This window comes from Mesotoga sp. B105.6.4, from assembly GCF_002896535.1.
Taxonomy (GTDB): Bacteria; Thermotogota; Thermotogae; order Petrotogales; family Kosmotogaceae; genus Mesotoga.
Map to the genome: position 1 here is coordinate 1 of NZ_JWIM01000020.1, position 44,990 is coordinate 44,990.

Genomic DNA, 44,990 nt, shown 5'->3' on the forward strand with positions numbered 1-44,990 from the left:
TAGCTAGCGATAGCAGCAGCCTTGTTTCAAGACAGGGGATCGCAGATCTATCTAGAAGATTCTCCAGGATTCAAATCCCTCTAATGTCTTTGAGGGAATACATATTTCTTAGGGATGGAATTTCGCTGCCACAATTAGAGCCATTCTCTCTTGAGCCTTCTTCAGTTAAAGAGATAATAAACTGTACAAACGTACTTTCTGCTTTTGAGGAGTATCTTGAGCGAGGATTCAGGCCGTCTTATATGGAGTGGGACTTTCGAGAGCAAATAGAACACATTATTGAAAAGACACTTCATGGAGATGTTCCGTACTTCGTGCCGCAAATCTCGGATATTCACTTCAGGCTAATGAATGCCGTTGTAGGCTTTTTGGCGATATCGAAAGTTCCAACACTGAACATTGAGAGAATGTGTAGAGAGTGGGGTATAGGGAAGAGAAAACTCTATGAACTTCTTACTGTAATGAACGCAACAGGAATAATCAGAATAGTATATAGACAGAATGATAATCGAACTTTCTCCAAGGGTGAGAAAATATTCTTTGGCGACCCTACTTTCTACTCAATTGGTACAGGAAATACCGGAACAAGAAGAGAAGCCTATGTGGCACAATCCTTTGAAGATTCGGGTAAAAGAATCTTTGCCTGTGCGGATGAGCGAAACGGAGATTTCTCTGTAGATGGCAAGATTATTGAAGTGGGAGGAAGGAGCAAGAAACCAAAGAAAGCAGAGTTCGTAATAAGAGACGATACGGATCTGCCCCATTCAAATTCGATTCCAATGTGGACACTCGGCTTTCAATATTGACAATAGCTCGTAGTTATGCCACGGGATTTTGGACAACAAGTTGTCCACTTCTCCGGATATCTCTGATCAAGCACCAGAAGAAGTTCTTCCAGCTCCTTAAACTTGTATCTCGGCACTTGGAACTCCCTTCAACACAGATTATCGAAAGATAGAGTCCGTATTTGTTTTGCTCTGGAAGAGCAACACTATCGCAATAGAATTAATAGTCCTCTCAAAGATCACATGGTCCAAGATCGAATATGCACAATACTCCGGCGAATGAACTTGAGAAAAATGCTTCCAGTGCTATAATTCAAGCAGAGAAGGAGGTGAATTATGATAAGAATAGCTCAGGCGGAAGCTCTGGAGGCTTTTAAGGTAAAACTCGCCTTTGAAAATGGAGTAGTGGGAACAGTGGATTTCTCTGAGCTGGCCGCATCTCCTCTTTTCGGTCCTCTCAAGAATTATGAGTTTTTTGAAGGCGTTAGCATTGTCAGGGACGGCAGAGCTTTAGCATGGGGAGAAGATCTTGAAAGCTGCGCTGATTCGCTTTTTATGAGGATAACGGGAAAGAAGCCAGAAGAGATCTTCCCCAAAACAAAGGCCGCGGTGTGAATGCCTGCAATCAGTCGGCTGTATGGAATAGTAATCTACATGTACCACGAAGATGAACTTCCTTCACACTTCTATGCTCACGATGGTGAACATTAAGCTATTTAGAAATAGAGTCACTGGCAGTCATCGCAGGAGCCTTACCTCACAGAGCCCCGGGACTCGGATTGAATGGGCTTCAATGCACCAGAATGATCTTTCGGCAGCATGGGGTGATGCGAAGTCTCTGCAACTCTAAAAAATAGCACCGTTGAAATAGAACTCCTGTATTCTTTCCGACTCCACGTCTAGTGAATTGCCTGTACGTTTCTATGCTTCACTTCATGCAACCCTTGACGTTCTGTCGAATGTCAGATGCCACCGGTGCAAATAGGTACTGTCCGGTTCCTCAGATTCCAATTTTCGTTAACGCTCAGAACAGCCCCTAAAGCTCCTACGAGACGCCAGACCCCACTTCATGACTTGAAAGGTTGAGGGAAAATGAAACGAGTTGGTCCGGTTGTCATCCCGTAATGCTCCTGTACGGGATCTCCCATCAAAGAGCCGCTTTTCGCTGGTCGCTGACGAAGACAACGTTGTCCGTCAACGGTCCGCCGTCCACCGAGAGAGCAGACAGCCATCAAAGAGAAATCATTGTTCTTTGTTCCAGAGCAAGGATCTGTTCTTCGTTCTTGGTCAAGGTGAGATCAAAGAGGTTCTTGTGACGGCGTAATTCCAACCTGACTGGTTTCTTCTCTCTCTCCCTCTTCTCTCGTGAGCGAAGCGAACCTCTCCAGAACGCTCTTTCTCAATGGTCTTTGTTTGGACGGCACAGCCGGAACTGGCCTCGCCGAAGGCGAGACTGGCCTTTGCGAAGCAAAGACTGGCCACCGAACGTGACTGGCTAGTTCGTTGCCCTCCTGCCGAAGGCAGCCTTGCGTCCCCGGACGCTTCTCCGGGCATTGCGTCCCGGCATGATCTTTGCCGGCCTTGCGTCTCATTTCACCAGTGACTGGGTCTCTCTCTTCCCTAGGACGGCTCTTGGAAAAATGGAGTCCCTATTTTCAATGCGGGAACGTAGAACAACGTTTCCGGGATGTAAATAATGGAGGCTGTCTCAATTTTTATTGTCTTCCTGCGAAGCAGCTCTGACCCGCGCGGTCTTCGCGGAACTAGCGTTCCTTCAAAAAACGGTATCTGTCCCCATTTTTTCCATTTTTTCAATTAGGCCACACAGAAGTCAAACATTTCGTGGTCTAACCGGCTACTACCCCTAGTTGATACTCCTGGCGATCACCACAGATGATAATCTTATGCACATTATCTCGGGGAGCTCTTATTCACAATGATCTCCACATTTCACATTGCCTCAAGCTCGATTTTAGAAGACGAGAAGTACGTAACATCAAGGTCGAATGAATCGAAAGCCCATCGGAACAGTGCGTCGGTTATCTCACGAGCCGTTACTGAACTCCTCAAGGTGAACCTTGCAATGCCCCCTGCATAACTCTGTCTGTGAACCTCCGCAATTCCATCAATCTGTTCAAGAGCCTCTTCAAACTCCATAAGCTGTCTATAACTACTGAGTCCTGTGATCAGAACCTCGATCTGTTCCATAACAACGTATTCATCGGGTTGCTGCGCGAATAGCTGATCAACGAAGTAATTTGCCAGCATTGTGCTTGCTGCTCTGAGAGCTTTCTTTGACGCTATTCCTTCACTTACATCCAGAGCAGAACCTTCTACTCCATCTGCTGCGAGAATTCTTCCAGTGTTCATGTCAATTATTCGAGCCTCAACTCGTGCCCTGCAGGATACCATATTATGTATGTCTTCAACCCATTCGCTAAGAGCTTCACCTATGATAATCATGTCAGCATCAAACTGCCGAGCAAGAGATATGGCATTTCTCACGTCATGGATTGCTGCAAAAGCCATTTCCGTATAGCGAATCTCGGCCACCTTTATCTGGTCAACAACATTAAAACCATGTTCGACTAGTACTCTGATAATCTCTGTCTCAGCTGCAGGATCTGGTATACGCGTCTCCACACGCCTTCTTATATGGGTCTCCGGGATCATAACAACGATTGATTTACTTAGAACAGGATCTCGTTCGCCGTCCTTTACTTCTCGATTATCATCAGGGCGATGAGCTTTGTATTTTTCGATGATACCAGTAACACTCTCGGCTCTCACAAATTCGACGATATCTCCATCAGAGCCAGCAGATCCTGCAAGAAGCGATGCAACAGAGTACTTTTCACTAACTTCTTCAACAATTGCCACACCAATCCCTGTTTTCTGAAAGCCAAGAGAAAGTCCAGTTGATGGATCAATAATCTCTCTACCACGTTCAAAGATTTCTAGATATGAGTTATTCTGCATGCCGACATCAAATCCTGCGTTGACGTATACCTTGCTGGGTTCTGCAATCGCTACGCGACCCTGCCAGGGAACAGGTCGTACCTCACTGACAATGAAGTCGACCAGTTTGTCAATTACCTCTCTGGTAGCCTTCCCCAAGGGCGTCTTTTCGTAGTCAGAAATAGTGAAGTCGATAATACCACCACGAATCAGGACCCCCCCTCCTGTTTCTGTAATAGTCGACTCTGCTTTTCTGCTCTCGATAATAACCCCAGTGTTTGCATCAAATATCCTCATATCCATAGCTATATATCCTCGGACTATGGAAACAACTAGGGGGCCCAGCTGAACTGTGCCAATCTTCTCTTCTGCAAACCCGGTAACTACTGTCTTTACAAGGATCTGAGCACCAAAGAGCTCTCCTACTTTTGCAGCGGTATCTGGTCTGATTACACCAGTCAAGCTCAATCGTTGCTCTCTTAAAATCTCTTCCAAGGCAGAACGTTCGAGTACTATGAATCGACCACTCTGGTGAAGACTGCTAATAAGCATTTCTTCAATACCGTTTGCCAAACCTCTTGGAGCACCCGGAGCAAGAACTTCTACATCTGCAATTGCAACTCGCTTTTTGGGCCCATAGAATTCAATCTCACTAGCTGTAACAACAAGCTCACAGCATAGAACTACGGCAAGAAGCAGAACTACGACCAGAAGAAGTCGTGGAGAACTCTCAGAACTCTTCTTAATAGACATCTAGTAATCCCTCCTTGTCTCAAATGATGCACAGATTATTAGCTCTGACGAAGACAATTGAAATAGTATGAGCTGTTTACTTGGATCTGGTAGTCATAGGGAGTATCGAACGAATGGCAAAAGCTTTGACATTGTGCGAGTAGAACTTGGTTGGTCATGCTCAATACAACTTCACGCAACAAAAAACAAAATGCAGAGCTTCCCAATAACCTGAGAGGACGTAGATGGATGTTTCTCACTTATTGAAGCTGAAGAAAGTGTTCAAGATAAGGACAAAGCTGCTCATCGACAAATACTATCTTAGGAGTCGCCCTAGATTATTGGAAACTCATAGGTTTCCTCTCTGACAGCCCAGAAACCTCACCAGGTAACAGACATGTACTCAGTTCTCTACAAAGGAAAAGAAGAGGAAAAGATGTTGCACTTCAATGGTTTCAGGAGACTCGCCATTTGTAAAGATACGTGGATCTCATAGTACACCAGTCAAACCAACCCAGGAGTTTCCAGATACACCCTACACCTACGGGTCAACTATAGGATAACCATCTCTAAAGATTACCCGCCAATCGTAGTAGACACCATCGTAAGAGCAATCTGCTTTGATTGCGTTGGGATGAATGTATGCGGTCTTGTGGTAGATATCAGAGAAAGCTCTCTCGGAGCGGAGTGTGTAATTTCTCTCATCCAAGTGTGTTATTGTATAGTGATCAGGCGCGAGGGTTGTAGTGTAGATGAGTTTGTTTGCATCCGTGTCATAGATCCTGATTTCTAGAGTATAACTCGACTCATTTGCCACTACTCCTCGAAACTCTGTCGGAAGTCTTCTCCAAATACCTTCCAGAACGCAACCATTCAACAGTACTAAGCTCACCAACAATACAAGTACTATGTACGCTTTTCGCACTGCTTTCACCCCCTCTCGTACCAATTAGACCATAATTCATAATCAAAAAACAACATATCGATCCCCTCGTGGTGAAAAAGGCAAGGAGATACCTCTTCTTGTATCTCTTTTGTCTTCATCTCTCTTTGCACTGCTCTCCTGAATGAAGTTCTATATTACGCAAATGTAAATAAAAAAGTCCGTCCCGAAAAGACCTTCTGCCCGGGGCAGGAGACTATGAGCTCGTGATATCAGCCCTTCTTGTTGATTTCCCAAACTTCGAACTCCAAAACATACTGCTTGAACGCACTCTTCATATCACCGTGGAAGAAGCGGAGTAAATACTCTTTACCGACCAAAATCTAGTTCAGGGGCGTTTTCTGTTTTCGAACGCCCCTTTGTGCTTTGTCTGATAAAAACGAGGAGTATTTATGAATAAATACATTACAGGTAAGTAAATAATAAAGTCTGTCCCAATTTTTTTAAATGTTTTTGCGGTGGTTTGAGACATATTGAAGCGACAAGACAAATAGAGCAATTCCTGAAGTTTTGTCTGTTCAATGAAGTACTTCCTATTACGCTTGAATCAGCTTCTATCGCTGCGACGCACTACGCATATCTTAGAAAACTCGGAACGCCTTTGGATGATATAGATCTTCTCATAGCCGGTATTGCCATCGAAAACGACATGACTTTAGTCACGCACAACATGAAAAACTTCAGCAGAATTCCAGGATTGAAGTTGCAGGACTGGAGAGAATAACTGAATCTCCGCTAATGTTCAGCTTCCCCCATTTGACGTCCCCCACGTCATTCAGAGTTACCAGCACAGGATCTCGCTCAAAAAACCGCTGTGCGCTTAAGAACAACAACGCGCTGATGGCTGTGAAATACGGTTCACCGTTGACCGTTCAAGATCATGAACCCATTCACCGAAAAGGCCGCTGTACGCTTAAAAGCGGTGAACCCGCTGAACGCTGGGAGAGCGGTCCTCCGTCAGCCGTCCAAGAGCAAAAACCCGTCCTCCGATAAGATCAATCGAGAAAGAGCACAGTCGAGACGTTCGCTGCGCTCATGAGAGAAGAGAGAGAGAAAGAAGAAACCAGTCAGAGGCGTTGAAGCTTCCGCCGCCACAAGCATCTCTCTCTTTGATATGCACTTGACCAAGAACGAAGAACTGATCCTTGCTCTGGAACAAAGAACAATGTTTTTCTCTTTGACGGCTGCTCTGCGGAGAACGGTGAACAGTTGACGGAAAGCCTGCTTGAACGCGAATCAAAGGAACGCGGAACTGCTCTTGAGAAAATGGAGTCCCTATTTTGTCGTCTAATAGCGTGTTTGGATAGCCAATAGGGCACTATTACTCTCTATTAACAGAAAAAGATTGCTTTGCCTGCAATGTAACAAGTGGTATATTATTCACAAGAGAGCGTAGCACTTACATTCCCGCATAATCTCATAGACTTGAAGTGTTAATTCCCGGTGCGAGGCCTCGCTAGTGGGGGTGGGTTATGAAGAACAAGCTTCTGTCTGTCTGTTTATTCTTGTTTCTCTTTTCGATTATGTTTCTCCTTCTTGGCTGTCCTACCATTGACAAACCACCAAAACTGACCATACCTGATAAGACAGTAGATGAAGGACAGGTACTTCAGTTCGACCTAAAACAATACGCCGAAGACAAAGACAAGAACACCCTTGCCTTTGCAATAGTATCCGGAGTTGGAGAGATAGTGGGGAGCGATTACAGATACACCCCGACATTTGATGACTCCGGCCAGAAAGAGGTGAAGATAAGAGTAACGAATGCAAAGGATAAGTCAGCAGAAGACACATTCAAAATAACGGTAAACGATGTTAACAGACCCCCTGTATTGGACATACCGGACCAGACGATGAACGAAGGAGAAACCCTTACCCTCAACCTAAACGACTATGCAGATGACCCCGATGAAGACGATCTAACCTTTACTCTAGTATCCGGAGTTGGAGAGATAACCGGTGCGACATATACCTACACCCCCGATTACGATGTACTGAAAAAGGTTAGAGAGTACGACCCGGCAGCCGAGAGTATAGATTTCGAGGTAAGCATAAGCGCGAACGATGGAAAGGGTGGAGAAGCGACCTCTACTTTTACCATAAGTGTAACCGACGTAAACAGACCCCCTATGCTGGACATACAGGACCAGACGATGAACGAAGGGGAGACCCTTACCCTCAACCTGAACGACTATGCAGATGACCCGGACGGAGATGCTCTAACCTTTACTCTAGTATCCGGAGTGGGAAACATAGCGGGATCTACATACACCTACACAGCTACATACACAGATGCCGGAACGAAGACTGTAACTGTGAGAGTAACGGACAATAAGGGCGGAAACGGTCAAGTTGCTTTTGGAATAACGGTCAATAGACTACCTGTGATCAATAAGTTGAGCGGTCCATCCGGAACGATGAACCAGAGTAGCGTCACTTTCAGCTGGGCCGGAGACGATCCCAACGGGAGCATAGCCTTATACGAATACAGAAAAGACGGAGGAAGCTGGACAGACCACGGCTTGAACACGAGTTACACGTGGAGCGGCTACTCAGAGGGCGCTCACGTATTCGAAGTCAGGGCGCAGGACGACGAAGGTGCCTATTCGAATGTAATCTCCTGGAACTTCGTTTACGATATACCCAACATTCCACCGGTAATAGAGAAAGTGAGTGGAATGGAGGGGGCGATAGGGGAAGACAGCAACGCATTCAGCTGGGACGGAGTCGATCCCGACGGGAGCATTACCTTATACGAATACAGAAAAGACGGAGGAAGCTGGACAGACAACGACTTGAACACGAGTTACACGTGGAGCGGCTACTCAGAGGGCGCCCACGTATTCGAAGTCAGGGCACAAGACAGCGACGGCGCCTATTCGAATGTAATCTCCTGGAACTTCACTTATAATGCAGCTTCACAGGAAACCGGAGGCTTCAAAGTGGCCAACTCATGGGGAATAGGGGGATGGGAAAACGTCCCTGACGGTTTTCTGTATATAACCTATGAAGCCATGAAACAGAATAAGGTTCTGTGCTTTGTGGTCGATCCCAAAGACAACTATGAACCCAGAGCGATAGCCATTTTCAAGATATCACACCTGGTCAGGGATGATTGTAGCGTTTATGTAGGCGTAGGAAACCCCTCTTCTCCTTCAAGAGAGAAGAGATTCGATGACTATTATCAACGTAGCGGGCCACACCCTTACCCAGACAACAAAATGGTCTTGGACATAACCGAACTCCTTCCATTCAATAACGAGACGTTATATCTGAAAGTATATGATACGAATACAGGCAGCACAGGCACTATCGAGTTCTTCTCGGTAGAGATATACGACAATTATCCATCGGGTATCCCTTCAAGTGTCTTCACATCCACACAGACACCAAAGAACACCGTCAACAACTCTTATGTGAATGTACAGATCCCGGGCGTCACAGTCTCGGCCGCTTCGAACTACGATCTCTCTTCAAACGATGGAGGTCTTTCAAAGAGACTACTCGAAGGAATGAAAGAAACGATGGGTGTGTATGAAGAGGGAAGAGGCTACAACGAGATAATAAACGGTTACGGCACTGGTCTGAGACCGCCCTCGGTTGAAGAGTGGGAAGAGATAGCAAACAGCTGGTATGAGATGGAGGCTTTTGGTCTGCAGGAGACGCTACCTGTTTCTCTTGACCATTCAAGTTCGATCCACTTTCCACCGATAGGTAATCAGGGAAACGAAGGTTCATGTGTAGCCTTCTCGGTAGGGTATTACACAGCCACTTTTTATGAAGCCTGTGACAGGAACTGGGACCTAAGCGGTGCTCAATGGGTGGGAGGATACTACGGGGCGCCCACTGCTTCCTACCAGGACAGGATACTCAGTCCAGATTTCATCTATCACCAGATAAACGATGGCTATGATCAAGGTTCCGCATACCAGGATGCGATGAAGCTTATATCTAATACAGGCGTGAGCAGCTGGAAAGAGATGCCCTACAATCCTAACGACAGCAAGACATGGCCTTCGGAGTCTGCGTGGAGAGAAGCCCCGAGGTACAGGAGCCGCACCAACGTAATGAGAGTCCTGATGGTAGAAAACGATCAGGACATTCAGACACTGAAATCGTACATAAATGCCGGATATCTAGTTTCCATTTCCGTCGACGCTGACAAGTATGCAAACTTGAGTCCCTCCGACGTATGGAACAGTACGAATTACACGAATCCAAACACTAATCACGCAAACACTATCGTTGGCTACGATGACCATTTGTAAATAATGGAGGCAGTCCGCAATTTACCCAGAAGTAAAACACGATGGCAAATACGTTCTAAGAACAAACAAAACTTACCAATAGAGAGGTTGCTCAATCGTACAAATTACTGTGGAAAGTAGAGAGGGCATTCAGGGAACTGAAGAGCGGACTCGATCTTCGTCCTATATACCATTACACAGACACGAGGGTGAAGGGCCACATAATGATCTGTTTCCTTGCGCTTGTAATGGAGACTGCCTTATGTAGAAAGCTGAAAGAGATTGGAAGTGCTTTCTCTTACGCAGAAATACTCGAAGACTTGAAAGAGATAAGGGCAGTTGAGCTAACGGTAGAAGGCAAACGCTTTCTTGCAAGGACTGAAATGATGGGCAATGCTTACGACGCTTTCAAAGCACTCAAAATAAGACCCCCGGATCTACTCAAAGAGATTGCATAATATACCACTATGGTGGTACGTCTGTTTTTCTTTTCATTTTTCCCCTTGTTTAGCTGTTTTTAGATTCGTTGCTGTCAAAGTTGAGTATGAACGAATATGCTGAACAGCAGATCAGCGATTGTGAATTCGAAGCGATGGCGATGGAGCTATTGAAAGTTCTAAAGAGGAGCTGCTGTACTTCAGGAACTTCAAAGAATACTTTCCGTGCAAAGGAGCCATGGAAACCTTCAATCAATACTAAAAACGTCAGGGAGAAGCATAGATTTTATGCTCCTCCCCGGGAGGAATGTTTGTATGCTTACCAGAATTATTCTTTGACTCCGCCGGCAGTTAGTCCGCCTATAATATACTTCTGGAGAGTGAGAGTGAAGATGATTACGGGTATGAGTATTATAGTGCCAGCGGCCGCCAGTTGTCCCCATCTTGGCGCATACTGACCGAGAAACCCGTTCACCGATATAGGAGCCGTCTTTGTAGAAGTTCCCGTGAGAACAAGCGCATAAATGAATTCGTTCCATGACATTATGAACGCAAAAATTGCGGCCACCATAAGTCCAGGCGCCGTGAGGGGGAGAAAGATCTTCCAGAATATCTGTATTCTGTTGCAGCCATCCACGCGGGCAGCCTCTTCAAAAGAATAGGATATTGAAGAGAAGAATGGCAGAAGCAACCAGATAACATAAGGTATATTAAAACTCGTGTATGCAAGTATGAGCGAAATATATGAATCGGTCATTGCGAGTGAGTCAAACAACATGAACAGTGGCACAGCGAGTGCTATCTGCGGAACCATTCTCGATACCAGGAAGGAATACGAAACGACTTTTCGTCCTTTGAACCTGAATCTCGAGATTCCATATGAGGCCATAGCGCCCACCAGCAAAGAAATAGCGGTCGATGACAACCCCACTATGAGACTGTTCTTTATTGAAGGCAGAAAGTCGCTCTTCCCGAGAACTCTCTTGTAACTCGTGAGATTTGGGTTGAAACTGAAGGGGTTAGAATTGCGAATATCCAAATCTTTCTTGAATCCGCTGCTGATTATGATGAATATCGGAAACAGCTCTACCGCTACTATTATCAGTGCTATGGTAAATAGAATCCACTTTGTTATCGCTCTTTTTCTCCTCATTTTCGCCATAAATACCACCAAACCTTAAAGCGTGTCGATGTCCATATTCTTTCTCACCAGACCGAAAGCGAACAAAAGACTGACAATTATGAGAATGACGGCCATGGAAGAAGCGTAGCCCAGCTTACCAAACTCAAAGGCCTGCTTGTGAATATAGAGTGAATACAGCATAGTTGCGTTTCCGGGTCCACCATTAGTCATGACAAAGACCTCGGAGAATATCCTCAAAGCGTCTATTGTTCTAAGAAGTATTGCCGTGGTTATAGTCTGTTTCAACATCGGAATTGTTATCAAGAAGGTCTTCTTGAAGAAGTTTGCACCATCGAGCTCTGCAGCCTCCATTATATCCGCGGGAAGGCTTTTAAGCCCTGCATATAAAATCATGAACATGAAGGGCCACATCCTCCAAATATCCTGCACAATAACAGCGATATATGCGAGACCGCTGTCTGAAAGAATGCCTCTGGACGCATCGAAACCGACGATCTCGAGCAGATAGCTTATCACTCCATATCCCGGTTGAAGCATCAATCTCCAGGTAAGACCCGAGAGTACGGGCAGCGTAAAGACTGGCAGCAGTAAAAGTGTTCGCAGCAATCCCGCAGCCGGAAATTCCCTGTTGAAAAGTATAGCCACAAAGAAACCTATTACGAGCTGAATAGGTATCGCGATCAATATGAAGCCTAGCTGAAGAGAAAGCGAATTCCAGAATTGCCTGTCTTTGAAAAGATCGAAGTAGTTCTGAAATCCAATAAAGGCTCTTCTCCCGTCATCGACCTGTGCCCAGTTGAAAAAAGACAGTACAACCGAATATATGATTGGAAATACAAGGACTACACCGACAATGATGAGCGCCGGCAAAATGAAGTAAAGATAGGAAAGAACTCCCTTGCGGGAGTTCCTTCGAATCAATCTGTTGCTAATTTTCATACTTGTCGAGTAGTGCCTGCACCTGGTCTACCATGTTATTTATCGCGGTTACGGGATCGACAGTCCCAAGAACGGCAGCCAGCCAGTTTACTTTGATCTGTTCAGAGATCTCTGGATAGAAGGCTGCCCTGTTAGGCCTGCTGACTGCAAATAGCCCTGAATCTGCCATTCCTTCGTACCAAGGATTTGTCTCTAGAAGGACAGGATTTGTGAGAAGATCTGTTCTTACGGGTGTCATTCCATCTTCGGCAAGCTTTATGCCGGCATCGTAAGAGTTCAACCAGTATGCAAACTCTGCTGCCGCTGCGGCATTTGTCGAAGCCTTTGGGATACCTAGAATCCAGCAACCTCTTACCGCGGCACGGGCGGATGGACCGGCCGGCGGCGCAGTATACTCTATCTTTCCAACAACGAGAGATTCGTCTTCGTTTTCGTGTGAAGGGATAATACCCGGCCACTGGAACATCGAGAAGACCTTTCCGTCGCTGAAGGCCGCTATTCTTTCGGCATGACCCATATCGTTGGCACCTGGAGGTGCATACTGCATAAGCCGCTTGTAGAAGAGAATGGCTTCAAGCGCTTTCTCCTTGTCGAGAGTTATGACGTACTTTCCGGCAACATCCTGCATGAAGTGCGTACCAAAGGCTTCAAAGAACATTATGGCCTCGCAGGTTGCTCCTTCTGTGTTTTTTGTGAACGGTGCCCAGCCATATATTCCCTTTGTTTTAAAGAATTCGGCCATGTTTGCAAGCTGATCCAGCGTTTCGGGAACTCTCAACTCATAGCCAAACATTTCCATGAATTCCTTCTTGAATTGTGGGTCTTCGACCAGATCCTTTCTGGTGATCCAAACATATACGTTTCCGTTAATCGGAATTCCCTGAATCTCACCCTTCCAGAGGGCAGCCTCAAAGATCGCTTGAGGAATCTCGGTGGTGCTTATCTTCTTGAAGGTCTTTCCCTCGGGCCATTTTGAATAAGGAACGAGAAGATCTCCGAACTTCGCGACATTACCTTCGTCTATGGCTACAAGGTCGTAGTTTGCTTTGTTCTCGGTAACATTGAGAGATGTTTTCTGGAGCATTGAACCTGATGGAATCAACTCGAGATCGACTTTAATTCCGGTTGCCTTTTCGAAATCCTTAAGATTCGCTACCCAAGCCTGTGTGTGTGCATCGTCCCAGGCAAGAACTTTGATATTTGTGGCACCGAATGCAGTTAAACATAACAGAGCCAGAAAGAGAACTACTAGCAGTTTCTTCATAATTGAACCTCCCTTTTTTGAAGTTGAACATAGCTAAGAAAGAGAACTAACAGATAGCAAAGGATCTACTTGAATGATTCTACAATAAATGATAGGCAAATAACAACATATAATTAAAGGCGTTAACTAATACAAGGCTAACCATAGGTTAGTATGGAGAAGATACGTTGAGAACACGCTTGATAATCGGCTATAACTGCTCGTAAAAAAAGAAGGTACCATTTACTAATTCGGGGCAATTGAGAAGATACTTAAATTAACAGGTTGAATTATTCTGTTATATCTCCACTTTTTTCCGTGATAGAATGTAGCTGATGTCGTTTAGTTAATTGTGTTTACTAATTCGAAATTCCGATTCTTAGGAAATTTCCGGAGGAAATAGTTGATTTATGGTGAATAAGACTTACGGGTTGAACGTATCGTCTATCAAACCGAGAAACCGTTCTCTAATACTGAGACTTCTCAGGGATCGAGGGCCTCTTTCAAGGAGAGAAATGGCATTGCTGTCGGGGTTGACGCCGGCAGCGGTTACTAATCTGGTGAATGAGATGATAGATCAGGGCTTACTTAAGGAAACCGGGATGGCCCAGAGAAGTTCGAAGGCAGGTAGAAGGAGAATTCTTGTAGATATCGATAAAGAGAGAAAGTACATAATAGGTCTCAATATAAGCACAAAGACTACAGCCATTGGTGTTTCGGATATGGACTTCAATCTTCTTGGTTATGAGGAGTTCAATACTAAAAGAGAGAAATCTGCGACTGAATTCCTTAACGAGATTTCGAGCAGAGTTATGCAAATGCTCTGGAAACAGAGCATTACCAAAGATAATGTTCTCGGTATCGGTATCGGTATCGTCGGAAGTGTCGATCCGGAAAGCGGTCAGAGCAATCTCGCCTATGGGATATGGTCCCAGCCGGTAAATATCCGTCAAATACTCGAAGAGAGTTTGGGTATAAAAGTAGTAGTCGAAAATAACGTCAGAGCGCTTGCAGTTTCGGAATTGAGTTTGCAAAAGCACTCAGGAGTGAACAATCTTATATTTGTGAAGCATAGTCCCGGACTCGGTTCTGCGATGATAATCAACAAGAGTTTGTTCTACGGATCCACAGATTGTGCTGGCGAAATCGGTCATATGGTTATAGAAAGGGAGGGACCCCTGTGCAGGTGCGGGCAGAAGGGTTGTCTTGAAGCCCTGACGTCGGCCGAGAATATTATTCGGGAAATCAAAGAGCTAATGCAAAGAGGAGAGACTCCATGGCTAAACTTAAATGCCGATGATAGGAATCTATCTTTGGAAGATATCGTTGAAGCTTACGAAGCGAGAGATATGGGAGTCATAAGAGTTGTTGAAAAGGCTCTGGAGTATTTGAGTCTTGGCATAGCAAACGTAATGAAGATCTTCAATCCAGAAAGAGTAATTCTTTACGGACCGCTCTTCAAAAGCGATCATATCTTTCAGTCTCTTCTGAAAAAGATAGATCAACTCGCTCCAGACAGCAATAGTTCTTCAGTCGTTCACTTAAGCGCGCTCGATAGTGATAACAAAATAATAGGCGGATTGTCGCTTGTTCTTGAGAGACTGTTCTTCGAAACGGGAGCAGCCTCTATCGGAAGCAAAACCGCCTGATTTGAAAGCGGAGGTTTCCATGCAAAGAGTGAAGTTAGGAGTGGTCTGCCTTGCCAGAAAGACCTTCGATCATCTGGCAGCGCAGGAACTGTACGGAAGAATCAAAAGCGAACTTGACACAATACCTGAAGTCGAATGGTTCTTCGTCGATGAACTCGTAATCGAGATTTCTGAGGCCGATCAAGCTGCGAAAAGACTCTCGGAGTCTGGTATAGACGGTCTGATAGTTATAAGCGGTACTTTTCATTTAGGCCATCTAGTATTGGAGCTTCATAAGCAAGTAAGAAAGCCAATACTACTGTGGGGACTCGACGAACTACCATACAACGGTGGAAAGATAAGGCTGAACTCGATCTGTGGTGTAAACCTGAACGCTTCGAACCTCTACAAATCCGGAGAGCGTACCTATCATGTCGTTATTGGAGATAAGGTCGATACTAACTGGATAAATGCGATAAGGATTAAGAAGGCCCTTTCCACCAGCCGCATTGGGATTATCGGTTATCGGGCACACGGTTTTTTCAATCTCGATATCGACGAATTGAGCACTTATAGAGAAACAGGTATCCTACTCGATCACTATGAACTAGATTCAATATTCTCACACGAAGTTTCGACAAAAGAGATTGAAGTCTCTAAAGGAGATATTCTAAGAGTCTTTAACACAGATGGAGTTAGCCAGAAACAGGTTGACAGAGTGGCGTCTCTTGCGGCTAAACTGAAGGGCTTCATGACATTGAACTCGCTCGATGCGATCGCTATTCGTTGCTGGCCAGAGTTTGCAACTACATTTGGAATCTCTCCCTGTGCCGCGATGTCTTATGTCCAGTCTCTCGGCTTTATCACGGGTTGCGAGGGTGATGTTGAAGGAGTCATGAGTATGCTGGCCCAAAAAGCCGTAGGAGCAGAAACTCCTTTCCTGGCAGACTTTTCGCAGGTTGATCTCAAAGAAAACTTCGCCCTTTTATGGCATTGCGGGGTTGCTCCCTGTAATCTTGCAGATGGGAGTTCAGTCTGCTCACTAGACACTTACTTTGCAGGAGGTAAAGGCGTTACGGCCGATTTCGTTATGAAGTCAGGCGAGTTCTCAGTCTGTCGGCTCGATTCGGTAAGTGGAAAGTACAGAGTCTTCCTTGGTCACGGAGAGGCCGTCCCTATGGAAAAATCCTTGAAGGGGACTTATATGAAGGCAGTCTTTGACGAAGACGTTCGGACAGTTCTCGAAAGAGTTATCTACAACGGTATTGCTCATCACATCTCAGTTTCTTACGGTAACTACATAGAATCATTCAAAATCCTCGCCAGGATCAACGGCTGGGAAGTCATTGGGGGTTGAAAAAATGTCAGTTGGCAGAGAAAGCGAGAAAATTCCTCTTTTGAACAAGATATTCTTTGGCTCTGGCGACATCTTCGGAGGCGGTGCCTTCAACATAATCAACTTTTTTTACGCGATCTTTCTTACAGATGTGGTAGGTCTAGATATGGTCTTCGTCGCCCCTGTGTTTCTTGTAGGCAAGATATGGGATGCCATAACCGATCCCTTTATGGGAAGCATAACCGATAGAACTAGATCAAGGTTTGGAAGACGCAGGCCCTACTTTCTCGCAGGTATCGGTCTAGTCTTCATTTCATTTATGATACTCTGGTATCCTGTCGATTTCGATTCTCAGGCGGCAAAGTTTCTCTATATATTGTTTGCTTACCTCTTCTTCAATACAGTAGTGACCATGATCATGATCCCTTATCAGGCAATGGCGGCCGAAATATCGCTCGACTACAACGAAAGGACATCAGTCAACTCGATCAGGTTGCTCTTCTCGCTGGTCTCTTCGCTTGCATGTGCACTGGTTCCCATGATGATAGTCAACTCTTTTGAAGATATAAGAACAGGATATATAGCTATGTCCGTGGTCTTTGGTCTGATATTCTCACTTCCATGGATAGGAGTCTTCGCTTTTACAAAAGAGAGAAAAGACTTCTCTTCGGTTGAAGCTAACTTGAACCTCAAGAGCATGTTTGTTGAACCGTTGAAGCTCAAATCCTTCAGGTACCTTCTCGTAATGTTTCTGACGGCCTACCTTGGAATGGACATAGTCTCCATGATTTTTGCCTATTACATGAAATACTATATCGAGAAGCCAAACGCCCTGCCTCTCGTCCTTGGCGCCCTTTTGATCGTGGAGATCCTTTTCATACCTGTTTATGCCTTTCTGGCAAAGAAGAAGGGTAAGACCTTCTCCTTCATTCTAGGATCTTTCGTATGGATAGTCGGTTCTGTCGCTATCTTCTTTGTTCCCCAGAACGCATCCCTGCCGGTGGTCTTCTTTCTTGCGGGATTTGTTGGAGCGGGAGTATCTGCCGCGGCAGTTATACCACACACAATATTCGGCGACGTAACAGATGTCGGTGAACTGGCATATGGGCAGCGAAGAGAGGGAAACTTCAGCGGTCTCATAACCTTCACACGCAAATTCGCCTCCGGAATAGCCGTGGCGCTGGCGACTTTCATTCTCGGTGTCGCCGGTTATGTTAATCCCGAAAGAGTTGTGGAAGACGGTGTAACAAAGATGATAGAAAAGCCACAGGGTGCTGCCGTGTTACTCTCTATAAGATTGATAATCGCACTCGTGCCTGTTATTCTCATGACCTTTGGCATTATTGCAGCAAAGAAATACCCGCTCGATTCTGAAAGCCACAGAAGGCTTATAGAGTATCTCAACGGGAAGAGACATAACGAGAAGACGACCATGAGCGATGAAGAGGTCGATGAACTGAAGAGGAGACTTATATAAACAGATGAGCGTCGGTCTTTTTCTATCGCTCCTGACATTGAGTCTTGTCTGGGGAAGCTATTATGTCGCGAACAGAGTCTCTCTTCAGTATCTCTCACCTTTCTTTGTGGGTCTAGTGGTCAGAGCAGTTACTTTCTTGCTTCTTATAATTCTAATGACCTTCAAGAGACAGGTGAAAGAGCTTTTCAAAGTGAAGGGAATACTTTCAAAGCTCTTGCTGATAGGTGTTCTAGGATTCTCTCTGGACATAACAGCCTTCATTGGTCTGAGACTTTCAAGTGCAGCAAATGGAGCTGTCCTACTAAAGGCTGACGTGCTCTTTGCGAACCTTATAACGATCTTCTTTCTTAAGGAGCGTTTCAGTTACCGCGACTGGCTTTATACGGGAGGGGTTCTCTTGGGTGTTGGCCTTGTTGTGAATATAGATCTTGTGAATTTCAGATTCGAAGGGATCGGAGACATCTTCTTTCTTCTGAGTGCCTTTTTCGTTTCTTTGAACGCCTTTGTTATAAAATCCGTGCAATTAGATAGAGTAAATCCGGCCTCAGACAATGTGGTAGCCTTTTACAACAATTTTATAACAATGGGAATCTTCGCAATAATTTTCTTCCTGTCGGACAAAGGTGCTTCTTTACCGACAGTTCGAGAGAACAGTTTTCTTGTCCTTCCACTACTGTACGCCGGAGCTATGCAGACGTTTATATACTTACTCTACTACTTCAACCTCAGAAGACTTCCAGTGTGGCTGGTTAAGATTACTCTTCTTATGATGCCCGTATTTGCGACTATTATAAGTTTCCTTTTGCTGAAAGAGGGTTTGAAGCTTATTCAGGTGCTAGGAATGATAATTGTTTTGATGTGTACCGCAGGAATTATCATAGAACAGAAGAGAAAGAAAGAGCTAAAGGCAACTTAGAAAGGGAGGTTTTTTATGGATATGAACTTCTTTCTCCCGGTGAAGGTAATATTTGGGAACGGAAGAATTAGAGAACTTGGCTCACTTGTAGTAGGAAACAGAACTATGATCGTTTCAGATAGTGTTCTTCTGGAGCTAGGCTTTGTCTCTGAAGTTAAGGAAGAAGCCGGTAGAACCGATATTATAGAGTTTTGCGAAGTCGAACCGAATCCCAGCTGCGAGACCGTAGATAGAGCAGCGAAAATTGGCAGAGAGCACTCTGTCGATACTATCGTTGCCGTCGGTGGCGGTAGCGTAATGGATACTGCAAAGGCTGTGGCCTGTCTGATGTCTAATACTGGAAAGATAAAGGACTATCTGGACGGCACCAGAACCTTCACTTCCAGAAAAGTTAGACTGATATGTGTTCCAACGACTTCGGGAACGGGGAGTGAAGTAACCAATGTTGGAGTCTATACAGATAAATCAAGCGGCGTTAAAAAGCCGATGGTCTCGGAGTTCTTCTGGAGTGACTTTGCGATAGTGGATCCTGAACTCACATTCTCACTTCCAAAGGGCGTTACAGCCTCTACGGGTCTGGACGCACTTGCACATGCGATAGAATCCTATTGGGCTAAGTCCAGCCAACCCGTGAGCGAATCTCTCGCTATCCGGGCGATCGATCTGATTATGAAGAATCTGCGTAGAGCCTGTATCGACGGCGATAAAGAGTCCAGAGAGGGCCTTTCAATGGCTAGCCTTCTAGCGGGAATGGCCTTCAGTCAGACCAGAACGACTATCCTTCACGCGATCAGCTTTCCTCTGACAAACGTTTATGGCGTTCCCCATGGATTCGCCTGTGCCCTTGCAATGCCTGAGGTGTTGAAACTCAATTACAAGGTAATCGGCGAGAAACTTGACATTCTGATAAGATACTTGGGGTTTGAAGACGTTGGTGAGTTCGCAGTAGCCATAGAAGATCTGATGATCGTGGGAGAGGCTCCGAGAAAGCTATCTGAAATCGGAATCAGAGAAGAGGATCTCGATGGACTCGTCGATTCCTCGCTCTCTTCGCCAATAGCGAAACTGAATCCGGCAAATATTGGCAGAAAAGAGCTTAGAGAGATATTCGAGCATATTCTTCAGTGAGGTGGATAAATTGAATAAGGATGAGATTCAAGAACTTCAAAGACAGGCAAGAAAGGTGAGGGCTCTGGTAATCGAAATGATCGGCCGCCTAGGCGTTGGCCATATAGGTGGAGCTTTGTCGATCGTCGATGCACTCACGGTCCTTTACTTCAGAGTGATGCAAGTTAGGCCAGAAGAACCTTCGTGGCCGGAAAGAGATCACTTTGTTCTCTCGAAGGGCCATGGTGGACCGGGCCTGTATGCCGTACTGGCCGAGAGAGGATTCTTCTCTACTGACCTCCTCTGGACTCTGAATAAGCCCGAAACACTATTACCTTCCCATTGTGACAGACTGAGAACCCCGGGAATAGATATGACGGCCGGCTCGCTTGGCCAGGGATTCTCTGCGGCAGTAGGTATTGCAATAGCCAAAAAGATCTCGGGTAACCCTTCGAGGGTCTTCACGATAATTGGCGATGGTGAGAGCCAGGAAGGTCAGATCTGGGAAGCTGCAATGCTCGCTTCTCACAGAAAACTGGATAATCTAATTGCGATGCAGGATTACAACAGAATGCAGATCGACGGAAATATCTCTGACGTAAATGGACTTGAACCTCTAGAAGACAAGTGGCGGGCCTTCGGCTGGAATGTGACTTCCATAGATGGCCACAATGTAGAAGAGATAACCGATGCGATCGGAAAGGCAAAAGAGCGACGCGATCGCCCTTCAATGATCATACTAAATACTATCAAAGGTAAAGGAGCCTATTTCGCCGAGGGTAAGCTTTCCAGTCACAACATGAAAGTGACCGAAGAAGAGTGGCAGAATGCTATCGTCGAACTCCAGAGGGAAGGAGTGTAGTTACATGGAACTGTCAGGACGAGAGCTTAGAAGTGTTTACACGGAAAAACTAATGGAAATTGCTGAAAAAGACGATAGAGTAGTCGTGCTTGAAGCCGATCTTGGCAAGGCTTCGGGAACAATACCTTTTAAGGATAAGTACCCAGATCGCTTCATAGACGTCGGAGTCGCCGAAGCCAACATGATAGGAGTAGCATCTGGATTGGCCGTGATGGGTAAGATTCCGTTTGCCCACTCGTTCACTCCGTTTGCTACACGAAGGGCATATGATCAAATTGCAATATCGGTTGCGTACGCCAGATTGAATGTCAAGATTGGAGGAACCGATCCCGGAGTAACGGCAGAGCTTAACGGAGGAACCCATATGAGCTTCGAGGATGCCGGTATCGTGAGAAATCTGCCCGGAATGATCGTGGTGGAACCGGCCGATTCGGTTCAACTTCTTTCATTGCTTCCCCAGATAATGGAAGTCGACTCCCCTGTCTATATGAGGCTCGATAGAAAGAACACAAAGCTCTTCTTCGAACCCGATACAGAGTTCACGCTTGGAAAGATCCATCAGATAAGGGATGGAAGCGATGTGACGATTATCTGCAGTGGAATAATGATACAGAGCTCAGTAGAAGCAGCAAAGATTCTCGAAAGAGAAGATATTACTGCCCGTGTTCTCAATATGCACACCCTCAAGCCGATCGACAGAGAACCGATACTGAAGGCTGCTGAAGAGACCGGTGCAATAGTAACGGCCGAAAACCACAGTATAATTAACGGTTGGGGAAGCGCGGTAGCCGAAGTTATCTCTGAGGATTGTCCGGTACCGCTTAGAAGAATAGGAGTCAGAGACCATTTCGGAGAGGTTGGAATGACCGACTTTCTTCTGGAGAAATACAAAATGACGGTCGACGATATCGCGCAGGCCGCAAGAGATGCCATGGCATTGAAGTCAAAGTATGCAGGCAGGAGGTAAAGATGTTCAGGGTAATGAATAGCAAGAACAGGTTGCAGATTTATCTTGACGAAGTGCTGTTGATCGATCACTCGAGAGAGAGACCAAGTATCTTCCTGGGAAAGGGTAATGAGACATTCGACATGTATCATGGAAACTTCGAAATTGTGGACGAGCTGGAAGAGAGGATCGCGCTTCGCGACTGGAGAGTGAAGGAGAATCTCCCCGAAGAAGTCGTTTTGATCTTTGGAAAAAATCTTGAAGAGATCGAAATAACACTCTCCTTCTTCGAGGGTCGAATGAAGATGGAGTTAAAGGGTAATAACTCTGGGGCCAACCGGTTATGGATAAGAATAATGGCCGAACCGAGCGAGCATATTTACGGTTGTGGAGAACAGTTCTCCGAGCTTGATCTCAGGGGAAAGAAGGTGCCTCTCTGGGTCTCTGAACAGGGCGTGGGGAGAAACAAGAAGGAATTGCTGACCTTTTTTGCCGATAAGCTCGAAAGGGCCGGCGGCGACTGGTACACCACTTACTATCCCCAACCAACGTTCGTTTCGACAAGAAGGTTCTACTGCCACGTAAATGACAGTCACTATATGAGATTTGATTTTTCTCATGACGATTATCATGAGCTAGAATGCTGGTCTATTCCAGAATCAATAATATTCGGGACTGGAAAGAGCCTTCTGGAAGTTCTCGAAAAACAGTCGGCCTACCTTGGAAGACAGCCGGAGCTGCCGGAATGGTCCTTAGATGGAGTCCTTCTTGGTCTTCAGGGTGGAATGGACATAGTGATGCCTAAAGTTGAAGAGGCTCTTAAGAGAGGGCTAAAGATTGCGGCGATATGGATTCAGGACTGGGAAGGTAAGAGAATCACTTCATTTGGAAAGCAGCTAATGTGGAACTGGGAGTACGATCGTACGATGTACCCGGACCTTCCGGCGCTTATAGAAAAGCTTAAGAATCGTGGAATTAGAGTCATGGGTTACGTAAATCCCTTTCTGGCACTTGAAGGCAACCTCTACAAAGATGCATCAAAAAATGGCTATCTCGTAATGAAAAGCGACGGGAGCGAGTACCATGTGGTTATAACTACCTTTCCGGCAGCAATTGTAGATATCACAAATCCAGAAGCCTATGTCTGGTTGAAAGAGATAATCAAGAATAACATGATCGGTATTGGTCTCTCCGGCTGGATGGCGGATTTTGGTGAGTATCTTCCCACGGATGCAGTTCTCTATTCGGGTGAAGATGCCCGGAGCTTTCACAACAGATTTCCGCCGATCTGGGCCAGACTGAATCGAGAGGCCGTTGAAGAGGCCGGAAAACTTGGAGAAGTCTTCTTCTTTACAAGAGCTGGATATACGGGAACTACCGCCTATTCGACTCTGATGTGGGCCGGAGATCAGATGGTAGATTGGAGCGTGGATGATGGACTTCCTTCGGTGATACCCGCAGCGCTCTCCCTGGGTTACAGTGGTTTCGGTCTCTCACATTCAGATACGGGAGGCTATACAACCATAAAGAATATAATGGGTAACGTAACTAGATCTAAGGAACTTTTTATTAGATGGAGCTCGCTTTCGGCATTTACGCCGGTAATGAGGACACATGAGGGGAACAGACCCGACGACAACTGGCAGTTCGACTCCGACGACGAGACTCTTCTTCACTTTGCAAAGATGAGCAGCATTCACCAGAAATTGAAACCTTATCTTAAAGAGCTAATTAGTGAGAATAGCACGAGAGGAATTCCGGTAATGAGGCATCCTCTTCTCCATTACGAAGGCGATCACAATTTCTACACGATGAAGTATCAGTATATGCTGGGGCCAGATCTTATGGTGATTCCAGTTATCGAAGAAGGTAAGAGGACACAGGAAGTCTATCTTCCCGAAGACGAATGGATAGATTTATGGTCTGGTAAAGAATACGGTCCCGGTAGATATGTCGTCGATGCTCCTCTGGAGACGATTCCTGTCTTCTTCAAAAAGAACTCGAATTTTGCCGGACTCTTCAGAGAGCTGGCGGATATTGGAGGTAAAGATGTTTGAAAAGAGAATAGTTATTGGTGCGGACAAGTCCGGTTTCCCCTTGAAGGAGGCCCTAAAATCCCATCTATTTGAGAAGGGCTACGAAGTCGAAGATGTTGGAATGCAGTCTATGGAAGATTTTCAGCCTTACTTCGAAGTTGCGCCAAAGGTTGCTAGAAAGGTCCAAGCTGGAGAGTTCGACCGAGGCCTTCTATGCTGCGGTACCGGAATGGGAATGGCAATTGTAGCCAATAAGTTCAAGGGAATCTATGCAGCCGTAGTCGAAGGCAGCTACGCCGCCAAGATGGCAAAGGTGATTAACAACGCAAATGTCCTTACGATGGGAGGCTGGAAACTGGCTCCTCAAGAAGCGATAGATATGTTGGATCGCTGGCTGAATGCCAGTTTTACCGAAGGCTTTCCCGAAGACAGACAGGAATTCTTGAAAAATGCATTTGGAAAAGTTAAAGAGATAGAAGAAGAGAATTTTCGTTAGGCTTATGCGAAAAGACTGTCAAGCGAGTCGATAGAGGATAGACGTTAGAAGATCAAGATCTTTGCGCTCTTCCAACCTCTAGCCTGTCGCCCCTAACCTCTGCTCCTATCGTCGCGCCAGTTCCGCTTTGCGGGCAAAAGATCAATGGAGCGTGGAGCTGAGACAAAGAACATCGAGACGTTCGCTTCGCTCACGAGAAGGCTGGAAAAAATCCCTCACTCCTGAAACAAGACGCAATGCCGCCTTCGGCGGGACGCAAGGCGCCGAAGAGCACCGGCGGACGCAAGGCTGGCTTCGCCAGGAAGTGATGCCCGGAGGAACGTCCGGGGAAGTGATGCGCCGAAAGATCACCGGCGGAGGCGATGCTGGCGCTTGCGCCCCAGGATGAAGCGAAAGAGCAGGAGTCGATCTCAGTTTATGCTGGTCACAAAGAGCCGCTGAAGGCTGTAAGCAGGGTAGAGCCATAATCCGTTGACCGTTCAAGAGGAAAAAATCTGTTCTTCGTTCCAGAGCGAGGATCTGTTCCTCGTTCTTGGTAAAGATCACATTGTGAGAGGATGCAGATCCTTGCCAGAAGCCCGCCAGAATTACCGAAAGCAAGAAAAGACCGTCATCCCGCAGAGCCTACCCTCGAATCTCCTCATTCTGTCATCCCGGTAAGTCTGGGTGATTAGAGCACCCATAAATCCCCCGCATTCTGTTATCCCGTTGCGCCTGCCCTGGAATTTGCTCACTTTGTCATCCCGTGATGCTTCTGCACGGGATCTGGTTTCTCTCCTTGTTCTTCGTAGTCTCGAAAAGGGTTTCTCTCGAAGCGAAGCTTCATCTCAAACTCAAAGCGACTTCTCGCTCAAAGAACCGCTGCGCGCTTAAGAACAAGGACCCGGTGATCGCTGACGAAGACAACGTTGTCCGTCAACGGTCCGCCGTCCACCGAAGATCCGCTGTGCGCTTAAGAACGAGGACCCGCTGATCGCTGAAAAGAACCGCTGCGCGCTTAAGAGCAGAAAACCCGTTCTACGCTGTGAAAAGCCAAAACCCTGGACACGCCTTCAACGCTCTTTTTCATTCTTTGTCAAAGAAGAGAGAACGGCTAACGCAGAATCGTTCCCGCATCTTGGAACCGATTTTTCCTTTCGGAGAACGGTGAACCGATAACGGATAACCGTTCCTGCGACTTGCAACTTGTCCCTTGCAACTGTTTCAAAGACCGAGATCCTGGCCAGGAGAAGTTTCAGGATTACTTGAAGGAGTGTCATCCCTTGAGGCTGGCCTGATGAGCACATCTTCGGTCATCCCGTGATGAATTTGCACGGGATCTCGCCCGGAAGAGCCGCTTTGCGCTTAAGAACGAGGACCCGCTGAGCGCTGTAAAACATGGTTGGCCGTTGACCGTTCAAGATCATGAACCCATTCACCGAAAAGGCCGCTGTACGCTTTAAAGCGGTGAACCCGCTGAACGCTGTTTAGAGCCGTATTTGTTGAAATGAATACTAGATCTTGGAATACATCTGGGATAAAATCCTTGAGAGCATTTAGAATAGTGATTGCTCAATCTTCACCAGACTCCAGAACCGAGAGCCGATTTTTTAGCTCTTGTTCTTGAAACTTGCAACTTGCATCATGGAACTTGCAACTCTCGGTCTTGGAGAACGGACGGCGGACGGAGAACGGACAACGTCTCTTTCGCTCTTTTGCGGACCATCAAAGACATCACTTAGGTACTGGGATGGGGTCTTGCAGTTAACATTGCCGCGCAGCGCACTTTGCAGACAAAGCTTGTCTCCTGTTATAAGCAAGGCATCACGGGCGCCCGCTAATGAGATAAAATGATTGTCCGGAAGATCTGTGCTGAAACTAACTAACTGGTAGTCATCGACAATCTCTACAATCTCAATATAATACTCTATGAAGTTGGAAAGACTCTCTAAACCAACGTTTCTGTACTTTTCCTTTTCTTTAAGTCTTACTACGAACCTTCTCAACTCTTGTGGGAATATTCCTGGTTCGATTACCCCCCCTGCTCGAGTGCCTTCACGACGACCATGCTGCAAGTCTTAGAGCCGAGTGCTGCTGAAATCACGACGTTTGTATCAACGACGACCTTCATCTTTCATCTCTCTTCTTACCTCGTCAAGAACTTCCAACCCTTCTTCTTCGCTGAGTCCAATCTTTCTGGCTTCTTCTTGGGCCTTTGAAAGATAGTAGTTCATCAAGTCCTCCTTAGAAACCGGCGATATCTTCATCACCGGAACGCCACGCCTAAGAATCAGAAGCTCCTCTTTTCCGTCAACAATCTCACTGAACCTGTTTCGAACGTCCCTAACATTAACCGTCTTCACAATCATCACCTCGATATTATTGTATCACTTATGTGATCCTTCGTGATACACAAGTACACACTAATCATCGATCAAACTAACTTCACCTCGCCATCTTAGCAGGGAGTTTAGGATGAGCGGCCATTCATTCCTATGGAAGTCACTAGTCTTGAAATCCAGAACCCGATGCAAAATAGTTATATTGTGATCTGAAACTTGATTTAGATTGGCGGTGCGGGTAGGAAAGATGCTAATCAATCTCAGATGACGGATCGTGGTTCTCCCGCTTTAGGCGAACAGCCGTTCGCCCCTACAAAAAAACTGTATGATCTTATGACATTGTTATCCCGGTAAGTCTGGGTGATTAGAGCACCCATAAATCCCCCCATTCTGTTATCCCGTAGAGCCTGCCCTGGAATTTGCTCACTTTGTCATCCCGTGATGATTTTGCACGGGATCTCGCCCTGAAGATCCGCTGTGTGCTTAAGAACGAGAACCCGCTGATCGCTGACGAAGACAACGTTGTCCGTCAACGGTCCGCCGTCCACCGAGAGAGCAGACAGCCGTCAAAGAGAAATCATTGTTCTTTGTTCCAGAGCAAGGATCTGTTGTTCGTTCTTGGTCAAGGTGAGATCAAAGAGATGCTTGTGACGACGTAAGCTTCAATTCCAACCTGACTGGTTTCTTCTCTCTCTCTTCTCTCGTGAGCGAAGCGAACCTCTCCACAACGCTCTTTCTCAATGGTCTTTGTTTGGACGGCACAGCCGGAACTGGCCTCGCCGAAGGCGAGACTGGCCTTTGCGAAGCAAAGACTGGCCACCGAAGGTGACTGGCTCCTGAAAATCCGCTGAACGCTGCTCAAAACAACGTTGTCCGTCAACGGTCCGCCGTCCACCGAGAAGAGCGAGAGAGAGCCATCGCAGACCGAAATCGTAGTTAAAAACCACGAGAAGACGAGAAGCGAAAATAGGGACTGACGGGCTCCTGACGTCTGTACCGTTTTTCGCGTCCTCTCGCCCTCTCTTTCTCGCTCTTCCTCTCTCCTCTTCCCGCTCTTCCCAAGGACGGGTCCACGCTCCTGGTCGAAGGACGGGTTTTCTCGCTCTCCCGCTCTTTCGAAGGACGGGTCCATGCTCTTGGACGAAGTACGAGGGACGGTTCTTCCCGCTCTTCCAGCTCTTGCCATACCCCTGACCCGGTTCTTACAAATGATGGCTCTTCTGCAATTTGCAGAGCCTAGAAGTCCAAGATGCTATAATATCCGAGAGGTGTTGACGATGGATTACAAGGACTTTATCCATTCAGATTCAAGAATAATGCTAGGCAAGCCAGTGATCAGGGGAACAAGGATAACTGTCGAGCACATACTTTCAGAGCTGACAGCTGGAATGGAAATCTCTGAGATCGTTGAAGCGCATCCTTCACTTGACAAAGAGAAGGTCAGGGCAGCAATCGCTTATGCTCTTGATGTATTGCGCAACGAGGAAGTGTACTCTCTTGCCGAAAAGAAGTGAAACAGTAATTCGATTTGTCTAACGGCTCTGTAGAACACCCTAACTTCCCGTTAAGAACAACTATCTGCCAAATGCGAAACGCTCCAAGATTCCCTTCCGATCAATCACTTGATGTTATACGGAAAAACCAGCCATCTTCCCGTTCTTAATTTGCTCGCTATAAGATTACCTGTATTGATTCTCTTCTTCACTGCGGTTTCAGAGATTCCCAGTTCTTCTGCTACCTGCCTGACGTTAAGGAGTTTAGAACTGTCGTTTGCGATAATGATGCATCTATCCATTGCATCTAGGAGCGCTGAATAGATGAGATCTTCCAGGGATGAGAAGTCGCCGGTCTCGATTAGTGCTACCCTTTCATCAAAGGACTCGTGCGAATTCGAATTGATCATCTTCTCTATCCCGGAATCTGCCATCTCCAGAGCTTCATAGTATTCCATTCTATCTTGTTCCTTCAAACCTTTAATTGAGATATTGCAGTAACCGTTCACGATCAGTATGAAATTCACTAGAAGTCTGCCAACCCTCCCGTTCCCGTCATAAAAAGGATGAATAGACTCGAACAAAGTCTGAATTCTGGCTATGGCACCATAGATCGGGAATTTCTCCAGAGCATAATCGATGTACCGGACAAACATATCCATCCAATCTCTCGGGTCAAAGGGAGGAGTAATTCTTGCATTCATAATTTCAACACCGCCAGTACGGAATTCTCCTGTTGGATAAGGCGACTTTACATTTCTAAACATCTGACTATGGAGTGTTCTGATTACGTGAATGTAATGAGGCTTCACGTAATCATTTCTGTATTGTAGAGCTAGATCGTAGACAAACTGAGCTGCCCTGAAGTAGTTTATGATTTCGCTCTGCACGCTGCTTGAAGAAGCATTTCTCTCTATAACCGCATCAAGGTCTTCTTCAGAACTAAACATGCCTTCTATCGCGACACAATGCCTCGTCTCTTCTCCGAGCATATTAAGTTACTCTTTGTTAGAAATGTCGATCTTTTTCAAGTCCAGAAGATTCTTTCTTTCCTCAAGGAATTTGATTCTCATACAGCCTCCATAGGTTGCGAACGAATCATCCACAAACGCTATAACACCTCATTATACAACAACTACCCCAGGTTGCGTTTTGCGACAAAAACCTCAGTCGCAACCATATTAAACAAGCTGTATTGTTCACGTAACTAGGTGCGAATATAAGAGTGTACAGAATCTTTTAAGAGAGCAACCAAACATTTCGACAGGGATTGCAGAAAAATGAAGTTTTCTAGTATGCTGATCCACACTACTAAAGGGCGAAATTGGGACTGACAAGTTCTTTCATGTCTGTGCCATTTTTCCTCAACTCCGACCTCAGTATCCCATTGAGCCTGCCCTGAAAAGTTCCTGTTCGGGGGCATCCCGTGATGCTTCTGCACGGGATCTCGCTCAAAGAACCGCTGTGCGCTTAAGAACGAGAACCCGCTGAACGCTGACGAAGACAACGTTGTCCGTCAACGGTCCGCCGTCCTCCGAGAAGAGCAGCTGTACGCTGGAAGAGCGGTCCTCCGTCAGCCGTCCAAGAACAAGTACCCGTTCACCGCTAAGACCATTCGATCGAGAAAGAGCACTGTCGAGACGTTCGCTTCGCTGACGAGAGAGCAAAAATGTGGACTGACGGGCTCCTTGAGTCCCTATTTTCCACCCGGGTTTAAGGAAGGGGAGAAAGCGGACTTTCAGGGAAATTTATTTCGCTGTTTTTTGAGAGAAACGGAAACTGTTTTCCCTAAAAAGCTCATTCGTATCAAGTTATCGACGGGGAAGAAAACAGAGGGAATTTTCAGAAAATGCTCCGGAGAAGAGGATTATTTTTTTTCTTTATCAAACAGAGTATAATCCTTTCTTGAAAGCACTTTCAAGATCTAGATGTCCTTTGTCTCTACCACCTGACAACGGATATAAGCATTCTTCAATAGACTATTATTACAGTCTTCGTAGCTATTAGAAGCATATTAAGCTTTTACTAGGATTCATAACACTGGAAATTAAAAGCTCTTCTTCGAGCATCTGAAGGATTTTGTTTTTTGGCACACCCTTGCAAGATAGTGTGTGGATGAAAAAACCATCAAATAGGAGGGAGAAGTTATGAAGAACAGAAAAAGAGGATTTTCACTAGTTGAACTGTTGATAGTGCTCGCAGTAATCGCAGCATTGATCGCCACAATTACCCCCGTCGCACTGAATGCAATCCAAAAGGCCAAAGTCACCCAGGTGGCACAGAATCTCAAGACTCTCGCGAGTGCGTTCGAGAATAAGGCTTATGTAGATGGGGCTAATGCAGCTGATGGTCTGGCGAAACTGTCCGATATTGCGCGCGATGTTTCGAGCGACTACATTCTATACTATACGCATACCGCTGGAACATTCACATGTGTCGTTGCGTTTACGCCAACGGATTCAGTAAATCCTGATAAGGTAATAGAAGCCCTTCCAACTGCGGTGAAAGTTGCTCCTTTTACTACCATTTCAAGCTGGAAGACCTTGACGAAAAGCAACACCGGTACGAAAGATGAAGCACTTAGTAGTAGTGATGGACAAATCTTCTATCCTTTCATTTTCAGCGTTTATTGATTCTTAGAAACGTTCAAAGAACACCAGGTGGCTCTCTTAACTGAGGGCCTTTTTTTTTATTCCTGTTTCTTGGCACACCCTTGCAAGATAGTGTGTGGATGAAAAAACCATCAAATAGGAGGGAGAAGTTATGAATAACAGAAAAAGAGGATTTTCACTGGTTGAACTGTTGATAGTGCTCGCAGTAATCGCCGCATTGATCGCAACAATCACCCCGGTTGCTCTGAATGCAATCCAAAAGGCCAAAGCCACCCAGGTGGCACAGAATCTCAAGACTCTCGCAAGTGCGTTTGAGAATAAGGCTTATGTAGAGGGAGCAACTGGTATAAGCGGTCTCAACAATTTGAAGGATCTTGCAAGAGACGTAAACGACAAATATGAGCTTTACTATACTGCAACAGGTGGTGTATACACCGCTGTAGTTCTTTACAACGAAGCTGATGTAAATACAGAAAAGGTCATCGAAGCTTTAGCCAACGCCACAACGGGTACTACTGCCGTTACAACTTCCTGGAAAAAAGCTACTACATCTGGAGTAGCAAGCGTAAGCGATACAAGCATTGGAGCAGCAAACAAAGTAAAATATGAATTCTCTTTCAGAATCTATTGATTGTCTTGGTATAAAAAAGCCCTCTTCGGAGGGCTTTTTTCTTTGTTCACTAAACCTGCGGCAACAACGACCAGCATTAAGCAGTTCTTCTCAATTCCTCACGCATTGATTTCACAAAAAACAGCCTTCGCCTTTTTCTCTCTCTATTCAGAGCTAAAGTTGCACTTCGCAGTTTCCTATTGCACGATTTCCAATAAGCCAAATTCTCTGTATCCATCAACCTATGAAGTTTCTCAATCTACACTAAGCCTATTCCCGAAACCTGTTGAACCTCTCCAAACGATCCAAAATCCAACCTTCGTCTTTATCCCACTCTCGATCCACAAACGCGAATTCATCTCTCCCTAGCTCCTCCAAAGTGGCAGTCCACAACGCCCTAGCTTTCAAAACATAAGTCTCCGCTTCGGCACCTTTCCCTTCCAGAGATCTCCCCCGCCGAGCAGAGAAGCGACCCTATCGTATCTCTGAACACAGCCACTGAAATCGTGCGTAAGGTAACTCCAGCGATACTGCAGCCGTCCCGGAGAATTATCGTATATTCGACCTCCAGTCCAAAGAGTTAAGACGGCTCGACTATCTCTTCGGCGCCGTGCATAAGAGTATTGGGCCTCAACCCACAACCAATAAAGAGAACCAGACCGTCTCTTTCAACGAGCTTTATAAATGACGAATTAAAGGCAGTCAGGAGTGCGATCCATATGATGATCTGCCGTAAGCTCATCTGCCAGAGGGGCCATGGCGTAGACAGAATGCGTAGCATGAACGCTTCTCACCACCCCGTGACTTCTTCTGAAAGCCTCCGAGATCGCGCCCACATTCGACGGCGTCTTCTCATGATCGGAAATCTGGCTGAGCCGCGTAACAGACCTGAACGATAGCGCGAGCATCATAACAGTAATCCCTCTTTTTGAAGACTCTTCAAAGCATCGACCACAGACTCTGCCCCGCCCTGCACAAAGCTCATCGAAGAAAGCGAAGAATGGATAAGGACTAACTTATAATCGCCTATCAAATGGACAATCGAATCCTCAATCTTCCCCTGCTCATCAAACATCTCTTCTATCTTCTTAACGCCCTTAAGAGCCGTGGTGGGTTGTGCGTTGTGGGCTGTCGGTAAGAGCCGAGAAAGAACATCGAGAGTTGGCTTCGCCCACGAGAGGACGAGAACTCCTCTCTCCTGTTTCTCGTACTCTCTCCTCATCTCGTACTCTCGATGCTCTTCTTTGAAACAGTAACACTCCGTCACTTCGTGGCCCTCCTCCCTCAAGCTCATCATTACCCACAAGTATTGGAGAAAATGCAAGAGAAGTGATAGATTAAGAGGATGGATCGATGAATATTGTGAATACTTCTTTTTATGCGGTATGGAGGTGATCTCAGTGGTTGGGATAAGTGTTGAGTTTGAAGAAAGCAATTTTGGTGACAAGAGGTTGAACAAGAGGCTGAAGAGTATCTCAGAGGCTTTTGTGAGAAACAGTGAAAACAGCATTCCGGAAAGCTTTGAAGGCTGGTCTGAAACAAAGAGCGCATACAGATTCATGAGCAATCCAAGAGTTACAAGAGAAGAGATACTTAGATCACACACAAACAAGACAGTGGAGAGGGTAAAGGAACACGATACCATATTTGCCATTCAAGATACGACATCGCTTGACTTCACAAGACATAAAAACACTAAGGGGTTGGGCTATCTGGATGAAAAGAATTCGTATGGAATAATGCTCCATACAACACTGGCAGTCACAGAAGGAGGAAGACCATTAGGAATAATCTCACAACAAAGCTGGATAAGAGAGATAGAGAATCTAGGTAAGAGTAAGAGAAGACGTAAAAGACCTTTTGAAGAGAAAGAAAGCTCAAAGTGGATAAAAGCCATTGAAGAAACCGAGAGTATCATTCCCGAAAATGTCCATGTAATAACAGTGGGAGACAGAGAGTCCGATATATCCGATCTCATATTCCGGGAGAGACCTTCAAACAGCGATTACATTGTACGCACATACCACGATAGAGTAATCTCTGAAACGAAAGAGAAGATGTATGAAACCCTTGAGAAAGAAGACGAAGCCTTGAGGATAACCTTAGACATAGCCAACACAAGTTCTAGAAAAGGAAGGAAAGCGATACTTAGTATTAGGTTCAAACAATTCGAAATAGAGGGAACATACCGGTGGAAGGGAAAGAAGACAAAGGTCACGGCAATAATAGTTAATGAAGAAGAAGTCTCCGAACTGAAGGAGAAGGAAAGACCTCTGAACTAATTGCTAATTACATCTATGCCTTTAGAAAAGACAGAAGATGCAATCCGGGCGATAAACATATACAGGACTAGATGGATAATAGAGAGATTCCATTACACACTAAAGAGTGGATGCAAGGTAGAGAACCTTCAGCTGGAGGAGAGGAAAAGACTAGAGGTTGCAATAGCCATATATAATGTTGTTGCATGGTTCCTCTTATGGCTTACATATCTTGGAAGAGAGTTCAACGAAAAGCGATCATTGTTCTTTCTCGATGAAAATGAATGGAAGGTCCTGTACAAGATGGCAAACAAAGACAAACCTTTGCCAAATGAACCACCGACAATAAACGAGATAGTCTACATGCTGGGAAGAATTGGCGGCTTCATTGGAAGAAAGAGCGATGGATATCCAGGGGTAAAGACCGTCTGGCAGGGTCTCATAAAGCTGCTCATAGTCCTTGAATATGCAGACACTTTTTCTACCTGACTTATGGGTAATGATGAGCTCCCTCAAGGGAGGACCTAAGATCATCATCCAAAGAGCTTGATAGGTCTTGAAGCTCTGCTCGGAGAACGGTGAACCGTTAACGAATAACCGTTCCTGCCACTTGCATCATGAAACTTGCAACTGATGACCAAGAACCTTGACGCGCAGCGTCGGAACGAAGAACTGCCAGTCGCCACGACAGAGGTCAGAGGGATGAGGTTAGAGGTAAGAAAACCAAGTTTCTTTGCTATTCACACCTCTCACCTGTCGCCTCTAACCTCAGGTCTTTCCCAAGAACTTGGGCCCAACGCACCGGAACCGCTCTTCTGCTCTCCGAGGACGGGTCCACGCTCTTGGACGAAGGTCGAAGGACGGCTTTCTGCACGCTCTTATGAACGAGGAACTGCTCTTTTTCCTAAAAATGGAGTCCCTATTTTTTATGTTCATTTTTTATGCGGTGATCGCTGGTAAGACCCGCTTTCTTAGGATTTGCTCTTAGCCCCAAAAAAGTAGCGCAGCAAAAGGTTCTTTCTTCGTTTTCGTAAATTGAAGACCGCGTTTCAAAGCATGAATGGTTCGAGCTTCAGAAAAGTCCTTTGGAAGCAACGGATGCTATAATTTGGTAGGCACTTTGATCAATTATGGAAGGGGGGACACACATGATTATAGTCTCCAAGGAAGAATTACTTGCTTTCAAGAAGTTGGATCTCTTGTATCAGATGAATCTTTTGCGGGAGCAGTCAGCAAGGCTAGAGCGAAAGTACGATTGTTCACTCGAAGAGTTTAGAGACCTTGTTAATGATTCTGATGAAAACTATGAAATGTGGGATGACTTGATTGAATGGGAAGGATGCCAGTCCGCTCTTTCAGAAGTAAACTCGCTGTTGGAGAGTATCAATGCAGAAGATATTGAAGTTCGTTGAAAAATCCAAGCTCGTCCAGGATTTCAAGATTCATGACTTCAAGACCGGTAAGGATTTTGCATACATTAAGCTTGAAATCCTCTTCAAGAACTCATCAAAGGCCTACATAAGGGAGTTTGTGAATGCCAAACAGAGGAAATATTCTTTCCATTGGATTGTCGACCCTCGGACCGAGATACGGTGAATAACTCGCCCCATCATAAAAGCATTAGAACTCATCCTCATCACCTTCACCTTAACCAAAACGTTTTTCCTTCTGAATGCTCTGATCCTGTAACGATATTGGCATGGATCAAAGGCTTGCTGAGAAAAATGAAGACCTGGCGCCAGAAGTCATCCTCTCTGAAATTCAAAAACTTCGCTGAACGAACTGTCAAAATCAGAATGATTAGAATACTGAGTCGAGAAATGAGACAATCTGTATTACTTACACAAAGTCCGATATTCAAGCTAAATCCGGATTCTTTGCGAAATCTCATTCTTGACCTTCCCTCAGAAAAAAGTACTTCTTACTGACAGGCTAAACGCAGCAAGCCCATTCTTTGAAGGCAACTTCGTCTTGTGTTGGACTACTCTTCTAACTTCTAATCTCTTGCATCTCGAACTTTCGAATAAGTGCACTCCTTCCGCCACTTCGTGGCCCTCCTCGCTTCAGCGATACTGTTTGGGAGCCTGCCCTGAAATGCTCCTGTTCAGGGTCATCTCGTGATGGGCCTGCACGGGATCTCGCCCCGAAGATCCGCTGTACACCAGAAGTTCCGCTGTACGCTTAAGAACGAGAACCCGCTGGTCGCTGCTCAAAACAACGTTGTCCGTCAACGGTCCACCGTCCACCGAGAAGAGCGCGTTTCAAGAGACTTATAAAGTTTATCGGGTTTTGCTCATACAACTTGCAACTTGTCACTTGCGACTGTTTCAAAGATCTAGATCCTGGCCAGAAGCGCGCAGGATGACCTGAAGGGAGAGTCCCCTGCCGTGAAAACATGTTCTATTTTCCCGCTATATCATGGCACTGTCATTACATATAGCTCCCCCTAGTACCACTCACTTAGCCAGCCATGAAAAGCCCCTGTTCAGGGTCATCCCGTGATAAAACTGCACGGGATCTCATTCTTCTCGTCCGCCTGGCCCTTTTGGTAAGAATGCTTTGTTGCAAACTCGTGTTAAAATAATACCGAGAATTCTTTGGGAAGTGATCTTATGAAACCGGCTAGCATCAAGAAGCGAATGATCGACGAGCTTGAGAATATCCCGGAAGATAAGCTTCAACTGCTACTGGAACTAATAAGAAGCAGTAAGTCCAATCTTTCTGATCTTCAGGCAAAGAGAAGATCAATTACCGACTATGCAGGCTCATGGAAAGAGATCGATTCTGATCAATACAACGCTATGATCAAAGAACTTAGAGACCGAAGAGAAAAGGCAAGAAGGGAGCGCGATGTCTGACTCAGTACTCGTGGATACAGACATAACTGCTGAAATAAGACGCAATGCCGCCTTCGGCGGGACGCAAGGCGCCGAAGAGCAGCGGCGGACGCAAGGCTGGCTTCGCCAGGAAGTGATGCCCGGAGGAACATCCGGGGAAGTGATGCGCCGAAAGATCACCGGCGGAGGCGATGCTGGCGCTTGCGCCCCAGGATGAAGCGAAAGAGCAGGAGTCGATCTCAGTTTATGCTGGTCACAAAGAGCCGCTGAAGGCTGTAAGCATGGTAGAGCCGTAATCCGTTGACCGTTCAAGATCATGAACCCGTTCACCGAAAAGACCGCAGTACGCTTAAAAGCGGAGAACCCGCTGGTCGCTGGAAGTTCCGCTGTACGCTTAAGAACGAGAACCCGCTGATCGCTGACGAAGACAACGTTGTCCGTCAACGGTCCACCGTCCACCGAGAAGAGCATTTCAAGAGACTTACAAAGTTTATCGGGTTTTGCTCTTACAACTTGCAACTCGCCACTTGCAACTGTTTCAAAGATCTAGATCCTGGCCTGAAGCCCACCAGAATGACCGAAAGCAAGAAAAGACCGTCATCCCGTAGAGCCTACCCTCGAATCTCCTCATTCTGTCATCCCGTAGTGGTTCTGTACGGGATCTCGCCCTGAAAATCCGCTGTACACCAGAAGTTCCGCTGTACGCTTAAAAGCGGAGAACCCGCTAAACGCTGGAAGAGCGTCCTCCGTCAGCCGTCCAAGAACAAGTACCCGTTCACCGCTAAGACCATTCGATCGAGAAAGAGCACTGTCGAGACGTTCGCTTCGCTCACGAGAAAACGAGAACGAAAATAGGGACTGACGGGCTCCTGACGTCTGTACCGTTTTTCGCGTCCTCTCGCCCTCTCTTTCTCTCTCTCTTCTTCTCTCCTCTTCCCGCTCTTCCGGGACGGGTTTATGCTCTTGGACGAAGTACGAGGGACGGTTCTTCTCGCTCTTTCAGCTCTTGCCAGACCCTAGACCCCATACCCCAGACCTGGTTCGTACCAAGAACTTGGACGCGAAGCGTCGGAACGAAGAACTGCTCTTCTACCGCTCTTCCAAGGACGGCTCTTCGCTCTCCAACTAAATCACTGCAATTCATGATACAATTTTCATGAACATCGGCAGATACAGAATGATGCAGGTGTTCGTTGAAAGTGTTGTTGAAGAGGTGAGATTATTGAACTCAACAAGGCACCAACTGCCTCAGAAGAAGATTATTAGAATAGATGAACTCAAAGACATGGGATATAGCTTCTATCGTATCAAGAAGCTTATCGAGGAGAATATCCTCAAGAAACTGACTCGCAAAAGCTATGAAAATCTAATCTACGAGGGAGATGAATCGGACTTTTATTATGTTAATGCTTATGTGCCAAGGGGTGTGATCTGCCTGATTAGCGCGGCAATCTATTGGCAGCTTACCACAGAACGTTCCACAGCAATAGACGTGGCGATTCCCAGGAGCGACAGGATTTATACGATGCCAGAGTGGCCTCAGATTCAACTTTACTATTACAACGACATACGATACAGAACCGGAATCGTGACTATTAACGAAGACTCGAATCAGTTCTCCATTTATGACCCGGAAAAGACTGTAATCGACATTCTGCAATATCGCGAAAGACTCGGCATCGAAGTCGCAAAGGAAGTGCTTGTCAACTATCTCGCAAAAAAGGATCGAAACCTGAACAAACTATACAGATATGCGAAGGAACTCGGCAATTCAAAGATTCTGAGAACCTATCTGGAGGTACTGCTATGAACAAGGCAGCATCTGCAAAAGCCCGGCTGAGAAATCTAGCCGAGAAGCAAGGCAGGAGTTATCAGGATCTACTGCAAATCTATGCGCTTGAACGAACCATATACAGATTATCCATATCTCCCCACAAAGACAAATTCACATTGAAAGGCGGGATCTTTCTTTATGCGCTATTTGAAGGGCGGTTCCCGCGATCAACAACGGATATAGATCTGCTGGGGCAGAAAATCAGCAACGAAAAGGAATCTCTCGAGAAGGTTTTCTATGATATCTTCTCGGTAGATACTGACGACGGGATACGTTTTGATCTGGAAAGCATGAACCTACGCACCATTGCAGATGCAAAAAAATACCCCGGTACTCGGGTAACCATTACGGCCTACTTGGAGCGAACAAGACTATCCATAACCGTCGATGTTGGATTTGGCGACTGCATAACACCGGAGAGAGTTCAGATGGAATTCCCGGTTCTGCTGAATGATCCGGAGCCGGTTATCTTCGCATACTCAAAAGAATCGGTTATCGCAGAAAAACTGGAAGCGATAGCCTCGCTGGGTTTCCTGACCAGTCGCTACAAAGACTTCTACGACATCTTTTTGCTGTCCAGGTTCTTTCCTTTCAATGGCACAACACTGCAGGCCGCAATTAGAAAAACATTTAGAAATCGTGGCACACCGATGGAAGAGATCGTCGCATTCGAGAAGCAATTCACTTCCGATTCACTCCATAAGAGAAGATGGACAGCCTTCGCTAAAAAGAAAAACACCACGTTTGATACATCTCTTGAGGAAGTTATAGGTCAAATCAAGAGCTTCCTAATCCCTGTACTTGAAGCCTTACAGAGAGATAAGATCTTCGCCTCACACTGGGAGCCTGATGACCTAAGCTGGAAATGACCACTGTGTTTGTAGAGTTTGTAAGAGCCGGGAAAGAACATCGAGAGTTCGCTTCGCACATGAGATGGCGAGAAGCGAAAATAGGGACTGACAAATCTCTTCATGTCTGTCCCATTTTTCGCGTTAGGATCGAGATTCTGACCAGAAGCGTGTCAGAATGACTGAAAGTGAGAAAGGGCTTTCGTCCCCGTGGAACCTTCCCTGGAACCCACTCACTCAGTCATCCCGTAGTGGTTCTGTACGGGATCTCACCCTGAAGAGCCGCTGCACGCTGTTCAAAACAACGTTGTCCGTCAACGGTCCGCCGTTCTCCGTCCGAGAAGAGCGCGTTTCAAGAGACTTATAAAGTTTATCGGGTTTTGCTCTTACAACTTGCAACTCGCCACTTGCAACTGTTTCAAAGATCGAGATTCTGGCCAGGTACACGCCAGAATGACTGAAAGTGAGAAAGAACTTTCGTCCCCGTGGAACCTTCCCTGGAACCCACTCACTTAGTCATCCCGTAGTGGTTCTGTACGGGATCTCACCCTCACCATACCCTAGACCCGGTCCTACCCCTAGGAGACGAAGAACCTGGACGCGCAGCGTCGGAACGCAAAACTTGGGCGCAGCGCGCCGGAACCGCTCTTTCGCTCTTGATAAAATGGAGTCCCTATTTTCAATGGTAGTCTGACAGTCATGCACATAAACGATACAATTGTATGCGCAAATGATATTTTGTTCTCTTGTGAGAGGTGATACATGTCTTATGCTGAACAGATTCTAGACATCGCACGTAAAAACAACGGTATAGTCACATCGAGGCAAGTCACAACAGCGGGGATAAATCGTCATTATTTGAGAGTCCTGGTAGACAAAGGTTTTCTCGAAAGATCGGGACGAGGCGTTTACATTATTCCTACAATCCTTGACGACGAGATGTTCAATCTTCAAAACCGTTATAGGAGGGGGATATTTTCTCATGGAACGGCTCTATTCTTGCTTGATTTGACAGATCGAACTCCGATCAAGTATTCAATGACATTTCCGATCGGCTATAATACCTCAAATCTAAAAACAGAAAATGTTGAATACTACCGTGTCATAGACGGGTTGTACGAACTTGGTATAACCACGAAAAGAACTCCTAATGGCAACGAGGTGAGGGTCTACAACGCAGAGAGAACACTGTGCGATATTCTAAAAGGGCGTAGTAATACAGATATCCAGATCATAAGCGAAGCGTTCAAGAGATATACACAACTGCCCAGTAGAGATATTCCCATGATTTCAAAGTATGCAAAGCTCATGAGGGTAGAAAAGAAGCTTCGCGCCTATTTGGAGGTATTGCTTTGAAGAACTCGATGCAGCTGAAAGCGATCATTAAGAACGTGGCAAAAAGCAAGAATATATCTGCTCAAATTGTCCTTCAGAACTATATGCTGGAGCGTTTGCTGGAAAGAATTTCATCATCACGCTACCAATCGAACTTTATCTTGAAAGGTGGATTTCTTATCGCATCAATAGTAGGCCTTGATACAAGGGCGACCATGGATATGGACGGGACCATTAAAGGGCTAAAGGTGAATGCTGAAAGTATATCAAACATGCTGAACGAGGTCTGTGCGATAGACATGTGAATAATGAAGTCCCTATTTATAGAAAGGCCTTACTTAGTGTGGTTTGGTTGAAGATTCAGGAATTCATGCGGAAGTTGATATAATTACTTTGCTTAGACTAAGCACCCCAGGAAGAAGGGAGGGTTCTCCGTGAGAGTCGTTCTTGAGAATATCGGGCCGATAAAAAAAGCAGACATTTCGGCCGGTGATCTGACCGTTCTCGTCGGGCCGCAAGCAACGGGTAAAAGCATCTTTCTTCAGTTGTTCAAGTTCTGCGTTGATCACGCCGACATAGTAAAGGAATTGAAGAAGTTTGGCTTTGATTGGAAGAATAAGCTCGAAAGTTTCTTGCAGGCCTATTTTGGCGAAGGAATGCAGGCGATATGGAATTCACAGAGCCGCATTGAACTTAACGGAAGAAAGTTTCAGATCGAAACTCACGTGAAGAGATCAGGTGGAGAAGACAGTGAGGCCAAAGTATTCTATATACCCGCTCAACGAGTCCTTATTATCTCCGCTGGGTGGCCCCTTCCTTTCACCTCTTTCGATCCTACGTATCCTTTCGTTGTTAAGGACTTCAGCGAGAAGATCAGGCGCATAATGGATTCCGGCCTTGGGAGCGGCGATACCCCGATTTTTCCGAGAGACGGATACTTCAAGAAAGAGATAAGGGACGCGCTGCAGAAATCCATAATGAGAGAAGGCAAATTGAAACTAGATATAGGCCTCAGGAAAAGAATCATGCTGGAGGTTGCAGGAGTATCAATGCCCATCATGACTTGGTCTGCGGGTCAAAGGGAATTTGCGCCCTTACTACTTGGGTTGTTCTGGCTGCTGCCTTCGGCAAAAGTCTCGAAAAAGCAAGGCGTGAAGTGGGTCATAGTTGAAGAGCCAGAAGCAGGCCTTCATCCGCTAGCAATTAGAGATGTCTTTCTTACTATAGTCGAACTGTTGAGCAGGAATTATAGAGTCCTGCTCTCAACCCATTCTTCGGGAATAATAGAACTCGTTTGGGCAATAAATGAGATTGTATCTCATCCTGAAGCAACTGCTGACAAAAAGAGGAAGCTTCTCCTCGACCTTTTCGAACTAAAAACAACGACAAATACGAACAAACTAATAAAGGATCTTGAGAACAAGAAGCTTGTTGTCAACTACTTCAAACCAACCGAGGCTGGCGTGGTGACTGAAGATATTTCTTCACTCGATCCCGGGAGCGATAAGAAGTCAGTGTCGGAATGGGGTGGCCTCGTAGAATTCACTTCCAAGACAAACGAAATCGTAGCAAAGCTCTGGAGGTAGAAAATGGATCAAATGCAGCCCATAATGAATTCATCTCTTGGCCCCTGTATAAAGAACGGACTTCAAGCAATTAAGAAACCTGACAAAGTCAGTCTTCAAGAAACGAGAACCAATGCAAAGAGCGTTGATATAGATAGCTGCCTTAAAGAGGATTATCCCAATGAGAATAGATGGGATTATGCTGTTTTTATCGAGATTGATGCTGTTCTGAAAACAGCATTCATAGAGATTCACCCAGCCAACGAATCTGAGGTCGGCGAGGTGATCAAAAAGGCGCAATGGATGAAGCAATGGATCATAGATAATCAGATAAGAGTCATCAGTGAGAACCGGAAGTTCTTCTGGGTTTCATCTGGCAAGGTAAAGGTCAGCAAGAACTCACAGAAAATACGTCTTCTCCACAAACAAGGAATCGAAGGCCCACAAGAACATTTGGTTGTTGACAAAGAAATGAGATTCTAATGCCCCATCCGATTATCCCGTGTCAGCCCGAAGTAATTCTATACGGGACACCATTCTTTAAGTAATGGATCTTGCTCCCGCTCTTATGGCCTCGATCCTAAACCAACCAAGAACTTGGACGTGAAGCGTCGGAACGAAGAACTGCTCTTCTCCCGCTCTTCCGAAGGGACGGGGTCACGCTCCTGGACGAAGGGCGAAGGACGGCTCTCTGCACGCTCTTATGAAGGAAGACCTGCTCTTGTTCCTAAAAATGGAGTCTGTCCCGTTTTTTCCTGTCCCGTTTTTTTTTGGATTCTGAAAAAATGGAGTCTGTCCCCTTTTTTCTTTCGATTCCTAACTTACTTGTCCAATTCCCCTGGGGGATGAATACGCTCTTCTCGTCGCGCCAGTTCCGCTCCGCGGCCTAAGAACCAAGAACCTGGACGCGAAGCGTCGGAACGAGGAACCGCTTTTGTTCCTAAAAATGGAGTCCCTATTATTTTCTCCTCTTCCCGCTCTTCCAAGGACGGGTCCACGCTCTTGGACGAAGGTCGAAGGACGGTTCTCTGCACGCTCTTATGAACGAAGAACTGCTCTTGTTCCTTAAAATGGAGTCTGTCCCCATTTTTAGAGTTTGATCCTCTATTTTTGATCCAAGAACGGGTCCACGCTCTTGGACAAAGGTCGAAGGACGGCTCTTGAAAAAATGGAGTCTGTCCCATTTTTCGGTACCTGTTTTCATGGTGGGAAGGAAGTAAGAGAGCCTGCCCTAGAAGTAACTCACTTTGTCATCCCGTGATGCTTTTGCACGGGATCTGGCCCTGAAGATCCGCTGAACGCTGTAAAACATGGTTCGCCGTTGACCGTTCAAGACCATTAACCCGTTCACCGCTAAGACCATTCGATCGAGAAAGAGCAATGTCGAGGCGTTCGCTGCGCTCACGAAAAGACGAGAAGCGAAAACAGGGACTGACAGGCTCTTGATGTCTGTCGCTTTTTCGCGTCCTCTCGGCCTCTCTTTCTCTCTCTCTTCCTCTCTCCTCTTCCCCGCTCTTCCAAGGACGGGTCCACGCTCCTGGACGAAGGTCGAAGGACGGCTCTTGAAAAAATGGAGTCTGTCCTATTTTTGATTTTTGTGAGGGTCATCCCGTGATGCACCTGCACGGGATCTCGCCCTGAAGAGCCGCTGCACACTTAAGAACGAGGACCCGCTGATCGCTGGTAAGAACCGATTCTGAAAAAATGGAGTCTGTCCCGTTTTTTCCCGCTAAATGGAGTCTGTCCCCTTTTTTCGCCCTCTGTCCTAAACCCAAGGCGCCATCTCTTGACCCTACCATTTTCCTGTAGAAAATGAGACCATATACAGCGTCACTTTTTTTCGGTCTACCCGTTGGTCTTCTTTTCAGTGAAACGCTTAAAACATTTTCGAATTCAACAACCTTTTCATCGCTGAAGAACGGCTTTCCATCTGAACAAAGCTTTTGTTCAATGGGTTAGAAACAAGTACAAGAAACGAAAAGGTCTTGTACGAGCGAGAAAATGGTTGAAGAGAATCGCTCAAAGACAGCCCAAGCTCTTAGTTCAATGGACTATGGAGATACGCTATGCGGCTGGATAATAGGAGCCGGATGAATCGAGAGGTTCATGTCCGGTTCTTCCAGCGTATAGCGGATCTTCAGGGGCCAGTCACCTTTGGTGGCCAGTTCCGCTTCGCGGGCAAAACAAAAACAATCGAGAAAGAGAGCATAGAGAGGTTCGCTACGCTCACGAGAGAAGAGAGAGAGGGAAGTCAGTCTGCTGACGTAGGCTTCTTCTAAGTCTTGCAACTTGGAACTGACAACTTGCAACTGATCTTTCAGCGTATAGCGGATCTTCAGGAGACAGTCACCTTTGGTGGCCAGTTCCGCTTCGCGGGCAAAACAAAAACAATCGAGAAAGAGAGCATAGAGAGGTTCGCTACGCTCACGAGAGAAGAGAGAGAGGGAAGTCAGTCTGCTGACGTAGGCTTCTTCTAAGTCTTACAACTTGGAACTGACAACTTGCAACTGATCTTTCAGCGTATAGCGGATCTTCAAAAGCCAGTCACTGCAAGCTGTGGCGAGAAAAACTACAAGAATGCCAAACCGATTTGGCAAAGCCAGTTCTACTTCGCGGGCAAAGGAGCCGTTGTGTTCACGTGAAGATCGGGATTCTGAGCAGGATCATCTCAGAATGACGGAATCCTAGACGAAGAACCAAGAACTTGGACGCGCAGCGTCGGAACGAAAAATTTGGGTGCAGCGCGTCGGAACGATGAACCGCCCTTCTGCTCTAGATCTTAAATCCCCGCTTGAGCGGGGTGGCGGCATGTTCCTGCCGACGGGGTGTGTGCACGTCCAGCAAAGGCAAGAATGTTCAGTGGGAGAAAAAGGCCCACCGGGGAAGAAGTCAGAGCCCCGTAGCTTGGATAGCAGTGGGGAAGGAAACTGAACCACTGAAGTCTATTGACAAAGCCATATTAAGTATGGTGAGCGAGTGGTCAGGCCATAACGAAAGTGAACGCACGAGTAGCCTCGAGACTACAGTTCCGGAAGTCGAGTC

Annotated in this window: 37 protein-coding genes and 3 pseudogenes; 28 read left to right on the forward strand and 12 right to left on the reverse strand. The window is 46.1% G+C overall.

Annotated elements, in window-relative coordinates; genetic code table 11:
• Both RJ60_RS05780 and RJ60_RS05785 read left to right on the forward strand, forming a co-directional pair.
• The coding region (locus RJ60_RS05780) for an ATP-binding protein (protein ID WP_103134224.1) at positions 1–806 on the forward strand (806 nt) is incomplete at its 5' end.
• A 315-nt stretch (positions 807–1,121) separates the two neighbouring features.
• Positions 1,122–1,400 (forward strand): DUF2442 domain-containing protein, encoded by a 279-nt coding sequence (locus RJ60_RS05785; protein WP_099829731.1) that lies wholly within the window; start codon positions 1,122–1,124, stop codon positions 1,398–1,400.
• A 1,335-nt stretch (positions 1,401–2,735) separates the two neighbouring features.
• On the opposite strand, the gene RJ60_RS05800 is transcribed toward RJ60_RS05785, so the two are convergent.
• Both RJ60_RS05800 and RJ60_RS05805 read right to left on the reverse strand, forming a co-directional pair.
• The gene (locus RJ60_RS05800; RefSeq protein WP_099829729.1) at positions 2,736–4,496 is read right to left on the reverse strand and encodes a CsgG/HfaB family protein; all 1,761 of its coding nucleotides are present in this window, start codon (positions 4,494–4,496) and stop codon (positions 2,736–2,738) included.
• A 520-nt stretch (positions 4,497–5,016) separates the two neighbouring features.
• Positions 5,017–5,400 carry a hypothetical protein gene (locus tag RJ60_RS05805; protein ID WP_099829728.1) on the reverse strand — a complete coding sequence of 128 codons (384 nt, stop codon included), beginning with the start codon at positions 5,398–5,400 and terminating at the stop codon, positions 5,017–5,019.
• Between the two features lie 481 nt (positions 5,401–5,881).
• Here RJ60_RS05805 and RJ60_RS05810 point away from each other — a divergent pair, with 481 nt between their 5' ends.
• The 4 genes and pseudogenes from RJ60_RS05810 to RJ60_RS16025 all read left to right on the forward strand — a co-directional run bounded on the left by RJ60_RS05810 (position 5,882) and on the right by RJ60_RS16025 (position 10,123).
• Positions 5,882–6,142, forward strand: a complete 261-nt coding sequence (locus RJ60_RS05810) for a PIN domain-containing protein (protein ID WP_099829727.1) — start codon at positions 5,882–5,884, stop codon at positions 6,140–6,142.
• A gap of 748 nt (positions 6,143–6,890) precedes the next feature.
• On the forward strand, positions 6,891–9,686 hold the full coding sequence (locus RJ60_RS05815) for an Ig-like domain-containing protein (protein ID WP_099829726.1): 2,796 nt from the start codon (positions 6,891–6,893) through the stop codon (positions 9,684–9,686).
• Between the two features lie 107 nt (positions 9,687–9,793).
• Positions 9,794–9,856: pseudogene (locus RJ60_RS16020) on the forward strand (hypothetical protein); the annotation flags it as partial.
• Between the two features lie 33 nt (positions 9,857–9,889).
• Entirely contained in the window at positions 9,890–10,123 is a 234-nt protein-coding gene (locus RJ60_RS16025) for a hypothetical protein (protein ID WP_258006195.1), read from the forward strand.
• Between the two features lie 307 nt (positions 10,124–10,430).
• Here the strand turns inward: RJ60_RS16025 and RJ60_RS05825 are convergent, their stop codons facing one another.
• Genes RJ60_RS05825 through RJ60_RS05835 form a run of 3 tightly spaced genes read right to left on the reverse strand, consistent with a single transcriptional unit; the run spans position 10,431 to position 13,449 of the window.
• Positions 10,431–11,264: a carbohydrate ABC transporter permease gene (locus RJ60_RS05825; RefSeq protein ID WP_099829725.1), complete on the reverse strand. Its 834-nt coding sequence runs from the start codon at positions 11,262–11,264 to the stop codon at positions 10,431–10,433.
• Between the two features lie 15 nt (positions 11,265–11,279).
• Positions 11,280–12,185 carry a carbohydrate ABC transporter permease gene (locus RJ60_RS05830; protein ID WP_099829724.1) on the reverse strand — a complete coding sequence of 302 codons (906 nt, stop codon included), beginning with the start codon at positions 12,183–12,185 and terminating at the stop codon, positions 11,280–11,282.
• A complete protein-coding gene (locus RJ60_RS05835) occupies positions 12,175–13,449 on the reverse strand; it encodes an extracellular solute-binding protein (RefSeq protein ID WP_099829723.1) in 1,275 nt (424 codons plus the stop codon). The genes RJ60_RS05830 and RJ60_RS05835 overlap by 11 nt, the downstream gene beginning before the upstream one ends.
• A 389-nt stretch (positions 13,450–13,838) precedes the next feature.
• Here RJ60_RS05835 and RJ60_RS05840 point away from each other — a divergent pair, with 389 nt between their 5' ends.
• The 9 genes from RJ60_RS05840 to RJ60_RS05880 are packed head-to-tail and all read left to right on the forward strand — an operon-like array spanning position 13,839 to position 24,232.
• On the forward strand, positions 13,839–15,077 hold the full coding sequence (locus RJ60_RS05840) for an ROK family transcriptional regulator (protein WP_099829722.1): 1,239 nt from the start codon (positions 13,839–13,841) through the stop codon (positions 15,075–15,077).
• A 19-nt stretch (positions 15,078–15,096) separates the two neighbouring features.
• Positions 15,097–16,413 (forward strand): L-fucose/L-arabinose isomerase family protein, encoded by a 1,317-nt coding sequence (locus RJ60_RS05845; protein WP_099829721.1) that lies wholly within the window; start codon positions 15,097–15,099, stop codon positions 16,411–16,413.
• Positions 16,414–16,417: 4 nt separating this feature from the next.
• Positions 16,418–17,869, forward strand: coding sequence for an MFS transporter (locus RJ60_RS05850; protein ID WP_103134225.1), 1,452 nt, complete (start codon positions 16,418–16,420; stop codon positions 17,867–17,869).
• Positions 17,870–17,873: 4 nt separating this feature from the next.
• On the forward strand, positions 17,874–18,785 hold the full coding sequence (locus tag RJ60_RS05855) for a DMT family transporter (protein ID WP_103134226.1): 912 nt from the start codon (positions 17,874–17,876) through the stop codon (positions 18,783–18,785).
• A 15-nt stretch (positions 18,786–18,800) separates the two neighbouring features.
• Positions 18,801–19,913 (forward strand): iron-containing alcohol dehydrogenase family protein, encoded by a 1,113-nt coding sequence (locus RJ60_RS05860; protein ID WP_103134227.1) that lies wholly within the window; start codon positions 18,801–18,803, stop codon positions 19,911–19,913.
• Between the two features lie 10 nt (positions 19,914–19,923).
• The gene (locus RJ60_RS05865; RefSeq protein ID WP_103134228.1) at positions 19,924–20,754 is read left to right on the forward strand and encodes a transketolase; all 831 of its coding nucleotides are present in this window, start codon (positions 19,924–19,926) and stop codon (positions 20,752–20,754) included.
• Between the two features lie 4 nt (positions 20,755–20,758).
• Positions 20,759–21,721, forward strand: a complete 963-nt coding sequence (locus RJ60_RS05870; RefSeq protein WP_103134229.1) for a transketolase family protein — start codon at positions 20,759–20,761, stop codon at positions 21,719–21,721.
• Positions 21,722–21,723: 2 nt separating this feature from the next.
• Entirely contained in the window at positions 21,724–23,757 is a 2,034-nt protein-coding gene (locus RJ60_RS05875; protein WP_103134230.1) for an alpha-glucosidase, read from the forward strand.
• Positions 23,750–24,232, forward strand: coding sequence for an RpiB/LacA/LacB family sugar-phosphate isomerase (locus RJ60_RS05880; RefSeq protein WP_103134231.1), 483 nt, complete (start codon positions 23,750–23,752; stop codon positions 24,230–24,232). The genes RJ60_RS05875 and RJ60_RS05880 overlap by 8 nt, the downstream gene beginning before the upstream one ends.
• Before the next feature lie 1,589 nt (positions 24,233–25,821).
• Here RJ60_RS05880 and RJ60_RS05895 read toward each other — a convergent pair.
• The 3 genes from RJ60_RS05895 to RJ60_RS05905 form a co-directional block, all read right to left on the reverse strand.
• Positions 25,822–26,217 carry a toxin-antitoxin system toxin component, PIN family protein gene (locus RJ60_RS05895; RefSeq protein WP_180979913.1) on the reverse strand — a complete coding sequence of 132 codons (396 nt, stop codon included), beginning with the start codon at positions 26,215–26,217 and terminating at the stop codon, positions 25,822–25,824.
• 108 nt (positions 26,218–26,325) lie between these two features.
• Positions 26,326–26,574 (reverse strand): type II toxin-antitoxin system Phd/YefM family antitoxin, encoded by a 249-nt coding sequence (locus tag RJ60_RS05900; protein WP_099829710.1) that lies wholly within the window; start codon positions 26,572–26,574, stop codon positions 26,326–26,328.
• Positions 26,575–27,175: 601 nt separating this feature from the next.
• On the reverse strand, positions 27,176–27,739 hold the full coding sequence (locus RJ60_RS05905) for a hypothetical protein (RefSeq protein ID WP_103134234.1): 564 nt from the start codon (positions 27,737–27,739) through the stop codon (positions 27,176–27,178).
• A gap of 91 nt (positions 27,740–27,830) precedes the next feature.
• Here RJ60_RS05905 and RJ60_RS05910 point away from each other — a divergent pair, with 91 nt between their 5' ends.
• A complete protein-coding gene (locus RJ60_RS05910) occupies positions 27,831–28,067 on the forward strand; it encodes a DUF433 domain-containing protein (RefSeq protein WP_099830863.1) in 237 nt (78 codons plus the stop codon).
• A 104-nt stretch (positions 28,068–28,171) separates the two neighbouring features.
• Here the strand turns inward: RJ60_RS05910 and RJ60_RS05915 are convergent, their stop codons facing one another.
• Positions 28,172–29,038, reverse strand: coding sequence for a Fic family protein (locus tag RJ60_RS05915; protein WP_099830864.1), 867 nt, complete (start codon positions 29,036–29,038; stop codon positions 28,172–28,174).
• A gap of 1,155 nt (positions 29,039–30,193) precedes the next feature.
• On the opposite strand from RJ60_RS05915, the gene RJ60_RS05925 reads away from it, so the two are divergent.
• Entirely contained in the window at positions 30,194–30,679 is a 486-nt protein-coding gene (locus RJ60_RS05925) for a type II secretion system protein (RefSeq protein ID WP_103134236.1), read from the forward strand.
• Between the two features lie 130 nt (positions 30,680–30,809).
• On the forward strand, positions 30,810–31,289 hold the full coding sequence (locus RJ60_RS05930; protein WP_103134237.1) for a type II secretion system protein: 480 nt from the start codon (positions 30,810–30,812) through the stop codon (positions 31,287–31,289).
• 559 nt (positions 31,290–31,848) lie between these two features.
• On the opposite strand, the gene RJ60_RS16505 is transcribed toward RJ60_RS05930, so the two are convergent.
• From RJ60_RS16505 to RJ60_RS05940, 3 genes are read right to left on the reverse strand one after another with little or no spacing between them, the layout of a single operon-like run.
• The gene (locus RJ60_RS16505; protein WP_146028899.1) at positions 31,849–32,049 is read right to left on the reverse strand and encodes an AAC(3) family N-acetyltransferase; all 201 of its coding nucleotides are present in this window, start codon (positions 32,047–32,049) and stop codon (positions 31,849–31,851) included.
• A complete protein-coding gene (locus tag RJ60_RS16510; RefSeq protein ID WP_099830057.1) occupies positions 31,961–32,179 on the reverse strand; it encodes an AAC(3) family N-acetyltransferase in 219 nt (72 codons plus the stop codon). Before RJ60_RS16510 ends, RJ60_RS16505 begins: the two co-directional genes overlap by 89 nt.
• Complete coding sequence (locus RJ60_RS05940; protein ID WP_103134238.1) at positions 32,176–32,535, reverse strand: hypothetical protein; 360 nt, start codon at positions 32,533–32,535, stop codon at positions 32,176–32,178. Before RJ60_RS05940 ends, RJ60_RS16510 begins: the two co-directional genes overlap by 4 nt.
• 118 nt (positions 32,536–32,653) lie before the next feature.
• Between RJ60_RS05940 and RJ60_RS16030 the strand changes: the two are divergent.
• The 10 genes and pseudogenes from RJ60_RS16030 to RJ60_RS06000 all read left to right on the forward strand — a co-directional run bounded on the left by RJ60_RS16030 (position 32,654) and on the right by RJ60_RS06000 (position 42,431).
• Positions 32,654–34,018 (forward strand): annotated as a pseudogene (locus RJ60_RS16030) (IS4 family transposase).
• Between the two features lie 659 nt (positions 34,019–34,677).
• On the forward strand, positions 34,678–34,941 hold the full coding sequence (locus tag RJ60_RS05955; RefSeq protein ID WP_103134241.1) for a hypothetical protein: 264 nt from the start codon (positions 34,678–34,680) through the stop codon (positions 34,939–34,941).
• Positions 34,916–35,125, forward strand: a complete 210-nt coding sequence (locus RJ60_RS16035; protein ID WP_258006196.1) for a hypothetical protein — start codon at positions 34,916–34,918, stop codon at positions 35,123–35,125. Before RJ60_RS05955 ends, RJ60_RS16035 begins: the two co-directional genes overlap by 26 nt.
• Before the next feature lie 1,016 nt (positions 35,126–36,141).
• The gene (locus tag RJ60_RS05965; protein ID WP_103134242.1) at positions 36,142–36,387 is read left to right on the forward strand and encodes a hypothetical protein; all 246 of its coding nucleotides are present in this window, start codon (positions 36,142–36,144) and stop codon (positions 36,385–36,387) included.
• 1,156 nt (positions 36,388–37,543) lie between these two features.
• Entirely contained in the window at positions 37,544–38,176 is a 633-nt protein-coding gene (locus RJ60_RS05975) for a hypothetical protein (RefSeq protein ID WP_258006197.1), read from the forward strand.
• Positions 38,173–39,069, forward strand: a complete 897-nt coding sequence (locus RJ60_RS05980; protein WP_103134245.1) for a nucleotidyl transferase AbiEii/AbiGii toxin family protein — start codon at positions 38,173–38,175, stop codon at positions 39,067–39,069. The genes RJ60_RS05975 and RJ60_RS05980 overlap by 4 nt, the downstream gene beginning before the upstream one ends.
• 741 nt (positions 39,070–39,810) lie before the next feature.
• A complete protein-coding gene (locus RJ60_RS05985; protein WP_103134246.1) occupies positions 39,811–40,404 on the forward strand; it encodes a type IV toxin-antitoxin system AbiEi family antitoxin domain-containing protein in 594 nt (197 codons plus the stop codon).
• Between the two features lie 8 nt (positions 40,405–40,412).
• Positions 40,413–40,685: pseudogene (locus tag RJ60_RS05990) on the forward strand (nucleotidyl transferase AbiEii/AbiGii toxin family protein); the annotation flags it as partial.
• Positions 40,686–40,817: 132 nt separating this feature from the next.
• Positions 40,818–41,969, forward strand: coding sequence for an AAA family ATPase (locus tag RJ60_RS05995; RefSeq protein WP_099830607.1), 1,152 nt, complete (start codon positions 40,818–40,820; stop codon positions 41,967–41,969).
• A gap of 3 nt (positions 41,970–41,972) precedes the next feature.
• Positions 41,973–42,431, forward strand: coding sequence for a hypothetical protein (locus RJ60_RS06000; protein WP_099830606.1), 459 nt, complete (start codon positions 41,973–41,975; stop codon positions 42,429–42,431).
• The last annotated feature ends 2,559 nt before the right edge of the window (positions 42,432–44,990 follow it).

Excerpts from the sequence above, each read along its gene's own strand:
- RJ60_RS05785 (WP_099829731.1), top strand. The coding sequence starts at position 1,122 with ATGATAAGAATAGCTCAGGCGGAAGCTCTGGAGGCTTTTAAGGTAAAA.
- RJ60_RS05800 (WP_099829729.1), bottom strand. The coding sequence starts at position 4,496 with ATGTCTATTAAGAAGAGTTCTGAGAGTTCTCCACGACTTCTTCTGGTC.
- RJ60_RS05815 (WP_099829726.1), top strand. The coding sequence starts at position 6,891 with ATGAAGAACAAGCTTCTGTCTGTCTGTTTATTCTTGTTTCTCTTTTCG.
- RJ60_RS16025 (WP_258006195.1), top strand. The coding sequence starts at position 9,890 with ATGATCTGTTTCCTTGCGCTTGTAATGGAGACTGCCTTATGTAGAAAG.
- RJ60_RS05825 (WP_099829725.1), bottom strand. The coding sequence starts at position 11,264 with ATGGCGAAAATGAGGAGAAAAAGAGCGATAACAAAGTGGATTCTATTT.
- RJ60_RS05830 (WP_099829724.1), bottom strand. The coding sequence starts at position 12,185 with ATGAAAATTAGCAACAGATTGATTCGAAGGAACTCCCGCAAGGGAGTT.
- RJ60_RS05835 (WP_099829723.1), bottom strand. The coding sequence starts at position 13,449 with ATGAAGAAACTGCTAGTAGTTCTCTTTCTGGCTCTGTTATGTTTAACT.
- RJ60_RS05840 (WP_099829722.1), top strand. The coding sequence starts at position 13,839 with ATGGTGAATAAGACTTACGGGTTGAACGTATCGTCTATCAAACCGAGA.
- RJ60_RS05845 (WP_099829721.1), top strand. The coding sequence starts at position 15,097 with ATGCAAAGAGTGAAGTTAGGAGTGGTCTGCCTTGCCAGAAAGACCTTC.
- RJ60_RS05850 (WP_103134225.1), top strand. The coding sequence starts at position 16,418 with ATGTCAGTTGGCAGAGAAAGCGAGAAAATTCCTCTTTTGAACAAGATA.
- RJ60_RS05855 (WP_103134226.1), top strand. The coding sequence starts at position 17,874 with ATGAGCGTCGGTCTTTTTCTATCGCTCCTGACATTGAGTCTTGTCTGG.
- RJ60_RS05860 (WP_103134227.1), top strand. The coding sequence starts at position 18,801 with ATGGATATGAACTTCTTTCTCCCGGTGAAGGTAATATTTGGGAACGGA.
- RJ60_RS05870 (WP_103134229.1), top strand. The coding sequence starts at position 20,759 with ATGGAACTGTCAGGACGAGAGCTTAGAAGTGTTTACACGGAAAAACTA.
- RJ60_RS05875 (WP_103134230.1), top strand. The coding sequence starts at position 21,724 with ATGTTCAGGGTAATGAATAGCAAGAACAGGTTGCAGATTTATCTTGAC.
- RJ60_RS05880 (WP_103134231.1), top strand. The coding sequence starts at position 23,750 with ATGTTTGAAAAGAGAATAGTTATTGGTGCGGACAAGTCCGGTTTCCCC.
- RJ60_RS05905 (WP_103134234.1), bottom strand. The coding sequence starts at position 27,739 with ATGGCAAGAGCTGGAAGAGCGGGAAGAACCGTCCCTCGTACTTCGTCC.
- RJ60_RS05910 (WP_099830863.1), top strand. The coding sequence starts at position 27,831 with ATGGATTACAAGGACTTTATCCATTCAGATTCAAGAATAATGCTAGGC.
- RJ60_RS05915 (WP_099830864.1), bottom strand. The coding sequence starts at position 29,038 with ATGCTCGGAGAAGAGACGAGGCATTGTGTCGCGATAGAAGGCATGTTT.
- RJ60_RS05925 (WP_103134236.1), top strand. The coding sequence starts at position 30,194 with ATGAAGAACAGAAAAAGAGGATTTTCACTAGTTGAACTGTTGATAGTG.
- RJ60_RS05930 (WP_103134237.1), top strand. The coding sequence starts at position 30,810 with ATGAATAACAGAAAAAGAGGATTTTCACTGGTTGAACTGTTGATAGTG.
- RJ60_RS16505 (WP_146028899.1), bottom strand. The coding sequence starts at position 32,049 with ATGCTACGCATTCTGTCTACGCCATGGCCCCTCTGGCAGATGAGCTTA.
- RJ60_RS16510 (WP_099830057.1), bottom strand. The coding sequence starts at position 32,179 with ATGATGCTCGCGCTATCGTTCAGGTCTGTTACGCGGCTCAGCCAGATT.
- RJ60_RS05955 (WP_103134241.1), top strand. The coding sequence starts at position 34,678 with ATGATTATAGTCTCCAAGGAAGAATTACTTGCTTTCAAGAAGTTGGAT.
- RJ60_RS16035 (WP_258006196.1), top strand. The coding sequence starts at position 34,916 with ATGCAGAAGATATTGAAGTTCGTTGAAAAATCCAAGCTCGTCCAGGAT.
- RJ60_RS05965 (WP_103134242.1), top strand. The coding sequence starts at position 36,142 with ATGAAACCGGCTAGCATCAAGAAGCGAATGATCGACGAGCTTGAGAAT.
- RJ60_RS05975 (WP_258006197.1), top strand. The coding sequence starts at position 37,544 with ATGATGCAGGTGTTCGTTGAAAGTGTTGTTGAAGAGGTGAGATTATTG.
- RJ60_RS05980 (WP_103134245.1), top strand. The coding sequence starts at position 38,173 with ATGAACAAGGCAGCATCTGCAAAAGCCCGGCTGAGAAATCTAGCCGAG.
- RJ60_RS05985 (WP_103134246.1), top strand. The coding sequence starts at position 39,811 with ATGTCTTATGCTGAACAGATTCTAGACATCGCACGTAAAAACAACGGT.
- RJ60_RS06000 (WP_099830606.1), top strand. The coding sequence starts at position 41,973 with ATGGATCAAATGCAGCCCATAATGAATTCATCTCTTGGCCCCTGTATA.